The sequence below is a fragment of the Streptomyces sp. NPDC001070 genome, from assembly GCF_053598835.1.
Genome location: NZ_JBSFLB010000025.1, coordinates 114091 through 159537 on the forward strand (window position 1 = coordinate 114091; position 45447 = coordinate 159537).

Annotated in this window: 40 protein-coding genes (1 of these 40 only partly in view); 30 read left to right on the forward strand and 10 right to left on the reverse strand. The window is 72.0% G+C overall.

What is annotated here, in order from left to right:
• Both hrpB and ACWDAS_RS28135 read right to left on the reverse strand, forming a co-directional pair.
• Nucleotides 1-490, reverse strand: the start of a protein-coding gene (gene hrpB / locus ACWDAS_RS28130; protein WP_450396328.1) for an ATP-dependent helicase HrpB. The gene continues 2048 nt to the left of window position 1, outside the view; 490 of the gene's 2538 nt are visible here — the first part of the coding sequence; its start codon is at nt 488-490; its stop codon lies off the left edge, out of view.
• Nucleotides 487-1347: a class I SAM-dependent methyltransferase gene (locus ACWDAS_RS28135; protein ID WP_450396331.1), complete on the reverse strand. Its 861-nt coding sequence runs from the start codon at nt 1345-1347 to the stop codon at nt 487-489. The genes hrpB and ACWDAS_RS28135 overlap by 4 nt, the downstream gene beginning before the upstream one ends.
• A gap of 304 nt (nt 1348-1651) precedes the next feature.
• Between ACWDAS_RS28135 and rpsA the strand changes: the two genes are divergently transcribed.
• From rpsA to ACWDAS_RS28165, 6 genes are all read left to right on the forward strand, one after another.
• Nucleotides 1652-3139 (forward strand): 30S ribosomal protein S1, encoded by a 1488-nt coding sequence (gene rpsA, locus ACWDAS_RS28140; RefSeq protein WP_450396334.1) that lies wholly within the window; start codon nt 1652-1654, stop codon nt 3137-3139.
• 164 nt (nt 3140-3303) lie between these two features.
• Nucleotides 3304-4239 (forward strand): PAC2 family protein, encoded by a 936-nt coding sequence (locus tag ACWDAS_RS28145; RefSeq protein WP_450396337.1) that lies wholly within the window; start codon nt 3304-3306, stop codon nt 4237-4239.
• A 52-nt stretch (nt 4240-4291) separates the two neighbouring features.
• Entirely contained in the window at nt 4292-4894 is a 603-nt protein-coding gene (gene coaE / locus ACWDAS_RS28150; protein ID WP_450396340.1) for a dephospho-CoA kinase, read from the forward strand.
• A 64-nt stretch (nt 4895-4958) separates the two neighbouring features.
• Nucleotides 4959-5897: a slipin family protein gene (locus tag ACWDAS_RS28155; RefSeq protein ID WP_450396342.1), complete on the forward strand. Its 939-nt coding sequence runs from the start codon at nt 4959-4961 to the stop codon at nt 5895-5897.
• 94 nt (nt 5898-5991) lie between these two features.
• The gene (locus ACWDAS_RS28160; RefSeq protein WP_450396345.1) at nt 5992-6360 is read left to right on the forward strand and encodes a tetratricopeptide repeat protein; all 369 of its coding nucleotides are present in this window, start codon (nt 5992-5994) and stop codon (nt 6358-6360) included.
• Nucleotides 6361-6495: 135 nt separating this feature from the next.
• Nucleotides 6496-9621 carry an alpha-N-acetylglucosaminidase gene (locus ACWDAS_RS28165; protein ID WP_450396348.1) on the forward strand — a complete coding sequence of 1042 codons (3126 nt, stop codon included), beginning with the start codon at nt 6496-6498 and terminating at the stop codon, nt 9619-9621.
• Here the strand turns inward: ACWDAS_RS28165 and ACWDAS_RS28170 are convergent.
• Both ACWDAS_RS28170 and ACWDAS_RS28175 read right to left on the reverse strand, forming a co-directional pair.
• Nucleotides 9614-10441, reverse strand: a complete 828-nt coding sequence (locus ACWDAS_RS28170) for an N-formylglutamate amidohydrolase (RefSeq protein WP_450396351.1) — start codon at nt 10439-10441, stop codon at nt 9614-9616. The genes ACWDAS_RS28165 and ACWDAS_RS28170 overlap by 8 nt on opposite strands.
• Nucleotides 10442-10556: 115 nt before the next feature.
• Nucleotides 10557-11135 (reverse strand): methylated-DNA--[protein]-cysteine S-methyltransferase, encoded by a 579-nt coding sequence (locus ACWDAS_RS28175; protein ID WP_450396354.1) that lies wholly within the window; start codon nt 11133-11135, stop codon nt 10557-10559.
• 172 nt (nt 11136-11307) lie between these two features.
• Between ACWDAS_RS28175 and ACWDAS_RS28180 the strand changes: the two genes are divergently transcribed.
• Complete coding sequence (locus ACWDAS_RS28180; protein ID WP_450396357.1) at nt 11308-12246, forward strand: hypothetical protein; 939 nt, start codon at nt 11308-11310, stop codon at nt 12244-12246.
• A gap of 128 nt (nt 12247-12374) precedes the next feature.
• On the forward strand, nt 12375-13223 hold the full coding sequence (locus ACWDAS_RS28185) for an MHYT domain-containing protein (protein WP_450396360.1): 849 nt from the start codon (nt 12375-12377) through the stop codon (nt 13221-13223).
• On the opposite strand, the gene ACWDAS_RS28190 is transcribed toward ACWDAS_RS28185, so the two are convergent.
• Nucleotides 13188-14225 (reverse strand): chitinase, encoded by a 1038-nt coding sequence (locus ACWDAS_RS28190; RefSeq protein ID WP_450396362.1) that lies wholly within the window; start codon nt 14223-14225, stop codon nt 13188-13190. The genes ACWDAS_RS28185 and ACWDAS_RS28190 overlap by 36 nt on opposite strands.
• A 293-nt stretch (nt 14226-14518) precedes the next feature.
• Between ACWDAS_RS28190 and ACWDAS_RS28195 the strand changes: the two genes are divergently transcribed.
• From ACWDAS_RS28195 to ACWDAS_RS28225, 7 genes are all read left to right on the forward strand, one after another.
• Nucleotides 14519-14956, forward strand: coding sequence for a hypothetical protein (locus tag ACWDAS_RS28195; protein WP_450396365.1), 438 nt, complete (start codon nt 14519-14521; stop codon nt 14954-14956).
• A 6-nt stretch (nt 14957-14962) separates the two neighbouring features.
• Nucleotides 14963-17137 (forward strand): bifunctional polysaccharide deacetylase/glycosyltransferase family 2 protein, encoded by a 2175-nt coding sequence (locus ACWDAS_RS28200; protein ID WP_450396367.1) that lies wholly within the window; start codon nt 14963-14965, stop codon nt 17135-17137.
• Nucleotides 17134-18273, forward strand: a complete 1140-nt coding sequence (locus tag ACWDAS_RS28205; protein ID WP_450396370.1) for an acyltransferase family protein — start codon at nt 17134-17136, stop codon at nt 18271-18273. The genes ACWDAS_RS28200 and ACWDAS_RS28205 overlap by 4 nt, the downstream gene beginning before the upstream one ends.
• A 45-nt stretch (nt 18274-18318) precedes the next feature.
• The gene (gene uvrB, locus ACWDAS_RS28210) at nt 18319-20415 is read left to right on the forward strand and encodes an excinuclease ABC subunit UvrB (protein WP_450396372.1); all 2097 of its coding nucleotides are present in this window, start codon (nt 18319-18321) and stop codon (nt 20413-20415) included.
• Nucleotides 20416-20524: 109 nt separating this feature from the next.
• Entirely contained in the window at nt 20525-21103 is a 579-nt protein-coding gene (locus ACWDAS_RS28215) for a TerD family protein (protein ID WP_450396375.1), read from the forward strand.
• A gap of 22 nt (nt 21104-21125) precedes the next feature.
• Nucleotides 21126-22910, forward strand: coding sequence for a TerD family protein (locus ACWDAS_RS28220; protein ID WP_450396378.1), 1785 nt, complete (start codon nt 21126-21128; stop codon nt 22908-22910).
• A gap of 248 nt (nt 22911-23158) precedes the next feature.
• A complete protein-coding gene (locus ACWDAS_RS28225; RefSeq protein WP_450396381.1) occupies nt 23159-24139 on the forward strand; it encodes a TerC/Alx family metal homeostasis membrane protein in 981 nt (326 codons plus the stop codon).
• 113 nt (nt 24140-24252) lie between these two features.
• On the opposite strand, the gene ACWDAS_RS28230 is transcribed toward ACWDAS_RS28225, so the two are convergent.
• From ACWDAS_RS28230 to ACWDAS_RS28240, 3 genes are read right to left on the reverse strand one after another with little or no spacing between them, the layout of a single operon-like run.
• Complete coding sequence (locus ACWDAS_RS28230; RefSeq protein ID WP_450396383.1) at nt 24253-24540, reverse strand: hypothetical protein; 288 nt, start codon at nt 24538-24540, stop codon at nt 24253-24255.
• 46 nt (nt 24541-24586) lie between these two features.
• Complete coding sequence (locus ACWDAS_RS28235; protein WP_450396385.1) at nt 24587-25243, reverse strand: MBL fold metallo-hydrolase; 657 nt, start codon at nt 25241-25243, stop codon at nt 24587-24589.
• A gap of 4 nt (nt 25244-25247) precedes the next feature.
• Nucleotides 25248-25979, reverse strand: a complete 732-nt coding sequence (locus tag ACWDAS_RS28240) for a maleylpyruvate isomerase family mycothiol-dependent enzyme (RefSeq protein WP_450396388.1) — start codon at nt 25977-25979, stop codon at nt 25248-25250.
• Between the two features lie 210 nt (nt 25980-26189).
• Here ACWDAS_RS28240 and uvrA point away from each other — a divergent pair, with 210 nt between their 5' ends.
• From uvrA to pgi, 15 genes are all read left to right on the forward strand, one after another.
• Nucleotides 26190-29105: an excinuclease ABC subunit UvrA gene (gene uvrA / locus ACWDAS_RS28245; protein WP_450396391.1), complete on the forward strand. Its 2916-nt coding sequence runs from the start codon at nt 26190-26192 to the stop codon at nt 29103-29105.
• A 126-nt stretch (nt 29106-29231) separates the two neighbouring features.
• A complete protein-coding gene (locus tag ACWDAS_RS28250) occupies nt 29232-29642 on the forward strand; it encodes a QcrA and Rieske domain-containing protein (protein ID WP_450396435.1) in 411 nt (136 codons plus the stop codon).
• 39 nt (nt 29643-29681) lie between these two features.
• Nucleotides 29682-31730, forward strand: coding sequence for an excinuclease ABC subunit UvrC (uvrC, locus tag ACWDAS_RS28255; protein WP_450396393.1), 2049 nt, complete (start codon nt 29682-29684; stop codon nt 31728-31730).
• Entirely contained in the window at nt 31727-32650 is a 924-nt protein-coding gene (gene rapZ, locus ACWDAS_RS28260) for an RNase adapter RapZ (RefSeq protein ID WP_018557246.1), read from the forward strand. The genes uvrC and rapZ overlap by 4 nt, the downstream gene beginning before the upstream one ends.
• Entirely contained in the window at nt 32647-33654 is a 1008-nt protein-coding gene (locus tag ACWDAS_RS28265) for a gluconeogenesis factor YvcK family protein (protein ID WP_450396396.1), read from the forward strand. Before rapZ ends, ACWDAS_RS28265 begins: the two co-directional genes overlap by 4 nt.
• Nucleotides 33645-34622, forward strand: coding sequence for a DNA-binding protein WhiA (gene whiA / locus ACWDAS_RS28270; protein ID WP_319136625.1), 978 nt, complete (start codon nt 33645-33647; stop codon nt 34620-34622). Before ACWDAS_RS28265 ends, whiA begins: the two co-directional genes overlap by 10 nt.
• Before the next feature lie 172 nt (nt 34623-34794).
• Nucleotides 34795-35799, forward strand: a complete 1005-nt coding sequence (gap, locus tag ACWDAS_RS28275; protein ID WP_450396400.1) for a type I glyceraldehyde-3-phosphate dehydrogenase — start codon at nt 34795-34797, stop codon at nt 35797-35799.
• A gap of 120 nt (nt 35800-35919) precedes the next feature.
• A complete protein-coding gene (locus ACWDAS_RS28280; RefSeq protein ID WP_450396403.1) occupies nt 35920-37131 on the forward strand; it encodes a phosphoglycerate kinase in 1212 nt (403 codons plus the stop codon).
• A 3-nt stretch (nt 37132-37134) separates the two neighbouring features.
• Entirely contained in the window at nt 37135-37911 is a 777-nt protein-coding gene (gene tpiA, locus ACWDAS_RS28285; RefSeq protein WP_450396406.1) for a triose-phosphate isomerase, read from the forward strand.
• Nucleotides 37912-38029: 118 nt separating this feature from the next.
• A complete protein-coding gene (secG, locus tag ACWDAS_RS28290) occupies nt 38030-38266 on the forward strand; it encodes a preprotein translocase subunit SecG (RefSeq protein WP_018557252.1) in 237 nt (78 codons plus the stop codon).
• Between the two features lie 162 nt (nt 38267-38428).
• On the forward strand, nt 38429-38764 hold the full coding sequence (locus tag ACWDAS_RS28295; RefSeq protein ID WP_361803309.1) for an RNA polymerase-binding protein RbpA: 336 nt from the start codon (nt 38429-38431) through the stop codon (nt 38762-38764).
• Between the two features lie 112 nt (nt 38765-38876).
• Nucleotides 38877-39857, forward strand: coding sequence for an N-acetylglucosamine kinase (locus ACWDAS_RS28300; RefSeq protein ID WP_450396410.1), 981 nt, complete (start codon nt 38877-38879; stop codon nt 39855-39857).
• A gap of 143 nt (nt 39858-40000) precedes the next feature.
• Nucleotides 40001-40768 (forward strand): sugar isomerase domain-containing protein, encoded by a 768-nt coding sequence (locus ACWDAS_RS28305; RefSeq protein ID WP_450396413.1) that lies wholly within the window; start codon nt 40001-40003, stop codon nt 40766-40768.
• A gap of 78 nt (nt 40769-40846) precedes the next feature.
• Nucleotides 40847-42100 (forward strand): MFS transporter, encoded by a 1254-nt coding sequence (locus tag ACWDAS_RS28310; protein WP_450396416.1) that lies wholly within the window; start codon nt 40847-40849, stop codon nt 42098-42100.
• A gap of 46 nt (nt 42101-42146) precedes the next feature.
• Nucleotides 42147-43808: a glucose-6-phosphate isomerase gene (gene pgi, locus ACWDAS_RS28315; RefSeq protein ID WP_450396418.1), complete on the forward strand. Its 1662-nt coding sequence runs from the start codon at nt 42147-42149 to the stop codon at nt 43806-43808.
• A gap of 81 nt (nt 43809-43889) precedes the next feature.
• Here the strand turns inward: pgi and pgl are convergent, their stop codons facing one another.
• Together pgl and ACWDAS_RS28325 are read right to left on the reverse strand one after the other, a co-directional pair.
• Nucleotides 43890-44672: a 6-phosphogluconolactonase gene (pgl, locus tag ACWDAS_RS28320; RefSeq protein ID WP_450396421.1), complete on the reverse strand. Its 783-nt coding sequence runs from the start codon at nt 44670-44672 to the stop codon at nt 43890-43892.
• A partial coding sequence (locus ACWDAS_RS28325; RefSeq protein WP_450396423.1) for a glucose-6-phosphate dehydrogenase assembly protein OpcA occupies nt 44669-45447 on the reverse strand: 779 nt, incomplete at its 5' end. The genes ACWDAS_RS28325 and pgl, both read right to left, overlap by 4 nt.

Genomic DNA, 45447 nt, shown 5'->3' on the forward strand with positions numbered 1-45447 from the left:
CGGGGCGGAGGGCGGCGCGTACGTCGAGCAGGAAGGCCATCGCGGTGTCGGCGTCCAGGTGGCGTTCGTGGCATTCGTCGAGGAGGACGGTGCCGGTGCCGGGGAGTTCCTGGTCGCGCTGGAGCCGCTGGAGGAGGACGCCGGTGGTGACGACCTCGACGACGGTGCCGGGGGAGACCTTGCGGTCGCCGCGCACGGTGTAGCCGACCCGGCCGCCGGTCTCCTCGCCGAGCAGCCAGGCCATGCGGCGGGCGGCGGCCCTGGCGGCCATGCGACGCGGTTCCGCGACGAGGACGGGGCGGGTGGGGCGGCCGTCGTCGAGGAGCCCGGCCAGGGCGAGCGGGACGAGCGTGGTCTTGCCGGTGCCGGGCGGGGCGGCGAGGACGGCGCAGCCGTGTCCGGCGAGGGCGTCGCGGAGGGCCGGCAGGGCGGTGCGCACCGGGAGGGCGGCGAGGGCGTCCTCGCGGGTGCCCGCGGGCCGGCGGGTCATGCGGCGACGCAGACGAAGATCGCGGTGCCGGGGATGATCCGGCCGCGCAGCGGGGACCAGCCGCCCCATTCCCCGGTGTTCCAGTCGGGCCACTCGGGTTCGACGAGGTCGACGAGGTGGAAGCCGGCGGCGGCGAGTTCGCGGACGCGGTCGCCGAGGGTGCGGTGGTGCTCGACGTAGACGGCGTGCCCGGCCTCGTCCTGCTCGACGTAGGGGGTGCGGTCGAAGTACGAGGCGGAGGCGGTGAGCCCCTCGGGGCCGGGCTCGTCGGGGAAGGCCCAGCGGATGGGGTGCGTGACGGAGAAGACCCAGCGGCCGCCGGGGCGCAGGACGCGCCGGACCTCGCGCATGACGTGGGCCGTGTCGGCGATGAAGGGCAGGGCGCCGTAGGCGGAGCAGGCGTGGTCGAAGGAGGCGTCGGCGAAGGGCAGGGCGCCGGCGTCGGCCTGGACGAGGGGGAACGCGGGGACGGGAGAGGCGGGGGAGGACGCGGCGCGCGCGTCGTCTATGCGGCGGGCGTGCTGGAGCTGGCGGTGGGAGAGGTCGAGGGCGACGGGCCGGGCGCCGCGCGCGGCGAGCCAGCGGGAGCACTGGGCGGCGCCGGCGCCGATCTCCAGGACGGCCGCGCCCCGGAGGTCCTCGGTGGGTCCGAGGAGGCGGAGGTCGTCCTCCGTTACTCCTTCCGGGCCCCATGTGAAATCGGCGTCGCCGAGGAACTCGCCGTGATCGTTCTGGTACTCGTCGGCGTTGCGGTCCCACCATCCGCGGTTGGCTCGACTGCTCTCCGTGCTGCCCGCGACACGGCGCGTGGCCTCGGGTTCTTCGGGGACGGGCCGGGGGGCCGGTGCTTGGATCATCGCTGTGGTCGTCGTACCCTCTGTGGTGACCTGTGGCTGCGGTGTCGCCGCAGCACGTCCGTGCGCCAGTGCCCGGTAAGGGGTGTTACGCCCCCGGTGTGGCCTTCGCGCATTGACCGTGCCCGGCTGCCCCCGTATGCTACAAGTTGCGCTGCGAGCCTGCGCGCCTCGGACGGAGCAGGCTGCGCTCACATCTGTTGTAAACCTCTCGGCCTTGCGGGCTGTCCGGAATCGGCAGGAGCGAAACGGGCTTACGGCGTAGCAGTACCTACGACTTCATGTCCGTACCGGAGCCCTTTTCCTAATGACGAGCAGCACCGAGGCCCCTCGTACCACCCCGCAGGTGGCGGTCAACGACATCGGTTCCGAGGAAGCCTTCCTCGCCGCGATCGACGAGACGATCAAGTACTTCAACGACGGCGACATCGTCGACGGCGTCATCGTGAAGGTCGACCGGGACGAGGTCCTGCTCGACATCGGCTACAAGACCGAGGGCGTCATCCCCTCGCGTGAGCTTTCGATCAAGCACGACGTCGACCCCAACGAGGTCGTCGCCGTGGGCGACGAGATCGAGGCCCTGGTCCTCCAGAAGGAGGACAAGGAGGGCCGCCTGATCCTGTCCAAGAAGCGCGCCCAGTACGAGCGCGCCTGGGGCACGATCGAGAAGATCAAGGAAGAGGACGGCATCGTCACCGGTACCGTCATCGAGGTCGTCAAGGGTGGTCTCATCCTCGACATCGGCCTCCGCGGCTTCCTCCCCGCCTCCCTGGTCGAGATGCGCCGTGTCCGCGACCTCCAGCCGTACGTCGGCAAGGAGCTCGAGGCCAAGATCATCGAGCTGGACAAGAACCGCAACAACGTGGTCCTGTCCCGTCGCGCCTGGCTGGAGCAGACCCAGAGCGAGGTCCGCCAGACCTTCCTCACCACCCTCCAGAAGGGTCAGGTGCGCTCCGGCGTCGTCTCCTCCATCGTCAACTTCGGTGCCTTCGTGGACCTGGGTGGCGTGGACGGCCTGGTGCACGTGTCCGAGCTGTCCTGGAAGCACATCGACCACCCCTCCGAGGTCGTCGAGGTCGGCCAGGAGGTCACGGTCGAGGTCCTGGACGTCGACATGGACCGCGAGCGCGTCTCCCTGTCGCTGAAGGCGACCCAGGAAGACCCGTGGCAGCAGTTCGCCCGGACCCACCAGATCGGCCAGGTCGTCCCCGGCAAGGTCACCAAGCTGGTGCCGTTCGGTGCGTTCGTCCGCGTGGACGAGGGCATCGAGGGTCTGGTCCACATCTCCGAGCTGGCCGAGCGCCACGTGGAGATCCCGGAGCAGGTCGTCCAGGTCAACGACGAGATCTTCGTCAAGGTCATCGACATCGACCTCGAGCGTCGTCGCATCAGCCTCTCGCTGAAGCAGGCCAACGAGTCCTTCGGTGCCCACCCGGAGCAGGTCGAGTTCGACCCGACCCTCTACGGCATGGCCGCGTCCTACGACGACCAGGGCAACTACATCTACCCCGAGGGCTTCGACCCCGAGGCCAACGACTGGCTCGAGGGCTACGAGAAGCAGCGCGAGGAGTGGGAGCGCCAGTACGCCGAGGCGCAGGCCCGCTTCGAGCAGCACCAGGCGCAGGTCATCAAGTCCCGCGAGGCCGACGCCGAGGCTGCGGCCGCGGCCGGCGAGGCCGCTCCGGCGCCCGCCGGTGGCTCGTACTCCTCGGAGTCCGGCGACCAGTCCGGCGCGCTCGCCTCGGACGAGGCGCTGGCCGCGCTCCGCGAGAAGCTGGCCGGCGGCCAGAGCTGATCGCAGGGCTGACGCCCACGCACCACGGAAGGACCCGCTCTCCCCTGGAGGGCGGGTCCTTCCGCGTTGCCCGGTCCTTACCGGTCGCCGGGTCCGCGCGGGAATGCGCGGGCTGTGCCGTCCGTTGCACAGAAAGTTGATCAGGAGAGAAAGAAGGGTGCGCGGTGCTGGATCCGCAGGGGCTTTACGCATACGAGCCGGGCGGGGCCGAGGCGGTCGACGAGGCGTTCGGGGAGACCGGGCCCGTACTGCTGTACCACTTCGACGGGTACATCGACGCCGGTGAGACCGGCTCGCAGGTCGTCGAGGAGCTGCTGGAGCGGCAGGAGCACCGGCTGGTGGCGCGCTTCGACGCCGACCGGCTGGTGGACTACCGGGCGCGCCGTCCGCTGATGACCTTCAAGCGGGACCGCTGGACGGCGTACGACGCGCCGGAGATCGCGCTGCGCCTGGTGCGCGACAGCACGGGCTCGCCGTTCCTGCTGCTGTCCGGCCAGGAGCCGGATGTGGAGTGGGAGCGCTTCGCCGCGGCGGTGGTGCAGATCGTCGAGCGGCTGGGAGTGCGCCTGGCGTTCAACTTCCACGGCATCCCCATGGGCGTGCCGCACACCCGTCCGGTGGGGATGACGCCGCACGGCAACCGGCTGGACCTGGTGCCCGGGCACCGCAGCTGGTTCGACGAGGCGCAGGTGCCGAGCAGCGCCGAGTCGCTGATCGAGTTCCGGCTCGCGGAGGCCGGCCGTGACGTGCTGGGCGTGGCCGCGCACGTGCCGCACTACCTGGCGCGTTCCGGTTACCCGGACTCCGCGCTGGCCGTTGTGGAGGCGCTGACGGCGGCCACCGGCCTGGTGCTCCCGCAGGTGGCGCACGCCCTGCGGATGGAGGCGCACACCGTGCGCGCCGAGATCGACCGGCAGGTCGCGGACGGCGACGCGGAGCTGGTCTCGGTGGTGCGGGGTCTGGAGAACCAGTACGACGCGCTGGCGGGAGGCAGCAGCCGCGAGAACCTGATCGCCGAACCGGTCGAGCTGCCGTCGGCGGACGACCTGGCGGCCGAGTTCGAGCGGTTCCTGGCCGACCGGGAGGACGACGGCTCCTGATCCGGCTGGTCCGGGTGCGACCGGCGGCGCCGGGCACCGGTAGTCTCGCGCCATGGTCAAAGTGGGGCTGACGGGCGGGATCGGGGCGGGCAAGAGCGAGGTGTCACGGCTGCTGTCCTCCTACGGGGCGGTGCTGGTCGACGCCGACCGGATCGCGCGCGAGGTGGTCGAGCCGGGCACGCCGGGGCTGGCGGCGGTGGTCGCCGAGTTCGGCGAGGAGGTGCTGGCCGCCGACGGCAGCCTGGACCGGCCGAAGCTGGGCGGGATCGTCTTCTCCGACCCCGAGCGGCTGCGGGCGCTCAATGCGATCGTCCACCCGCTGGTCCGCGACCGTTCCGCCGCGCTGGAGCGTGCAGCCGGCCCCGACGCCGTCGTCGTGCACGACGTCCCGCTGCTGGCGGAGAACAACCTGGCGCCGCTGTACGACGTGGTCGTGGTGGTGGACGCCGCCCAGGAGACCCAGTTGGACCGGCTGGTGCGGCTTCGCGGTATGACCGAGGACGACGCCCGTGCCCGGATGGCCGCCCAGGCCACCCGCGAGCAGCGGCTGGCGGTCGCCGACGCGGTCATCGACAACGACGGTCCGCTGGAGGCGCTGGAGCCCCAGGTCCGGCAGCTCTGGGAGCAGTTGCGTCAAAAGATCGTCAAGAGCTGATCCGGCACCCTCTCCACCGGCGTCTGTGGGGCAGTAGCGTCGCTGCGCCGTGGACATGAGGGGGATGGGTATGGAAGCCGTGTCGGCCGTGGTCGCGATCGCCGCCGTGGTGCTCGGACTGGGCGGTCTCAAGAGCAGTTTCCGTGTGATCAAGCAGTACGAGCGGGGTGTGGTCTACCGCTTCGGGCGGGTGCGGCCGCAGGCCAAGCAGCCGGGGCCGCGCATGCTGGTGCCGCTCATGGACCGGATGACCAAGGTCAACATGCAGGTCGTGACCATGCCGGTGCCCTCGCAGGAGGGCATCACCCGGGACAACGTCTCGGTGCGGGTGGACGCGGTGCTGTACTTCCGGGTCATCGACCCGATCAAGGCCACGGTGCACGTCCAGAACTACCAGTTCGCCATGTTGCAGGTGGCGCAGACCTCCCTGCGCTCGGTGATCGGCAAGAGCGAGCTGGACGACCTGCTGTCGGGGCGCGAGGCCATCCACGAGGGCCTGGAGCTGCTGCTGGCCACCCCGGCCGTCGAGTGGGGTATCCACATCGACCGGGTGGAGATCAAGGACGTCGCCCTGCCGGAGTCGATGAAGCGCTCGATGGCGCGGCAGGCCGAGGCCGACCGTGAGCGCCGGGCGCGCATCATCACCGCCGACGGTGAGCTGCAGGCCTCGCAGAAGCTGGCGCAGGCCGCGTCGGCGATGGACAGCACGCCGTCCGCGATGCAACTGCGACTGCTGCAGACGGTCGTGGAGGTGGCCGCCGAGAAGAACTCGACGCTGGTCATGCCGTTCCCGGTGGAGATGCTGAGGTTCTTCGAGCGGGCGGCCGGAAGCGACCGGCCGCGGGCCGAGGCGGCTCCGGCACCGGTACCGGCACCGGCTCCGGAGCAGTCGGAGCCCGTCGCCGAGGTCGGCGGCACGGCCCCGGCGGCCCTGGAGGCGCCGAGCGACCCGGTCACGCCCGCCGTACCGGCGGAACGGCAGCCGGCCGACGAGGAGGCCTGAGCGCGCCGCCCGCTGCTCCCCGGGGGGAATGCATATGCGGGTGGTGATGTTGGGTAGTTGTGACCTGTTGAACGCCCCGGGGAAGGAGGCGGCTGTGCCCGAGCAGAGCCCCGAGAACCATGTCATCGACTTCCGCGCGGCGGAGCAGCTGCTCGCGGCGCGCGACGCCCGCGGGGCGGTGAAGCTCCTGGACTCGGTCATCGCCGCCCACCCGGAGAACACCGCGGCGCGGCTGCTGCGCGCGCGGGCGTTCTTCCTCTCCGCGCAGCTGCGCCCCGCCGAGCTGGAGTTCCAGGTCGTCCTGGAGCGCGAGCCGGACAACGCGTACGCGCACTTCGCCCTCGGCCGCACCCTGGAGCGGTCCGGCCGGCCCGGGGAGGCGCTGCGGCACTTCCGGCTGGCGGCGGCGCTCGACCCGAAGCCGGACTATCTGCAGGCCGCCCGCTTCCCCGACTCGGCGTGAGCCAGGGTGGGGAGTTCGCCCGATTTTACGGTGAACGCCCCTCGCGTCACATTGATCCTTCTCGTCACTCCCGTTACGGTTCCGAGGCACGCGTTCTGACGCTGCCTCAACCGTCGGGAGCCGGCCGTGACTCGAATGTCCAGACGTACGCTGCTGGGTTCCGCAGCCGCGACCGCGGCGGGCGCGGTGCTCCCGTCGGAGGCTGCGGGCGCGACCATGGCGGCCGGCGCATTTGACGCCGCTCCCGCGCGGGCAGCGCTGGGGCGGCTGCTGCCGCGGCACGCGGGGCAGTTCCGGCTGGTCGCGGCGGGCCGGGGGACCGGAACCGGCGGCAAGGACGGCAACCGCTCCGACTCCTTCCGGATCGGCGGCGCGCGGGGCCGGATCGAGGTAGCCGGGACATCCCCGGCCACACTGCTGTGCGGTGTGCGCTGGTACCTGAAACACGTGTGCGGCGTCGGCGTTTCGTGGGTGGGCGACAGCCTGGACGCGCTGCCCGCGACCCTGCCCGCCCCGCCTCCCGGTGGCATCGCCCGGCGTGCCACCGTGCCGCACCGCTTCGCCCTCAACGACACCAACGACGGCTACACCGCCCCGTACGCCGACTGGCGGCGCTGGGAGCGCTTCATCGACGTCCTGGCGCTGCACGGCTGCAACGAGGTGCTGGTGGTGGCGGGCGCCGAGGCCGTGTACCGGCGCGTGCTGCGTGAGTTCGGCTACTCCGACGCGGAGGCCCTGGCCTGGCTGCCCGCGCCGTCCCACCAGCCGTGGTGGCTGCTGCAGAACCTGTCCGCGTACGGCGGCCCGTTGAGCGGGGACACCGTCGACGCCCGCGCCGCGCTGGGCCGCAGGATCACCGCCCGGCTGCGGGAACTGGGCATGGCCCCGGTGCTGCCCGGCTACTTCGGCACCGTCCCGGACGGCTTCGCCGGCCGCAACCCGGGGGCGCGCGTCGTCCCGCAGGGCACCTGGCACGGCTTCGCGCGCCCCGACTGGCTCGATCCGCGCACCAACTCCTTCGCCGCCGTGGCCGCCTCCTTCTACCACCACCAGAAGGAGCTGTTCGGCGAGGCGGCGTACTTCAAGATGGACCTGCTCCACGAGGGCGGCACATCGGGCGAGGTGCCCGTGGCCGCGGCCGCGCGCGGCGTCCAGAGGGCGCTGCGCGCCGCGCACCCCCACGCCACCTGGGTGATCCTCGGCTGGGAGAAGAACCCGCGGGCCGATCTGCTGGCCGCCGTCGACAAGGAGCGGATGCTCGTCGTGGACGGCGTCTCCGACCGGTTCGCCTCGGTCACCGACCGGGAGCGGGACTGGGCGGGCACGCCGTACGCCTTCGGCTCCATTCCCAACTTCGGGGGCCGGACCACGATCGGCGCCAAGACCCATGTGTGGGCGGACCGCTTCTTCACCTGGCGGGACAAGCCCGGCAGCGCCCTGGCCGGCACCTGCTACCTCCCGGAGGCCGCCGAGCGAGACCCGGCGGCGTTCGAGCTCTTCTGCGAACTGCCCTGGCACGAGGAGCGGGTGGACCTGCCGACCTGGTTCGACACCTACGCGCGGACCCGCTACGGGACCGACGACGGCCAGGCCCGCGTCGCCTGGCAGGCCTTGCGCCGCACCGCCTACCGCCATGACGCGCTGGAGCGCGCCGACGCGCACGACAGCCTCTTCACCGCGCGGCCCTCGCTGACCGCGGACTCCGGGAGCGTGTACGCGCCGAACGCCCTCACCTACGAACCGGCGGCCTTCGACACGGCGTTCGCCGCACTGCTGGGCGTGGGCGCCGGAGCGCGCGGCCGCGATGCGTACCGCTACGACCTGATCGACGTGGCGCGGCAGGCCGTCGCCAACCGCAGCCGGCAGCTGCTGCCGCAGCTGCGCGCCGCGTACGGGCGCGGCGACGCGGCGGCCTTCCGCGAGCTGTCCGAGCTCTGGCTGCGGCTGATGCGGCTGGCCGACGAGGTCGCGGGCGGGCACCGGGCGTTCCTGCTCGGGCCCTGGCTCGCGGAGGCCCGGGCCTGGGGCGGCGCGCAGGCGCAGCGCGCGGAGCTGGAGCGCACCGCCCGGGTGCTGGCGACCACCTGGGGCGGACGGGCGACCTCGGTGTCGCTGCACGAGTACGCCAACCGCGACTGGAACGGGCTGATCGCGGACTTCTACCTGCCGCGCTGGCGGGCCTTCCTGGACGAGTGGGGAGCCGCGCTGGCCGCCGGCCGGGCACCGAAGGCGATCGACTGGTACCGCGCCGAGGAACCCTGGACGACACGCGGCGGAAGCTATCCGACCCGGCCCACCGGGGACGCCCACAGCCTCGCGCGCCGGGCGTACGACACCCTGGCCGCCGCCCCGTACCAGGGCACCCTGACCGTGGCCGCGGAACCGACGACACTGGTGCCGGGCGGCCGGGCCCTGGTCACCGCGGCCTTCACCAACACCAACGGGCTCGCCCCCACGGGCACGGTCGGCTTCTCCCTGACCACCGACGGGGTGCGGGCCGTGCCGCGCGGGGCGCTGTCGCTGCCGCGCGTGGCGCCCGGCGGCACGGGCCGCGCGACCTGGCACGTCACCGCGCCCGACACGCGCCCGAAGCGGCCGCTGTCCCCGCTGCGGTACGAGGCGCGCGCCGCGTACGAGCCGGTACCGGGTGGTGCGCGGGTGCCGGCGGTCGCCGCGGGGGACCTGTACGTCGCGGGCGCGCTGGACCGTGCGTACCGCACCGTGAACGGCACCGGCGCGGTCTTCGGGCAGCTCGGTGACCGCTTCGCCATCGACGGCGCCGGGCGCGACCTGTGGAAGGGCACGACCGAGTTCGCGGCGGTCTTCCGGCCCGGCGCGCTGCGGGACGGCGGGACGGTCACCACCCGGGTCGACACCCAGGCGGAGACCGCGGAATGGGCACGGGCGGGCATCGTGGTCCGCGACGACCTCGGTGATCCGGCCGCCCCGGGCTTCCTGAACCTGGCGGTGACGCCGGGGCACGGGGTGACGCTGTCCTACGACTCCGACGGCGACGGCCGGTTGAACCGCTACCGCCGGGTCGCGGGGGTGCGGGCCCCGGTGCTGCTGCGGCTGCGCCGCCGGGGCCGGGCTTACACGGGGGAGTGCAGCACGGACGACGGGGCGACGTGGCGGAAGGTCGCGACGGTGAGGGTCCCGGCGGCGGCGCGGGCTCAGGACGTGGGGATCTTCATGAGCGCCGGGAACGGCGGTACGGGCGACCGGGGCCTGGTGGAGTTCACCGGCTTCGCCGTCACCTGAGGCCGTCGCCGCCCGCGCCGCCGTGGCCTCCGCCCACAGCGGCGACGAGGTCGGCCAGGGCGTCGGCGAGCCGGCCGAGCCCCTCGGTGGGGGCACCGCCGGGCTCGGTCATGTACCGGTCGCGGCGGATCTCGACCATGAGGGCGGACACCTCGCGGGCCGTGCCGTAGTGCTTCAACGGCACATAGGTGCCCGCGAAGGGCGAGTCGAGCCCGATCCCACCGCACTGAGCGAAGGCCTCGCGGGCGGCGTCCAGCAGCCACGGCGGGGTGTGGAAGGGATCGGTGCCCAGGCAGACGGCGGGGCGGGGCCCGTCGCCGTGCAGCTCGTAGGGGAGCGGCGCGCCGGGGTAGGAGTGCACGTCGATGACGACCGCCCGCCCGGCCGCCTCCAGGCGGTCCTGCACCGCCTCCGTCATGGCGGCCGCGTACGGCTCGAAGTAGGCCTCCAGCAAGGCGCGTTCGTGCCGGGGGTCGTCCTCGCGCAGCGGCGCCCCGTGAGAGGTGCGGGTGTAGACGGCACCCATGCCGACGGCCCGCATCTCCTCCCGCTCGTCCGGGAACCGCTCCGGGTCGACGACCAGCCGCGACAGGCGGTTGGTGAACTGCCACGCCCCCGTACGCGCGGCGGCCCGCGCCGCGATCAGGTCCGTGTGGGAGTCCGTCATGTGGTCGAGCTCGGCGGCGAGTCCGGCGTCGTCGAGGAGGATGCGTTCACGGACGTGCCCGGGCACGGCGCGGGCGCTGTGCGGCACATGGAGCAGCACCGGCGAGTCCGGCGCGCCCTCGGTGACGTGAAATGTCGCTTTGTCCACTTCCATGCCCTCCCCGGCCCCGCTGGCGTGGCGCGGCCATCGTAACGGGAGGGGATCTCACGACCATCGGCGTGCGGCGTGCGGCGTGCGGCATGCGGCATGCGATGACGGTGGCGGGTCGTCAGAACAGCGGTTCCGGCAGGACACCCTCCAGGGCCAGCAGCGAGCGTTTGATGTCGAGCATGCGCAGACCCCCGCCGAAGCCGCCGATGCCCCCGTCGCTCTCCAGGACCCGGTGGCACGGGACGACGACCGGCAGCGGGTTGGCCCCCATGGCCATCCCGACCGCGCGGGCCGCGCCCGGTTCGCCGACCCGGTTCGCCAGGTCCTGGTAACCGACCACGCTGCCGTACGGGACGCCGGCCGACAGTTCGCGCAGCACCCGGCGGTTGAAGCCGGTCGTCAGCGACCAGTCGAGGTCGAGGTCGAAGGCGTGCAGCGTCCCGGTGAAGTACGCCTCCAACTGGCGTATCGCCTCGTCCAGCCGGGCCCCCGCGGCGCTCGCGGGGCCCGGCCGCCGCACGGGTGCGGCGCCCAGCCGGGAGCAGATCCGCTCCAGCGCGGCGGGCGCGGCCTCCTCCGTGATCCGGAAGGCGACATGGACCAGGCCCTGTGCGGTCGCGGCGAGCAGCAGCGGCCCGATCGGTGCCTCCAGCACCGTCCAGGCCACCTCGGTGGAAGGGGTCTCCGGATGTGTCACGGTCCCCAGCCTAGGCGGGGGCACTGACAGCGGGCCCCGGCCTCCGCTGCCGCACCGGCACCACGGCGGCGACGGCAACCGGCCGCACCTCCGGCCACCCGGGAGGGTGGCCGTTCTCGACAGGTCTGTCACAGGCGGTGGTCGATCGGTCGCGAGAGGGGAGGGGGCGCCCATGACGCGAAACGACTTCACCGCCGCCGTCCGCCGGCTCTCGCGCGAGCAGGACAGGGTCGCCACCGTCGCCCAGCTCTCCGCGGCAGGCGTGCCGCAGAGCCGGCTGCGCGAGTGGTGCCGTCCCGGCGGGCGGTGGCAGCGGCCGCTGCCACGGGTGGTCGTCCTCCACCCCGGTCCGCTGACGGCCGCCCAGCGCTCCAGGGCGGCGCTGGCCTTCGCCGGGTACCCGCAGGTCCCCGCCATGATCACCGGCGTGGCGGGGCTCGCGCTGCACGGTGTCGCCGTCGCCGTCCCGCCGTGCGGGCTGCCCGTGGTGGACGTGCTCGTGCCGAGCGAGCGCCGGATCCGCACCCACACCTGGGTGCGGGTCCATCACGGCCGTGGGCTCCCCGTGCCCGACACCGTCGACGGTGTGCCGGTGGCGCCGGTGGTCCGCGCGGCGGCCGACGGCGTACGGGAGTCCATCGACCCCGAGTGGGCTCTGGACGTGGTGCGCGAGCTGGTCATGGCACTCGGGGTGCCCGCCCCCGCGCTCGCCGCGGAACTGGGCGGCACGGTGCTGGCCAGGCGCCCCGCCGTCGCCGCGCTGCTGGGGTCCCTGGATCCGGGCCCCCGTGCCGCCTCCGCCGAGCCGATGGCCCGCGCGCTGGTCGCCCGGTCCGGACTGCGGCAGCCGATGTGGCGTCCCACGCTGCAGCTCGACGGCGCCTTTCTGGGATCACCGGACGCGTACTGGGTGCGTGACGGCCTCGTGCTGGACCTCGGCCCGGGCGCCGGCCGCGGGCGGCTGGAGGCGCTGGGGCTGCGCGTGCTGCGGATCGCGCCCGCCGCGCTCACCCGCAGCCCCGCCGAGGTTGTCGCCGCGCTGCGCATCGCCCTGGCGGCGGGCCCGTACGGGCCGCTGGACCGCATCACGGCGCTGCCCGGGGCGATGTGACGTACGGATGTCCGCGCGATGAAGTCGCCATGAGGCGGCCGCGCAGGGGCGGCCGGCGACCCTAGCCTGAGTCGGCGCGGGGGCGGAAGGGAGCGAGCGGGGGACCTTGGCGGCAAGGGGAGGGTGCTGTGAGCGGCACGTACGGAACGGTCAACGGATTCACCTACGGATGGGCGACCCCTCTCGCGGGGTACCTGATGGCCTGCTTGGGCGCCGCCCTCGGGCTGCGCTGCGTCACCCGGGCCCTGGCCATGCGCCCCTCGCGACGGGCCGGCTGGCTCGCGCTGGGAGCCGCGGCCATCGGCTCCGGGATCTGGACCATGCACTTCATCGCCATGATGGGCTTCACCGTCGGCCAGGTGCGGATCACCTATGACACGCTCGCCACCTTCGAGAGCCTGCTGGTCGCCGTCGCGGTCGTCGGCATCGGGGTGTTCGTCGTCGGCTTCGTCGGCCGTACGGTGCCGGCGGTGCTGGCCGGCGGAGGCTTGACGGGACTGGGCATCGCCGCCATGCACTACATGGGCATGCGGGGCATGCGGCTCCACGCCGACCTGGAGTACTCGCCGTCCACGGTGGGGCTGTCCGTCGGGGTAGCGGTGCTCGCCGCCACCGTCGCCCTGTGGTGCGCGGTCTCCAAGAGGCGCATGTACGTCGGCGTACTCGCCTGCCTCGTCCTCGGTTTCGCCGTCACCGCCATGCACTACATCGGCATGTCGGCGCTGACGGTGCACCTGTACAGCGGTGCGCGGGAGGAGGCGAGCGGCGCGGGGCCGGCCGCGCTCCTGGCGCCGGTGCTGATCGGCCCCGTCGTGTTCCTCTTTCTCGCGGGGGTCGTCGTGGCGCTCGACCCGCCCGCCGCCGACCCCTTCCCGGAGCCCGCGCCCGACCGCGGCCGCCGTTCCGCGCGGGCGGCGCGCTCCGCGCACGACGCCCGCCCCTCACGCGCCCGCGAGCGCCCGCGCGAACGTCAGTGACGGCTGCTCGACACCGCTGCACTGGGTCGCGGCCGTCTCCTTGGCGCCGCCTTCGCAGGGGCGGTCCCGGTCGGCCGACCACATGGACAGGCCGCCGAGCCCCTTCTCGCGGGCGAAGGCGGCCAGTTCGGCCGCGTCCCGCACGGTGAAGACCTCGCCCTTGATGTCGTTCACCCCGAGCATCGGGGTCACCACGAGGGTCCGCCAGGCCGCCGCGTCCGGCAGGTCGAGCAGCGCCTTGAGCTGTCCGTGGGCCGCGGTGGCCGCCCGTAGCGCGTATCCGCCCATGTCGCCGGTGTACGCCTCCCCGTAGTCCATCGCCATGATGTTGACGCCGTCGACGCGTACCCCCTGGTGCCGGGCGTCCGCCAGCAGTGCCGAGGCTTCGGCGGTCAGGCCCGACGGCATCACGGGCAGCGTGAAGGAGACCGACAGCGTCCGGCCCTCCCGCTTCGCCTCCCTCTGGAGGGCGGCGACGGCCCGCGCCCGGCGGGTGTTGGCGGCGGTGTCCGCGAGGTCGTCGCCCTCGACGTCGAAGTCGATCCGGGTCAGTCGGTAACGGTCGATCACATCGCTGTAGACGGAGGCGAGTTCGCCGGCGTCCTCGCAGGCGCCGGCCAGTTCCCTGCCGTCGGCGCCGCCGAACGAGACCCGCACATCGCGGCCCGTGGCCCGCAGGCTCGCGATCCGTGCCGCAAGGGTGCCGTGGGCGATGCCGTCCCGCCCGTCCCAGGTCGCGGCGCACCCGTCGCGCGCGGTGACGAAACCGAGGGTGAAGCCGTCGGCACCGGTGCTGCGGGCGGCCTCCGCCATGTCGTACCCGGTGGAGCGCGAGGCGTCCACGTACGGGGTGAAGGCCACCTCGGCCGCCCGCTCCCCGCCCGCGGGCGTGCGTGGCGCGGGGGATCCCGCGGGCGTCGTGTCCGTGAGGAGGAATGCGGTCGTGGCGGCGATGGCGGCGGCCACGAGTCCGGTGATCAGCTGTGCCGTGCGGCTCTTCATGTCGGAGAGACTATCTGCCCCGGGAATTTCGGATCACACTTTCCGTGAATTGGTGAAAGGGTCCCGGGGATCGTTCGTGCGATTATTTCCGAGCGAATCCGGGGAATTCTCGAAGAGAAATTACTGCTAACATTCCGCGCATGCATTCCATCTCCCGGCGGGCGTGTCCCCGTAGGCGGTCCACCGCGGAAGGGCCTGTGTTCGTCGATACATCGGGCCGCCGCGCGCGCATTATCCGGCGGGCCGGACTGGCCGTCGGGACCGCCTGTGCGGGATATGCCGTCCTCCTGGGAGTGGCTTTCGCCGGAGGCACCCCCTTCGCGCCCGAGACCCTGATTCCGGGCGCCGGCGACCCCGCCGGCGCGGCGGCGCAGGCCGAGGCGGGCAGGAGAACCGGTGCCGCCCCGAGACCCGCCGCGAGCGCGTCGGCCGCCCCCTCCGCCACCGTGCCCGCGGCCTGGGTCCCCGCCGCCCTGCCCACCGTCGTCCCCGCCGCCGAGAGCACCGCCTCCGCCACGGCCACGCGCCCGGCCGCCTCAGCGGCGCCCTCCGCCAGCGGCGGCGGGTCCCGCGCCACCCCGTCCGCGAGCGCCTCCCTCCGGCCCACGGACGTGCGCACCGCCACTGCCTCCGCCTCCGTCCCCGCGCCGCCCCGACCGGACTCCTCCCCGTTCCCCACCGGCGACGGCGGTGGCGAGGCCCCGGATCCGGGCGACGGCTGGGACGACTGAGCGGACATGGCGCGTACGGGACGGCACGCGGCGCCCGGAGCGATCACCAAGGTGGCCACGGCCGGTCGGCAGGCCGTGCCCAGACCCCGCGTCGTCATGGCCGCGCTGGGGCTCCTCGTACTGGTCTGCGTGATGCTGCTGGACGGCTATCTGCACTCCGAGATCGGCAACGACAGCCGCGTCCACGAGTCCGGGAGCGCCGCAGCCGTGCCGGCCTCCGTCCTCGACGGCGGCCCGGTCATCACCTTCTCCGCCGACGGCGAGCCCAACAGCCACGCCCTGCCCTCCAGAACGATCGCGCTGACCTTCGACGACGGCCCGGACCCCGAGTGGACCCCGAAGGTGCTCGCCGTGCTGCGCGAACACCACGTGCCGGGCACCTTCTTCGTCGTGGGCCAGATGGCCGCCCGCTACCCCGGCCTGATCCGCGACATGGTCGGCTCCGGCAGCGAGATCGGCGTCCACACCTTCTCCCACGTCGACCTGTCGTACCAGAGCAGGGCCAGGATCGACCGCGAGCTCGCCCAGACCCAGCTGGCTCTCGCCGGTGCCGCGGGCATCACGACCTCGCTCTTCCGCGCCCCGTACTCCTCCGAGCCCGACGCCATCGACAACACCACGTGGCGCGTCTACCGGTACCTCGGCACCAAGGGCTACATCAGCGCCTTCGTCGACACCGACAGCGAGGACTGGCGGCGCCCGGGCGTCGCGAAGATCGTCGGCAGCGCCGCCCCAAGGAAGGGCGAGGGCGCCTCCGTGCTCTTCCACGACGCCGGGGGCGACCGCTCCCAGACCGTCGAGGCGCTGGGCACGTACATCGACACCATGAAGGCGAAGGGCTACACCTTCACCACGCTGACCGCGAGCCTGGGCGCGACGACCGCCAACCACCGAGCGACCGGACCCGAGTTGTGGCAGGGCCGCGCCCTCATCTGGGCGGTGGCCCTGGCCGAGTTCACCATGCCCGTCCTGTTCTGGCTGCTGGTCGTGGTCGGCGTCGCCGTCCTGGCCCGGTTCGCCATGATGCTCGTCCTCGCCCGCAAGCACGCCAGGATCCGGGGCCGCCGCCGCTTCAGCTGGGGCCCACGGGTCACCGAGCCGGTCAGCGTCATCGTGCCCGCGTACAACGAGAAGGAGTGCATCGCCAACACGGTCGGCTCCCTCGTGGCGAGCAGCCATCCCGTGGAGATCGTCGTCGTGGACGACGGCTCGACCGACGGCACCGGTGACATCGTCGAGGCGATGGGCCTGCCCCAGGTGCGCGTCGTGCGCCAGGAGAACGCGGGCAAGCCCGCCGCGCTCAACAACGGTCTGGAGTACGCCCGCCACGAGCTCGTCGTGATGATGGACGGCGACACCGTCTTCGAGCCCGGCACCGTGCACCGGCTCGTCCAGCCCTTCGCCGACCCCGGCGTCGGCGCCGTCGCCGGCAACGCCAAGGTCGGCAACCGCACCACGGTCATCGGCGCGTGGCAGCACATCGAGTACGTGATGGGCTTCAACCTCGACCGCCGCATGTACGACCTGCTCGGCTGCATGCCCACCGTCCCCGGCGCCGTCGGCGGCTTCCGGCGCAGCGCCCTGCTCCAGGCCGGGGGCATGAGCGGGGACACCCTCGCCGAGGACACCGACGTCACCATCGCGCTGCACCGCGCGGGCTGGCGCGTGGTGTACGTCGAGCAGGCCCGCGCCTGGACCGAGGCCCCTGGCAGCATCGGCCAGTTGTGGCGGCAGCGCTACCGCTGGAGCTACGGCACCATGCAGGCGCTGTGGAAGCACCGGCGCTCGTTCGTGGACCGCGGACCGTCGGGCCGCTTCGGCCGGGTCGGCATGCCGCTCGTGGTGTTCTTCCAGATCGTCACGCCCCTCTTCGCGCCGCTGATCGACCTCCTCACCCTCTACGGCGCCGTCTTCGTCGACCCGCTGAAGTCGGTGCTCGCCTGGGCCGCCCTGCTCCTCGTCCAGTTGCTGTGCGCGGGGTACGCCTTCCGCCTGGACCGCGAGAAGTACCGCTACCTGCTGATGCTGCCGCTGCAGCAGATCGTCTACCGCCAGCTGATGTACCTCGTCCTGATCCACTCCTGCGTCACGGCCCTGACCGGCGGCCGGCTGCGCTGGCAGAAGCTGGAGCGCACCGGCGAGGTCGGTGCCCCGCAGGCACCCGTGGGAGCCGCCCGATGACCGCGCCCGAGACCGCCGCCCTGCCCCTGCCCCGGCCCAGGACCCACGGCCGGCACGCCGCCCGCGCGACCGCCCGCGCCGCCGCCCCCGCAACGGGCGGCCGCGACCGCTACCTGGACTCCCTGCGCGCCCTGGCGCTCGTCCGCGTGGTGACGTACCACACGTTCGGGTGGGCCTGGCTGAGCCTGGCCTTCCCCTCCCTGGGCGTGATGTTCGCCCTCGCGGGCTCGTTCATGGCCCGCTCCCTGGAGCGGCCCGCGCTGCCGGTGGTGCGCGGACGGCTGCGCAGGCTGCTGCTGCCGCTGTGGTGCTTCGGCGCCCTTGTGGTGCCGGCCATGTTGCTCCACGGCTGGGCGCCCGGTGAGCACCACGTGGGGCACTGGTGGGCGCGGATGCTCCTGTGGGTGATGCCGGTGGGCGACCCCCCGGGCAGCGCCTGGGCCGAGCAGGCCACCGCGGTCCTGTGGTACGTGCGCGCCTATCTGTGGTTCGTGCTGCTGTCGCCCCTGCTGCTGCGCGTCTTCCGGCGGTCGCCGTCCGCCGTCCTCGTCGTCTCGCTCGTCCCGGTCGTGCTCCTCCAGACGGTCTGGAGCCCGCCGGAGGGCCGGGCCGGGAGCGCCCTCACCGACCTGGCGACCTTCCTGACCTGCTGGCTGCTCGGCTTCGCCCACCGTGACGGGCTGCTCGACCGCATGCGGGCGGAACTGGTGCCGGTCCTGGCGGCCGCCGCCATGGCGGCCGGCGGCTTGTGGGCCTTCACCCACCGCGCCGAGGGCTCGTACGACCTCAACGAGATCCCCCTCGCCCAGGCCCTGTGGTCGGCCGGCTTCGTCCTGTTCCTGCTGCGCTTCCGGCCGCGCGCGGACGTGGTGGGGCGGGTCCCCCCGCTGGAACGGCTGGTGCGGATCGTCAGCGCGCGGGCCGTCACCGTCTACCTGTGGCACGAGGTCGCACTGATCCTCAGCGTCCCCCTGATCGACCAGATGTGGCGGGTCAGGGCCTTCGAGGTCTCGCTGCCACTGGACAGCGTGTGGTTCCAGTTCGCGGTGACCTGGGTGCTGATCGCGGTGGCCGTGCTGCTTTTCGGCCGGGTTGAGGACCTCGCCGCCGGGCGCCGGCCGCGACTGCTGCCCTGAGCCGGTCCGGGACCGGTTGTCAGTGGGGGGTCGTACCGTTGACCCATGCGGCCCGTATCAGACATCGAACGCAGTGTGGCGCCCTTCGAGGTCGTCAGCCCCTACCAGCCCAGCGGCGACCAGCCGACCGCCATCGACGACCTCGAGCGGCGCATCCGCGCGGGGGAGAACGATGTCGTCCTGCTCGGCGCGACGGGCACGGGCAAGTCGGCGACCACGGCATGGATGATCGAGCGGCTGCAGCGCCCGACCCTGGTCATGGCGCCGAACAAGACCCTCGCCGCCCAGCTGGCGAACGAGTTCCGCGAGCTGCTGCCGAACAACGCGGTCGAGTACTTCGTGTCGTACTACGACTACTACCAGCCCGAGGCCTACGTCCCGCAGACGGACACCTACATCGAGAAGGACTCCTCGATCAACGAGGAGGTCGAGCGGCTGCGCCACTCCACCACCAACTCGCTGCTGACCCGCCGCGACGTGGTCGTGGTCGCCTCGGTGTCCTGCATCTACGGCCTGGGCACCCCCCAGGAGTACATCGACCGCATGGTGCGGCTCAAGGTCGGCGACGAGATCGACCGGGACGCGCTGCTGCGCAAGTTCGTCGACATCCAGTACGCGCGCAACGACGTGGCGTTCACCCGCGGCACCTTCCGGGTGCGCGGCGACACCATCGAGATCTTCCCGGTCTACGAGGAGCTCGCCGTCCGCATCGAGATGTTCGGCGACGAGATCGAGGCCCTGTACACGCTGCACCCGCTCACCGGCGAGATCATCACCGACGACCAGCAGCTGTACGTCTTCCCCGCCACCCACTACGTCGCCGGCCCCGAGCGCATGGAGCGGGCCATCGCCGGCATCGAGAAGGAGCTCGGCGAGCAGCTGGCGGTCATGGAGAAGCAGGGCAAGCTGCTGGAGGCCCAGCGGCTGCGGATGCGCACCACGTACGACATCGAGATGATGCGCCAGATCGGCACGTGCTCCGGCATCGAGAACTACTCGCGGCACATCGACGGCCGCGAGGCGGGCTCCGCCCCCGACACCCTCATCGACTACTTCCCCGAGGACTTCCTCCTCGTCATCGACGAGTCGCACGTCACCGTGCCGCAGATCGGCGCCATGTACGAGGGCGACGCCTCCCGCAAGCGCACTCTGGTCGACCACGGCTTCCGCCTGCCCTCCGCCCTCGACAACCGCCCGCTGAAGTGGGAGGAGTTCCTGGAGCGGGTCGGCCAGACCGTCTACCTGTCGGCCACCCCGGGCAAGTACGAGCTCTCCCGCGGCGACGGCGTCGTCGAGCAGATCATCCGCCCGACCGGCCTGGTCGATCCCGAGGTCATCGTCAAGCCCACCAAGGGGCAGATCGACGACCTGGTGCACGAGATCCGGCTGCGCGCCGAGCGCGACGAGCGCGTCCTGGTCACCACCCTCACCAAGAAGATGTCCGAGGACCTCACCGACTACATGCTGGAGCTCGGCATCCAGGTGCGGTATCTGCACAGCGACATCGACACCCTGCGCCGCGTGGAGCTCCTGCGCGACCTGCGGGCGGGCGAGTTCGACGTCCTGGTCGGCATCAACCTGCTCCGCGAGGGCCTGGACCTGCCCGAGGTGTCGCTGGTCGCCATCCTCGACGCCGACAAGGAGGGCTTCCTGCGCTCGGGCACCTCCCTGATCCAGACCATCGGCCGTGCCGCGCGCAACGTCTCCGGCCAGGTCCACATGTACGCCGACAAGATCACCCCGGCGATGGAGAAGGCCATCGAGGAGACCAACCGGCGCCGGGTCAAGCAGATCGCGTACAACGAGGAGAGGGGCATCGACCCGCAGCCGCTGCGGAAGAAGATCGCCGGCATCCTCGACTCCTTCGCCCGTGAGGACGCCGACACCGAGGAGCTGCTGGGCTCCGGCCGCCAGCGCTCGCGCGGCAAGGCTCCGGTGCCGGGGCTCTCCGCCAAGGCGGGGGAGAAGCGGGCCGCCAAGAGCCTGCCCGCCGCCGAACTGGCCGACCTCATCGGCGAGCTGACCGACCAGATGCATGCCGCCGCCGCGGACCTGCAGTTCGAGGTCGCGGCCCGGCTGCGCGACGAGGTGGGCGAGTTGAAGAAGGAGCTGCGGCAGATGAGGGAGGCCGGCGTGGCCTGACCGTACCGGCTGTCGAATCTCTTGCCGAACCACGGTGCCCTACCCGCGCGTCTCCCCATAGGGTGCGGAGCAACCGCACGACGGCAAAACGGTTGAGAGGGGACAGCGCGTGACGGTCAACATGACCAAGGGGCAGAAGATCAGCCTGCAGAAGTCGGACGGGGGGACGCTTTCGGCGGTCCGGATGGGGCTCGGCTGGCAGGCCGCCCCGCGCCGCGGTCTCTTCGGGAGCCGCACCCGGGAGATCGACCTCGACGCCTCCGCGGTCCTCTTCGCCGACAAGCAGCCCGTGGACGTGGTGTTCTTCCGGCACCTGGTCAGCGACGACGGCTCGGTCCGGCACACCGGCGACAACCTCGTCGGCGGTGCCGGGCAGGGCGGCGACGACGAGGCGATCCTGGTCGACCTGCAGCGGGTGCCCGTGCACATCGACCAGATCGTCTTCACGGTCAACTCCTTCACCGGGCAGTCCTTCCAGGAGGTGCAGAACGCCTTCTGCCGCCTCGTCGACGAGACCAACGGGCAGGAACTCGCCCGCTACACCCTGACCGGCGGTGGCGCCTACACCGCGCAGATCATGGCGAAGGTGCAGCGCAGCGGTCCCGGCTGGTCGATGACCGCGATCGGCACCCCGGCCAACGGCCGCACCTTCCAGGACCTCATGCCGGCGATCCTGCCGGCGCTCTGATCGGGCACAGGGGGGCGCGGGCATGACCACCGAGCTGGTCCACGGGCAGAACCATCCGCTTCCCGGCACCTCGCTGGAGGTACGGGTGTCGGCGGGTACACCGGTGGTGGCCGGCGTCTCGCTGGGCGACGGCCAGGGGCGCCTGAGCGGCCCCGAGTCCGTCGCCCACCCCGGTGCGCCGCGGCTGCCCGGCATCGAGGTGCCGTCCGGGGCGTCCGCCGAGCAGCGCGTCACCGCCGACCTGACCGCCGTCCCGGCGGACGTGGACCGCGTCCACGTCCTGCTGGCGCTGCCGCCGGTCGCCGGGGCGCCGACCCGCTTCGGGGCCTGCCCCGCGCCCCACCTGACCGTCGCAGGGCCGGACGGGGCCCCGGTCGTGAGCTTCACCGTCACCGGGCTCGGCACCGAGGCGGCGATCGTCGCCCTGGAGCTCTACCGCCGCCAGGGCGCCTGGAAGGTGCGCGCCCTCGGCCAGGGATACGCGGGCGGGCTCGCCGAACTCCTCCGCGACCAGGGGCTGGGCCGCCCCGAGGCGGACGCGGTGGTCGTCCGCATGACGGACGCGGTGCGCCCCGCGCCCACCGTGCCGTCCACCACGCCGCCCCCGGTCGCCCCGGCTCCGCCCCCCGTTCCCCCCGGCGCGCCCGCGGATGCCGCGCCCCCGCACACGGCGCCCTCGCACACGGTTCCCCCGACCCCCACCCCGGCGCCCGTCGCCGGCGACGCGTCCGGCTGGAGCATGGAGGAACGGCTCTACAACCAGGTCTGGGGCATGTTCGAGGACCTGGCCCGCACCATCGCGGCGTACCGCAGCGCCGTCGACTTCGCCGGGTCCCGGCTCGACCAGGAGCTGGACACGATCCTCGCCGACCCGCGCACCCGCGTCGGCCCCGCCGCCGAGGCCGCCCGCGACCAGGCCAGGGCCCGCCAGGCCGAGCTGGTGGACCGGGCCCGCGCCGTGCTCGACCGTGACCTGGCCCAGCTGACCGCCGAGGCCGAGGTGGTCGAGCCCGCCCTGCCCCCGCCGTACGCGGGATGGGAGAGCCCGGTCTGGCATGGCTACCACGCCCCCGCCGAGCCGCCGATGGCGGTCCGGATCGGCGACCTCCACCTCCCCGAGCGCCCCGAGCTGCGCATCCCCCTGCTGGTCCGGCTGCCGCTGGAGCGCGGACTGTGGGTGGACGCCGCCCAGGACCGCCGCCGGGCCATGGACGTGGCCGTGGCGCTCGCCGCGCGGCTGCTCGCCTCCCACCCGGCGGGGGAGTGCGCCGTTCATGTCGTCGACCCGGCGGGCTCCGCCGCGACGGCGCTGGCCCCGTTCACGGACTCCGGCGCGCTGCGGGAGCCGCCCGCCACGGGCGCCGCGGGAGTGGCGGCGCTCCTCTCCCGGCTCACCCAGCGCGTCGACCTGGTGCAGATGGCGCTGCGCGCCGACGCTCCGCCCGAGCTGCCGCCGGGTGTCGACCCCGCCCGCCGGCTGCTGGTCGTCAACGACTTCCCTTACGGCTTCGACGACCGGACGATCAACCAGCTGCGCTACCTCGCCGACGAGGGCCCGCAGGTCGGTGTCCACCTGATCCTTGTCGCCGACCCGCAGGACGCCCGGGAGTACGGCCCGCTCCTCGATCCGCTGTGGCGCTCGATGATGCGGCTGACCCCGCTGCCCGACGACCACCTCGCCGACCCCTGGGTCGGTCACGCATGGACGTACGAGCCGCTGCTCGCCCCGGCCGGCAGTCGGGTCCTGCCGCAGGTACTGCGCCAGGTGGCCGCCGCGCGCCGCACCTACGACCCGGGCCGCCACTGACCTCCGACCGGATCCCCGAGGCCCTCGATCAACCCGTCTGATTGACTCTCGCTTTACTCTCTTTACCTTTCCTTGGGATTTCATGTACTCTCCTTTATGCGGAGGGGAGTACTCCCTGCTTGCGGTGCACCCGTCATCACGGGCCGGAACGGCCCCGGGACACCGGCCCCGGCCCACCGGCCCGGGTGGAAGAGACCTCCGGCAGCGACAACGCTGACAATCGCCAGCCCATCTGCCGGAGGCATCGCGTGGATGTATCCCTGACCCTGTGGGTGCTGACCATCGCCGGTCTGTGCGCCCTGATCACCGCCGACTTCTTCATCGGGCGCAAGCCCCACGAGGTGTCGGTCAAGGAAGCCGGGATCTGGACCGTCGTCTGGATCGTCCTGGCCGCCCTGTTCGGCCTCGGCCTGCTGGTCTTCGCCGGCGGACAGCCCGCGGGCGAGTTCTTCGCGGGCTACATCACGGAGAAGTCGCTCAGCGTCGACAACCTCTTCGTCTTCGTCCTGATCATGGCCAAGTTCGCCGTCCCGACCCAGTACCAGCAGCGCGTCCTGCTCTTCGGCGTCCTCATCGCACTCGTCCTGCGCGCGGTCTTCATCGCCGCGGGCGCCGCGATCATCGCCAACTTCGCCTGGGTCTTCTACCTCTTCGGCGCCTTCCTGATCTGGACCGCGTGGAAGCTGATCCAGGAGGCCCGCGCCGAGGAGCACGACGAGGAGTTCGAGGAGAACAAGCTCCTCAAGGCCGCCGAGCGCCGCTTCGGCGTCGCCGACCGGTACCACGGCACCAAGCTGTTCATCCAGCAGAACGGCAAGCGGATCATGACCCCGATGCTCGTGGTCATGCTGGCGATCGGCACCACCGACGTCCTGTTCGCGCTGGACTCCATCCCGGCGATCTTCGGCCTCACCCAGGACCCGTACATCGTCTTCACCGCCAACGCCTTCGCCCTCATGGGCCTGCGGCAGCTGTACTTCCTCATCGGCGGTCTGCTGCGGAAGCTGGTCCACCTCTCCTACGGGCTGTCGATCATCCTCGGCTTCATCGGCGTGAAGCTCGTTCTGCACGCCCTGCACGAATCGGGGGTCCACGTCCCCGAGATCAGCATCCCGTTCTCCCTCGGCTTCATCGTCGTGGTCCTCGCCGTCACCACGGTGACCAGCCTCATGGCGTCGAGGAAGCAGGCGGCCGTGGAGGGCCGCGACGAACAGCACATCGACGCCTGACCCACGGGCCTCATCCCGGGCGGGGTGCGCGGCGGGCCCCGCCGCGCACCCCGCCGTCGCGTCGGCGGCCGCCTCCTCCCGGATGTCCGGCAGCGCCGCGAAGCAGCCGAGGCTCAGCAGTGCCACCGCCGCGGCGCACACGGCCACCGGCCACGGCGTGCCACCGTCCTCGGCCGGCCGGGTCGCCGCGATCGGGGTGAGCGCGCCCCCAGGATGCCGCCGAGGTTGTGGCCGAGGGCCGCGCCGGTGCACCGGACCCGGGGCGCGTACAGCTCGGCGCGGTACGCGCCCAGGACGGAGAAGACCGTGATGAAGGCGAGCAGCTCGGCGAGGGAGCCCACCGTGATGGCCGCGGGTGAACCGCTCGCGAGCAGCGTGCGCCCGTGGGTCCGACGACCCACGTGCGCGCGGGTGGCGCCGCCGCCCGGGGGCGGCGGCGCGGGGCCGCTACCAGCCGCGCTCGCGCCACTCGCCGAGGTGGGGGCGCTCGTCGCCGAGCGTGGTGTCCTTGCCGTGGCCGGGGTAGACCCAGGTCTCGTCCGGGAGCCGGTCGAAGAGCTTGGCCTTGACGCCCTCGAAGAGGCTCGTGAAGTGGTCCGGGTTGTTGTGGGTGTTGCCGACGCCACCGGGGAAGAGGCAGTCCCCGGTGAAGATGTGCGGGTGACCGTGCGGGTCGTCGTAGATCAGGACGATGCTGCCGGGCGTGTGGCCGACCAGGTGCCGGGCGGTCAGCTCGACCTGGCCGACCCGGATGGTGTCGCCGTCCTCGACCGGCACGTCGGTGGGCACGGGGATCCCCTCGGCGTCGTGGCGGCCCGCGTAGGTGCGTGCGCCGGTCGCGTCGACCACGGCCTGCAGCGCCTGCCAGTGGTCGGCGTGGCGGTGGGTGGTGACGACGGACGCGAGGCCGTCGTTGCCGACGACCTCGATGAGCGTGTGCGCGTCGTTGGCCGCGTCGACGAGCAGCTGCTCGTCGGTGGCGCGGCAGCGCAGCACGTACGCGTTGTTGTCCATCGGGCCGACCGCGACCTTGGTGATGATGAGGTCCTTGAGTTCGTGCACGTCGGGCGCGCCCCCGACCGTGACCTCGCCGCTGTACGTCATGGCGTCAGCCTAGTGGCGGCAGCACCGGCAGGGGTACGTCCGGCTGGGCGGTCAGGCCCTCGCCGTCGGAGCGCCCGCTGACCCAGGCGAGCAGTGCGTGCCGGGGACCGCCGACGGTGAGCTCGGGTTCGTTGGCGGCGCCGATCACCCACTTCTCACCGCTGTCGGTGTCGTGGATGCGGACGGCCGCGACGCCCTCGTGGCCGGACAGGTCGTCGATGATGGCGCCGAGCTCCCGGGCCGCGAAGTCCTCGGGGAAGTGCGCACAGGTGTACTCCAGGCCCAGGTCGACGTGGTGGAAGTAGATCTCCATGAGCCGGATGTACGGGATCTCCGCCGCGGCGATCACGTGTCCGGAGCGCATGACGACCTGCGCGGCCCAGTTCTGCGCCGGGAGCTCCCCGATGGCCAGGGCCAGCCGGTCCGCGGAGATGCGCAGGTCGTCCAGGTGTTCGGAGAGCATGCGGCCGGCGCCGTCCTCGATGTCCTTGTTCCGGCTGTCGGTGCTCGCGTACTGCGGGGTCTCCTCGCCGGTGCGCGCCCAGATCAGCAGGTTGACCAGGGAGTCGGCGTTGCGGGCCAGGTGGGCCAGTACATGGCCGCGGGTCCAGCCGGGGAGTCGCGACGGCTCGGCGACGGAGGCTGGCGGCATCGCGGCCACGGCGTCGATCAGCCGTTCGGTGGCCTCTCGGAGCTCGGCCGCATCGTGGTCGGGGTCGGGTCGTTGGACAGACACGGAGCCTCCTGGTCGGACCTCATCGACGTCTCCACGGAGACGCTAGCGCGGGACACTCATTCGGGTGAAGCTGCCGCACCGATGCCGGAAATCGAATGTGCGTGCTATAGGCTCGCTGTCGTCGCAACCGGAAGAAAACTTGTTGGCGCCCCGTTTAGGCTGTCTGGGGGTGCTGTCCCCTTGTCTGTCTTTTGAAAGGTGCGCACTGGCGTGGCCGATCGTCTCACCGTCCGTGGCGCTCGCGAGCACAACCTGAAGAATGTCTCGCTCGATTTGCCACGGGACTCGCTCATCGTGTTCACCGGCCTGTCCGGGTCGGGCAAGTCCTCCCTGGCGTTCGACACGATCTTCGCCGAGGGCCAGCGCCGCTACGTGGAGTCGCTCTCCTCGTACGCGCGGCAGTTCCTGGGCCAGATGGACAAGCCGGACGTCGACTTCATCGAGGGCCTGTCGCCCGCGGTGTCGATCGACCAGAAGTCGACCTCCCGCAACCCGCGCTCGACGGTCGGCACCATCACCGAGGTCTACGACTACCTCCGTCTGCTCTTCGCCCGCATCGGCAAGCCGCACTGCCCCGAGTGCGCGCGCCCGATCTCCCGGCAGTCGCCGCAGGCGATCGTGGACCGGGTGCTGGAGCTGGAGGAGGGCTCGCGGTTCCAGGTGCTCTCGCCGCTGGTGCGCGAGCGCAAGGGCGAGTTCGTCGACCTCTTCTCCGATCTGCAGACCAAGGGCTACAGCCGGGCCCGGGTGGACGGCGCGACCGTCCAGCTGACCGACCCCCCGACGCTGAAGAAGCAGGAGAAGCACACCATCGAGGTGGTCGTCGACCGCCTCACCGTCAAGGACAGCGCCAAGCGCCGGCTGACCGACTCGGTCGAGACCGCGCTCGGCCTCTCCGGCGGCATGGTCATCCTGGACTTCGTCGACCTGCCCGAGGACGACCCGCAGCGCGAGCGGATGTTCTCCGAGCATCTCTACTGCCCGTACGACGACCTGTCCTTCGAGGAGCTGGAGCCGCGCTCCTTCTCCTTCAACTCGCCCTTCGGCGCCTGCCCCGACTGCACCGGAATCGGCACCCGCATGGAGGTCGACCCGGAGCTCATCGTCCCCGACGAGGACAAGTCCCTCGACGAGGGCGCCATCGCCCCCTGGTCGCTCGGCCACACCCGGGACTACTTCCAGCGCCTGATCGGCGCGCTCGCCGACGAGCTGGGCTTCCGCACCGACATCCCCTGGGCGGGGCTGCCGCAGCGCGCGAGGAAGGCCCTGCTCAACGGCCACAAGACGCAGATCGCGGTGCGCTACCGCAACCGCTACGGGCGCGAGCGCTCCTACACCACCTCCTTCGAGGGCGCGATCCCCTTCGTCCGGCGCCGGCACGCGGAGTCCGAGAGCGACTCCAGCCGCGAGCGCTTCGAGGGATACATGCGCGAGGTGCCCTGCCCCACCTGTCAGGGCACCCGCCTCAAGCCGATCGTGCTGGCCGTCACCGTCCAGGGGAAGTCCATCGCCGAGGTCGCCGCGATGTCGATCAGCGACTGCGCGGAGTTCCTGCGCGGCATGAAGCTGAGCGCGCGCGAGAAGACCATCGCCGAGCGGGTGCTCAAGGAGGTCAACGAGCGACTGCGCTTCCTGGTCGACGTCGGCCTGGACTACCTCTCGCTCAACCGCGCGGCCGGCACCCTCTCCGGCGGCGAGGCCCAGCGCATCCGGCTCGCGACGCAGATCGGCTCGGGCCTGGTGGGCGTGCTCTATGTGCTGGACGAACCGTCGATCGGCCTCCACCAGCGCGACAACCACCGGCTCATCGAGACCCTGGTGCGGCTGCGCGACCTCGGCAACACCCTGATCGTGGTCGAGCACGACGAGGACACCATCAAGACCTCGGACTGGGTGGTGGACATCGGCCCCGGCGCCGGTGAGCACGGCGGCAAGGTGGTGCACAGCGGTTCGCTCGACGAGCTGCTGCGCAACAAGGAGTCGCTGACCGGCCAGTATCTGGCGGGCAAGCGCCAGATCCCGATCCCGGGGATGCGGCGTCCGGTCGACGGGGAACGCCGGCTGACCGTGCACGGCGCCCGTGAGAACAATCTCCGGGACATCGACGTGTCCTTCCCGCTGGGCGTCTTCACGGCGGTCACCGGAGTCTCCGGCTCGGGCAAGTCCACCCTGGTCAATGACATCCTGTACACCCACCTGGCCCGTGAGCTGAACGGCGCCCGGGGCGTCCCGGGCCGGCACACCCGGGTCGCCGGGGACGACCTGGTCGACAAGGTGGTCCATGTCGACCAGTCGCCGATCGGCCGCACTCCGCGCTCGAACCCGGCCACGTACACCGGTGTCTTCGACCACGTCCGCAAGCTCTTCGCGGAGACCATGGAGGCGAAGGTCCGCGGCTATCTGCCGGGCCGCTTCTCCTTCAACGTCAAGGGCGGCCGCTGCGAGAACTGCTCCGGCGACGGCACCATCAAGATCGAGATGAACTTCCTCCCGGACGTCTATGTGCCGTGCGAGGTCTGCCACGGCGCCCGGTACAACCGGGAGACCCTGGAGGTCCACTACAAGGGCAAGTCCATCGCCGAGGTGCTGGACATGCCGATCTCCGAGGCGCTCGACTTCTTCGAGGCCGTCCCGACGATCTCCCGGCATCTGCGCACCCTCACCGAGGTCGGGCTGGGCTACGTCCGGCTGGGCCAGTCCGCCACGACCCTGTCCGGTGGCGAGGCGCAGCGCGTGAAGCTCGCCTCCGAGCTGCAGAAGCGCTCCACCGGCCGCACGGTCTACGTCCTGGACGAGCCGACCACGGGTCTGCACTTCGAGGACATCAGCAAGCTGATCAAGGTGCTCTCCGGGCTGGTCGAGAAGGGCAACACCGTGATCGTCATCGAGCACAACCTCGATGTGATCAAGACCGCAGACTGGGTTATCGACATGGGCCCGGAGGGCGGCAGCGGTGGCGGCCTGGTGATCGCCGAGGGCACTCCCGAGCAGGTCGCGGGGGTGGGCGCGAGCCACACCGGCAAGTTCCTCAGGGACATCCTGGGCGCCGAGCGGGTCTCCGACGCCCCGCCGGCCCCGGCCAAGAAGCGGGCGGCCCCGCGGAAGCGGGCGGCCGCGAAGGCCTGATGGAGTCTGATCGGGCCCGGGAGGGCCCTATGGGGCCTGATGGGCAGCTCAGAGTTTCGGCACGTAAGGTGCGACTTTCAAGTTCTTTTCCTTACGTGCCGAAGCGGAGCCCCGAACATGGCTGACATCACCGACCTGCCTCCCTGTCGCCGCACCGTCCTGAAGGGTGCGGCTCTCGCCGGCGTCGCCGGGCTCGGCCTCACCGCCTGCGGTGGCTCCACCTCCGCGACGGCGGAGGGGCCCGTCGAGCTGGGTGCGGCCACCGAGGTCCCGGTCGGCGGTGCCAAGCTCTACAGCGACGCCAAGATCGTCGTCTCGCAGCCCACGAAGGGCAGCTACAAGGCGTTCAGCGCCGTGTGCACCCACCAGGGCTGCGCCTGCGACAAGGTCGACGGCACGGCCCTGTCCTGCCCGTGCCACGGCAGCGTCTTCGACGCCGCCACCGGCGCCGTCCGCAACGGCCCGGCGACGCAGCCGCTGGCCGCCGTCGACGTCCAGGTCAAGGACGGCAAGCTCGTCGCGGGGACCTCGGCCTGAGGCAACGGGAATGTCACCGCCAGTCAGTAGGGTGGGGGCATGGCCGACCCCTCCAGCTACCGCCCCAAGCCGGGACAGATCCCGGACTCCCCCGGGGTGTACAAGTTCCGGGACCAGCACGGCCGGGTGATCTACGTCGGGAAGGCGAAGAGCCTGCGCCAGCGGCTCTCCTCGTACTTCCAGGACCTCGCGAACCTGCACCAGCGCACCCGCACGATGGTCACCACCGCCGCCTCCGTGGAATGGACGGTGGTGACCACCGAGGTCGAGGCGCTTCAGCTGGAGTACTCCTGGATCAAGGAGTTCGACCCGCGCTTCAACGTCAAGTACCGGGACGACAAGAGCTATCCCTCGCTCGCCGTCACCCTGAACGAGGAGTTCCCCCGCGTCCAGGTCATGCGCGGCCCCAAGCGCAAGGGCGTGCGTTACTTCGGCCCCTACGCCCACGCCTGGGCGATCCGCGAGACGGTGGATCTGCTGCTGCGGGTCTTCCCCGTGCGCACCTGCTCCTCCGGGGTGTTCAAGCGCTCCGCGCAGATCGGCCGCCCCTGCCTGCTGGGCTACATCGGCAAGTGCTCGGCGCCCTGCGTCGGCCGGGTCAGCGCCGAGGAGCACCGCGAACTGGCCGACGATTTCTGCGACTTCATGGCCGGCCGCACGGGCACCTACCTGCGCCGCCTGGAGCAGCAGATGAAGGACGCGGCCGCCGAGATGGAGTACGAGAAGGCCGCCCGGCTCCGTGACGACATCGAGGCGCTCAGGCGCGCCATGGAGAAGAACGCCGTCGTCCTCGCCGACGCCACCGACGCCGACCTGATCGCCGTCGCCGAGGACGAGCTCGAGGCCGCCGTCCAGATCTTCCACGTCCGCGGCGGCCGGGTGCGCGGCCAGCGCGGCTGGGTCACCGACCGGGTCGAGGAGATCGGCACCGCCGAGCTCGTCGAGCACGCCCTGCAGCAGCTGTACGGCGAGGAGCGGGGCGACGCGGTGCCCAAGGAGGTCCTGGTGCCCGCCCTGCCCGAGCCGTACGAGCCGGTCCAGCAGTGGCTCACCGAGCGCCGCGGCTCCCAGGTCAGCCTGCGGATACCGCAGCGCGGCGACAAGAAGGGCCTGATGGCCACCGTGCAGCGCAACGCCCAGCAGGCGCTGGCGCTGCACAAGACCAGGCGTGCCTCCGACCTCACCACGCGCTCCCGCGCGCTGGAGGAGATCGCCGAGGCGCTGGACCTGGACTCGGCGCCGCTGCGCATCGAGTGCTTCGACATCTCCCACCTCCAGGGCGAGGACGTCGTCGCCTCGATGGTGGTCTTCGAGGACGGACTGGCCCGCAAGAGCGAGTACCGCCGCTTCCAGATCAAGAGCTTCGCCGGCCAGGACGACGTCCGGTCGATGCACGAGGTGGTCTCCCGGCGCTTCCGGCGCTATCTGCTGGAGAAGCAGAAGACCGGCGAGTGGGTCGACGGGGACGGCGACGGCGCCGAGGAGGCCGTGGGCGGCGAGGTCGCCGGCGGCCCCATCGACCCCGACACCGGCAGGCCGCGCAAGTTCGCCTACCCGCCGCAGCTGGTCGTCGTCGACGGAGGCCAGCCGCAGGTCGCCGCCGCCAAGCGGGCCCTCGAGGAGCTGGGCGTCGAGGACGTCGCCGTCTGCGGCCTGGCCAAGCGCCTGGAGGAGGTCTGGCTGCCCGGCGAGGACGACCCGGTGATCCTCCCGCGTACCAGCGAGGGCCTGTACCTGCTGCAGCGGGTCCGTGACGAGGCCCACCGCTTCGCCATCGCGTACCAGCGCAACAAGCGCTCCAAGTCGATGAAGGCGGGTGCCCTGGACTCGGTGCCGGGCCTCGGCGAGAGCCGCCGGCAGGCGCTGCTCAAGCACTTCGGCTCGCTCAAGCGGCTCCGCGCGGCGACCGTCGAGCAGATCTGCGAGGTCCCCGGGGTCGGCCGGCGCACCGCCGAGGCCGTGCTCGCCGCGCTGGCCGGGGCCGCCCCGGCCGGACCCGCGGTGAACACCGCCACAGGAGAGATCATTGAGGAAGAGGGGACGGCCGGTCCCGTGACCGTCCCCACGGAACGGGGGAACAGCTCATGAACGCGAACGACGGAGGCGGAGCACAGGTGACAACCGGCGGAGCGGGCGAGGCGGCCGAGGCCATCCCCGAACTCGTGATCATCTCGGGCATGTCCGGTGCCGGCCGCAGTCACGCGGCCAAGTGCCTGGAGGACCTCGGCTGGTTCGTCGTGGACAACCTGCCGCCCGCCCTCATCCCCACCATGGTCGACCTCGGCGCCCGCTCCCAGGGCAACGTGGCACGGATCGCCGTGGTCGTGGACGTCCGCGGCCGGCGTTTCTTCGACAACCTCCGCGAGTCCCTCGCGGACCTGGACTCCAAGGGCGTCAAGCGCCGGGTGCTCTTCCTGGAGGCCTCCGACGAGACGCTGGTGCGCCGTTTCGAGTCCGTACGCCGCCCGCACCCCCTGCAGGGCGACGGCCGCATCGTCGACGGCATCGCCAAGGAGCGGGAGCTGCTGAGCGAGCTGCGCGGCGACGCCGATCTGGTGATCGACACCTCCAGCCTCAACGTCCACGAGCTGCGCGCCAAGATGGACGCCCAGTTCGCCGGCGAGGAGGAGCCCGAGCTGCGGGCCACCGTGATGTCCTTCGGCTTCAAGTACGGCCTCCCCGTCGACGCCGACCTGGTCGCGGACTGCCGCTTCCTGCCCAACCCGCACTGGGTGCCGGAGCTGCGGCCGTACACCGGGCTCAACGACGAGGTCGCGACGTACGTCTTCAACCAGCCCGGCGCCAAGGAGTTCCTGGACCGCTACGCCGAGTTGCTGCACATCGTCAACGCCGGCTACCGCCGTGAGGGCAAGCGCTACGTGACGATCGCCGTCGGCTGCACCGGCGGCAAGCACCGCAGCGTCGCCATGTCCGAGCGGCTCGCCGCCCGGCTGTCCGCCGACGGCGTGGAGACGGTGGTCGTCCACCGGGACATGGGGCGCGAGTGATCAGGACGACTCGGCGCTTGCGCCGGTCGGCGGGGCGCAGTGGGGCCGCGCCCAAGGTTGTGGCACTGGGAGGCGGGCACGGGCTGTCCGCTTCCCTCTCCGCCCTGCGCCGCATCACCCAGGACCTGACCGCGGTGGTCACGGTCGCCGACGACGGCGGCTCCAGCGGCCGTCTGCGGCAGGAGATGGGGGTGCTGCCGCCCGGCGATCTGCGCAAGGCGCTGGCCGCGCTGTGCGGCGACGACGAGTGGGGCCGCACCTGGTCCCAGGTCGTCCAGCACCGCTTCGTCAGCCAGGGCGAGCTGCACGGGCACGCGGTGGGCAACCTGCTGATCGTGGCGCTCTGGGAGCAGCTCGGCGACCCCGTGGCGGCCCTGGAGTGGGTGGGCCGGCTGCTCGGCGCCCACGGCAGGGTGCTGCCGATGTCGGCGGTGCCGCTGGAGCTGACCGCGACGGTTCGCGGGCACGACCCGGAGAAGCCCGACGAGGTCTCGACCGTGCACGGCCAGGCCACCGTCGCCCTCACCCCCGGTGAGGTGCAGGAGGTGCAACTGGTGCCGCACGACCCGCCGGCCGTCCCCGAGGCCGTGCAGTCCGTGCTGGACGCGGACTGGGTGGTGCTCGGCCCCGGTTCCTGGTTCTCCTCCGTGATGCCGCACCTGCTGGTGCCCGATCTGGTGTCCGCGCTGATGGAGACCAGGGCCCGCAAGGTGCTCGCGCTGAACCTCGCACCGCAACCGGGTGAGACCGAGGGGTTTTCTCCGCAGCGTCACTTGGAGGTTTTGGCCCGACACGCCCCTAAACTCACCATCGACGTGGTGCTGGCCGACGAGGCCGCCGTACTCGACCGCGACAGCCTCATACAGGCAGCCGAGCGATTGTCGGGCACGGTGGAGCTGGCCCGGGTCGCCGCCCCCGACGGGCCGCGGCACGACCCGGAACTGCTGGCGGCCGCGTTCGACCGGATTTTTCGTATGCGTGGAAGGATCGGCCCATGGCGATGACGGCAGCGGTGAAGGACGAGATCTCCCGGCTCCCCGTCACCCGTACCTGCTGCCGCAAGGCGGAGGTCTCGGCGATCCTGAGGTTCGCGGGGGGCCTGCACCTGGTCAGCGGACGCATCGTGATCGAGGCGGAGCTGGACACCGGCATCGCCGCCCGCAGGCTGCGCAAGGACATCCTGGAGATCTTCGGGCACTCCTCCGACCTGGTGGTCATGGCGCCCGGCGGGCTGCGCCGCGGCAGCCGGTACGTGGTGCGGGTGGTCGCCGGCGGCGACCAGCTGGCGCGCCAGACCGGCCTCGTCGACGGCCGCGGCCGCCCCATCCGCGGACTTCCGCCGCAGGTCGTCTCCGGGGCCACCTGCGACGCCGAGGCGGCGTGGCGCGGGGCGTTCCTCGCCCACGGCTCGCTCACCGAGCCGGGCCGCTCCTCGTCGCTGGAGGTCACCTGCCCCGGACCCGAGGCGGCGCTCGCCCTGGTCGGTGCCGCCCGCCGGCTGCAGATCGCCGCCAAGGCGCGCGAGGTCCGGAACGTCGACCGCGTGGTCGTCCGTGACGGTGATGCCATCGGCGCGCTGTTGACGCGGCTGGGCGCCCACGAGTCCGTACTCGCCTGGGAGGAGCGCCGGATGCGGCGCGAGGTGCGTGCCACCGCCAACCGGCTGGCCAACTTCGACGACGCGAACCTGCGCCGCTCGGCCCGCGCGGCGGTCGCCGCGGGTGCGCGCGTGCAGCGGGCGCTGGAGATCCTCGGCGACGACGTGCCCGAGCACCTCGCCGCCGCCGGGCGGCTGCGCATGGACCACAAGCAGGCCTCGTTGGAGGAGCTGGGCTCGCTCGCCGAGCCGCCGCTCACCAAGGACGCGGTGGCGGGCCGGATCCGGCGCCTGCTGGCGATGGCCGACAAGCGGGCCTCGGATCTGGGCATCCCGGGCACCGAGTCCAACCTGACCGAGGAAATGGTGGGCTGAGCCCGCGCGGGCGGCCCGCCCTGTCCGGTTACCGTTCCGTACGGCGGGCACCCGTGGCGCCGATGTCACCGCGGGGTGCCGGGGGAGGTAGGGTCGTCCTTGGTCGGGGACATCCCATAACGTCGCAGCCGGAGCGAAACGGCTTCCGGCACACCAGCGAGGAGATCGGTTCGTGACGATCCGCGTAGGCATCAACGGCTTTGGTCGCATCGGTCGCAACTTCTTCCGTGCCGCCCTGGAGCAGGGTGCGGACATCGAGATCGTGGCTGTCAACGACCTGGGTGACACGGCCACCACCGCCCACCTGCTCAAGTACGACACGATCCTCGGCCGCCTGAAGGCCGAGGTGTCCCACACCGCCGACTCCATCACCGTCGACGGCCACACCATCAAGGTGCTGTCCGAGCGCAACCCCGCCGACATCCCGTGGGGCGAGCTCGGCGTCGACATCGTGGTCGAGTCCACCGGCATCTTCACCAAGGCCGCGGACGCCAAGAAGCACCTGGACGGCGGGGCCAAGAAGGTCATCATCTCGGCGCCGGCCTCCGACGAGGACATCACCATCGTGATGGGCGTCAACAACGACAAGTACGACGCCGCCAAGCACAACATCATCTCCAACGCGTCCTGCACCACCAACTGCGTGGCGCCGATGGCCAAGGTCCTCGACGAGAACTTCGGCATCGTCAAGGGTCTGATGACCACCGTGCACGCGTACACCAACGACCAGCGCATCCTGGACTTCCCGCACAAGGACCTGCGCCGCGCCCGTGCCGCCGCGGAGAACATCATCCCGACCTCGACGGGTGCCGCGAAGGCCACCGCCCTGGTCCTGCCGCAGCTCAAGGGCAAGCTGGACGGCATCGCCATGCGCGTCCCGGTCCCGACCGGCTCCGTGACCGACCTGGTCATCGAGCTCGAGCGCGAGGTCACCAAGGACGAGGTCAACGCCGCCTTCCAGAAGGCCGCCGAGGGCCAGCTCAAGGGCATCCTGGAGTACACCGAGGACCCGATCGTCTCCTCGGACATCGTCAACTGGCCGGCCTCCTGCACCTTCGACTCGTCCCTGACGATGGCCCAGGGCAAGCAGGTCAAGGTCATCGGCTGGTACGACAACGAGTGGGGCTACTCCAACCGCCTCGTCGACCTGACCGTCTTCGTCGGCGGCCAGCTCTGACGCCGGCTCGACAGTCCGCCATGCGATGAGGGCAGGGTCCGAACGACGCACCGTCGTCCGGGCCCTGTCCCATGACGTAGCGATCCGACCAGGCAGGACCAAGGCAGGAGAGCCTTCACCATGAAGACGATCGACGAACTCATCGCCGATGGGGTCGGCGGCAAGCGCGTGTTCGTGCGCGCCGACCTCAATGTGCCGCTGTCCGGCACCACCATCACCGACGACGGCCGCATCCGCGCCGTCGTGCCGACCATCGCCAAGCTGGCCGAGGCCGGCGCCAAGGTGATCGTCGCCTCCCACCTGGGCCGCCCCAAGGGCGCGCCCGACCCGCAGTTCTCGCTCGCTCCCGTCGCGACGCGCCTGGGCGAACTCCTCGGCACGCAGGTGGCCTTCGCGACCGACACGGTCGGCGACAGCGCCCGCGACGCGGTGGACGGCCTCACCGACGGCTCGGTGGCGCTGCTGGAGAACCTGCGCTTCAACGCCGGCGAGACCAGCAAGGACGACGCCGAGCGCGGCGCCTTCGCCGACCAGTTGGCCGCGCTGGCCGAGTTGTACGTCGGCGACGGCTTCGGCGCGGTGCACCGCAAGCACGCCTCCGTCTACGACCTGCCGGCCCGGCTGCCGCACGCCGCGGGCCTGCTGATCGCGGCCGAGGTCGCCGTGCTGAAGAAGCTCACCGAGGACGTGTCCCGTCCGTACGCGGTGGTGCTCGGCGGCGCGAAGGTCTCCGACAAGCTGGGGGTCATCGACCACCTGCTGGAGCGGGCCGACCGGATCCTCATCGGCGGCGGCATGGCCTATACCTTCCTCAAGGCCCAGGGCCACGAGGTGGGCAAGAGCCTGCTCCAGGAGGACCAGATCCCCGCGGTCACGGAGTACCTGGAGCGCGCGAAGGCCAAGGGCGTGGAGTTCGTCCTGCCCGTGGACGTCGTCGCCGCCCCGGACTTCCCCGACCTGAAGAACCCGGTCGCCACCAACCCGGTCGTGGTCGGCGCCGACGCCATCCCGGCCGACCTGGAGGGCCTGGACATCGGTCCGGAGTCCCGCAAGCTCTTCGCCTCGAAGCTCGCCGACGCGGCCACCGTCTTCTGGAACGGCCCGATGGGCGTCTTCGAGCACCCCGACTACGCCGAGGGCACCCGCGCGGTCGCCCAGGCACTCATCGACAGCCCCGCGTTCACCGTGGTCGGCGGCGGCGACTCGGCCGCGGCCGTCCGTATCCTGGGCTTCGACGAGACCGCTTTCGGCCACATCTCGACCGGTGGTGGCGCGAGCCTCGAATACCTCGAGGGCAAGACGCTCCCCGGCCTCGCCGCACTGGAGGACTGACCGATGACCGCGCGCACGCCGATCATGGCGGGCAACTGGAAGATGAACCTCAACCACCTCGAGGCCATCGCCCACGTACAGAAGCTCGCCTTCGCGCTGAACGAGAAGGACTACGACGCCGTCGAGGTCGTCGTCCTGCCGCCCTTCACCGACCTGCGGTCCGTGCAGACCCTGGTCGAGGGCGACAAGCTGGGGATCAAGTACGGGGCGCAGGACCTGTCGGCCCACGACTCCGGCGCCTACACCGGTGAGATCTCCGGCTCGATGCTGGCCAAGCTCAAGTGCTCGTACGTGGTCATCGGCCACTCCGAGCGCCGCCAGTACCACAACGAGACCGATGAGCTCGTCAACGCCAAGGTCAAGGCCGCGTTTCGCCACGAGCTGACCCCGATCGTCTGCGTCGGCGAGGCCCTGGACGTCCGCAAGGCCGGCCGGCAGGTCCCGCACACCCTCGCCCAGGTCGACGGTGCCCTGAAGGACATCCCGGCCGAGCAGGCCGAGACCCTGGTCATCGCCTACGAGCCGGTGTGGGCCATCGGCACCGGCGAGGTCGCCACCCCCGAGGACGCCCAGGAGGTCTGCGGGGCGATCCGCGGCCGCCTGGCGGAGCTGTACGGCCAGGAGGCGGCCGACAAGATCCGCATCCAGTACGGCGGCTCGGTCAAGCCGGGCAACGTCGCGGCGATCATGGCGCAGCCGGACGTGGACGGCGCCCTGGTCGGCGGGGCGTGCCTGCTCTCGGAGGACTTCACCAAGATCATCCGCTTCCGCGACCAGTAAGTTTCGCGGCAGTAGGCTGTCGGGCCCTGCCCGAAGTACTCTGTCGGGGGTCGGAGCGCTGCCCAGCAGCGGCCCGGCCCCCGCGTCGTCCTAGGTCACCGAGAGAGTTGGTCCAGCTGTGGTCATCGGGTTCTCCATCGCCCTCATCATCTTCAGCCTGCTGCTGTTGCTGCTCGTGCTGATGCACAAGGGCAAGGGTGGCGGTCTGTCCGACATGTTCGGCGGCGGCATGCAGTCGTCCGTCGGCGGTTCCTCGGTGGCCGAGCGCAACCTCGACCGGATCACCGTTGTCATCGGTCTGCTGTGGTTTGCCTGCATTGTCGCCCTTGGGCTTCTGCTGAAGTTCCAGAAGTGACCGAGTCCCTGGGTTCCGGGGAGAACTGACGCCTCGTCGCCGGCGCGACTTATCATGGAAGCGCGTCATGGGATACGGTGCCCTTTCCCCGCAGGCGCGGGGGTGAACCGGTCTCCGTAAACTGGGCGACCTCGCAGCACCATCACGCAGGGAGTTACGACCGTGGCAAGTGGCAACGCGATCCGTGGCAGTCGGGTCGGGGCGGGGCCGATGGGAGAGGCCGAGCGGGGCGAGTCCGCGCCGCGCCTCCGCATCTCCTTCTGGTGCTCCAACGGGCACGAGACCCGGCCGAGTTTCGCGAGCGACGCGCAGATCCCGGAGACCTGGGACTGCCCGCGCTGCGGCTTCCCGGCCGGACAGGACGAGGAGAACCCGCCGGCGCCGCCGCGCACCGAGCCGTACAAGACGCACCTGGCGTACGTGCGGGAGCGGCGCAGCGCGGCCGACGGCGAGGCGATCCTCGCCGAGGCGCTCGCCAAGCTCCGCGGCGAGATCTGAGCCGTACCGGCAGATGTTCCACGGGCCCGGCCCGCGAGGAAGACCCTTCTTTCGCGGACCGGGCCCGTCGCGTCCCTTCGACTGTGCGTAACCAAAACGTATACTCCGTGTCGTGTCTCTGGTGATCGGCATCGATGCGGGCGGAACCCGGACGCGCGCCTACCTGGCCGAGGCGGCGCCCGAGGGCGCTGTGCTCGGCGAGGGCGAAGGCGGGCCCGGCAACGCGATGACCGCCGAACGGGTGGCCCTGACGCAGCACCTGGCGGACGCCATCCGCGGCGCGGTCCCCGAGGACCGCAGGGGCGAGATCACGGCCGTGGTGGGCGGCTTCGCCGGTGCCGCGCTCGACACCGGCCCCGAGGCGGGCCGGCGGCTCGCCACTTCCTGTCTGCGGGCGGCGCTCGACAGTCATGGCATCGGCGTGCTCGACGTGACGGTCTGCGGCGACATCGAGGTCGCCTTCGCCTCCGCGCCCGGTGTGCCCGCGGACGGGCTGGCCCTGGTCGCCGGGACGGGGGCGGTCGCGGCGCGGATCGAGAAACGCCACCAGACCCTCGTCGCGGACGGCAACGGCTGGCTGATCGGCGACGAGGGCAGCGGTTTCTGGCTGGGGCGTGAGGTCATGCGGGCCGCCCTGCGCGCGCTGGACGGGCGCGGGCCGTGGACGATCCTCGTCGAGGGCGTGCTGTCCCACTACATGGGCTCGCCCGGAGGGCCGTACCTGGCCCAGGAGCGCCCCGGCGGCAACGAGTGCCATGTGCTGCGCAACCGTCTGGTACCCATGGTCTACGCCGAACCGCCGGTCAGGCTTGCCCGGTTGAGCCCGCTCGCCGTCGCCGCCGACCGGGACGGGGACGAGGTCGCCGGAGCGCTGCTGGACGACGCCGCCGACGAACTGGCCGCCACCGTCGCCGCACTCGACCCGCGCCCCGGTGAACCGCTGGTCGTCACCGGCGGGCTGCTGGGGCCGACGGGGCCGCTGCTGGGCCGTGTCGTGGCCCGGGCGGAGGAGATGGACCTGCACGTCCAGCCGGTGCGCGACGGCGGCGCCGGCGCGCTGGCACTGGCCCGGCTGCGCGCGAGCGGGGACTGACCGGGGTCCGGGCGGAGTCCGAGCGGGGCGGTGCGGGTGGCCCCGACAGCGGGTCCCCGCCGGGGGATTGACGTGGACTAGACCTCTCGTCCATCGTTTCGGAGGAGCATCCACCGGATCACTGGACTCAGGGGGAATCGGCCATGGCCGACGACGTGACGACCACCGCTGCCCGGTTCGCCGACGAGGCCCGGACGGTCATCGACCGCGTGGTCGCCGCCAACAAGGACTCCGTGGCCGCCGCGGCCCGGCTGCTCGCCGACTGCGTCGCCGCGGACGGCGTCGTCCAGGCCTTCGGTACCGGCCACTCGCAGGCCACGGCGCTGGAGATCGCGGGACGCGCCGGTGGACTGATCCCCACCAACCGCATCGGATTGTCCGACCTGGTGCTCCGCGGCGGCGAGGAGCTCCCGGTGCTCTCCGACCCGCTGCTTGAGCGGTCGCCGGGGCTCGGCAAGCGCCTGTACGAACTGGCCGCCCCGCATCCGCGGGACGTCTTCGTCGTCATCTCCAACTCCGGCGTCAACAACTCCATCGTCGACTTCGCCCTGCACGTGAAGGACGCCGGCCACCCGCTGATCGCCCTCACCTCGCTGCAGCACACCCGCTCCGTCCCGGCCCTGCACTCCAGTGGCAAGCGCCTCGCCGACCTCGCCGACGTCGTGCTGGACAACGGCGCGCCGACCGGCGACGCCCTGCTCCCGCTGCCCGACGGCGGTTCGCTGTGCGGGATCTCCACCATCACCTCCGCCCTGCTGGTCCAGATGACCGTCGCCGAGGCCGTCGGCCTGATGACGGCCGAGGGCCACCAGGCGCCGGTCTACGTCTCCGCCAACGTCCCCGGCGGCTTCGAGCGCAACCTCGTCCTGGAGCGCCACTACGGGGAGCGACTGCATCGCGGAGGCTTCTGAACTGCGGCGACGCGGCGTTGTCAGTGGCCCCCGCTACGGTCTGTCACAAAAGGCCGAGGAGCGACAGCGGGGGGATCCATGAGCGTTGAGACCGTGCGCGAGGAGGAACGCGCGCCCGCGTGGCGGGGCGGGTTCGGGCGGTTGTGGACGGCCGCGGCGGTGTCGCGCTTCGGTGACGGGCTGCGCGGGGCAGCGCTGCCGCTGCTGGCCGTGGGCCTGACGGGCTCGCCGCTGCTGGTCTCGCTGGTCACCGCCGCCGGGTTCGTGCCGTGGATCCTGTTCGGACTGCTCGGCGGCGCCGTGGCCGACCGGGTGGACCAGCGGCGCGCCATGTGGGCCGTGGACGCGCTGCGAGGGGCGCTCATGGGCGCCTTCGCGCTCGCGGTGTGGCTGGATCAGGCGGGCATCGGGCTGCTGCTCGTGCTGGCGTTCACCCTGACCACGCTGCAGACCCTCTTCGACAACGCCGCGACCGCCCTTCTGCCGGTGGTCGTCCCCTCCGGTGCACTGGGCCGCGCCAACGCCCGGCTGATGACCGGTCAGACCATAGCCGGGACCTTCCTGGCGGCCCCGCTGGTGCCCTTGTTGTCCGGCCTCGCGGTCGCCCTGCCGTTCGGGGTGGACGCCCTCACGTACGCGGCCGCCGCGGCGCTGGTGGCCTCCCTCAGGCTGCCGGCGCCGGAACGCGGCGCGCGGGCGGCGGGCCGCACCCTGCGGCAGGACATCGCCGAAGGCATGCGCGTGCTGTGGCGGGACCGTGTGCTGCGGGCGCTGTGCGCGGCGAACACCGTGGTGAACATAGGCATCGGCGCCCTCGTGGCGACCCTCGTCCTCCAGGTGACGGGCTGGCTGCACGCCGGGCGCACGGGATACGCCGTCGTGCTGGTCGCGTACGGGGTGGGCAGCGTCGCCGGAGGAGCGGCCGCGGGACGGCTCTCCGCGCTGCTGGGCGGCCGCGGCAGGAGCCTCGCGCCGGGCCTGGCCCTCCAGGCCGGCTGCCTGGTCCTGGTGGGCACCGTGCGCTCCCTGCCGGTGACCGCCGCCGCTCTGGCCGTCTTCGGCGCCCTCGGCATGGTGTGGAACGTCAACGAGACCACCCTGATGCAGCAGCGCACGCCCGAGAAGTTGCTGGGCCGGGTCAGCGCGGCGATGCGCACCCTGGGCGTCGCAGGGACACCGCTCGGCGCCCTGCTGGGCGGCGCCGCCGCCGGGACCCTGGGACTGAACACCCCGCCGCTGCTCGCGGCCGCCCTGCTGGGCTGCGCGTTGCCGGCTCTTCTCCCGATCGTCACCACGCCGGACACCGGACGTGAAACAACGACGTGCAAGTAATCAACTAGTTTGGACCTGCAGCAGGAGGACGAGGAGAAGTGGACTGATGTCCGATACCAACACGCAGGGCCGAACCCGTCTCGACCAGCGGCCCGAGTGGCACGCGCTCGCCAAGCACCATGAGGAGCTGGGCGCGACCCACCTGCGGGAGCTGTTCGCCGCCGACCCGGACCGCGCCCGGCGGTACACCGTGCAGGTCGGCGATCTCCATCTGGACTACTCCAAGCACCTGGTGACCGACGAGACGCTGCGTCTGCTGCGCGACCTCGCGGCGGCCACCGGCGTCGCCGAGCTGCGGGACGCCATGTTCCGCGGCGAGAAGATCAACGTCACCGAGGACCGCGCCGTGCTGCACACGGCGCTCAGGGCCCCGCTGTCGGCGGACATCGAGGTCGACGGCGTCAATGTGGTGCCCGGGGTCCACCATGTGCTCACCCGGATGGGGAGCTTCGCCCACTCCGTCCGCACGGGCAAGTGGGTCGGCTCGACCGGACGCCGCATCAAGAACGTGGTGAACATCGGCATCGGCGGTTCCGACCTGGGACCGGCGATGGCCTACGAGGTGCTGCGCGCGTACACCGACCGCTCGCTCACCTTCCGCTTCGTGTCCAATGTCGACGGCGCCGACCTCCACGAGGCCGTCCACGACCTGGACCCGGCGGAGACGCTCTTCATCGTGGCGTCCAAGACCTTCACCACCGTCGAGACCATCACCAACGCCACCTCGGCGCGCGAGTGGCTGCTCAACGGGCTCGGCGGTGACGAGTCGGCGGTCCGCTTCCACTTCGTGGCGGTGTCCACGAACGCGGCGGAGGTCTCCAAGTTCGGCATCGACACCGACAACATGTTCGAGTTCTGGGACTGGGTAGGCGGCCGCTACTCCTACCCGTCCGCCATCGGGCTCTCGCTGATGATCGCCATCGGCGAGGAGCAGTTCCGGGAGATGCTGGCCGGCTTCCACCTCGTGGACGAGCACTTCCGCACCGCCCCCGCGGAGGCCAACGCGCCGCTGCTGATGGGCCTGCTGGGCGTCTGGTACGGCCAGTTCTTCGACGCGCAGGCGCACGCGGTCCTGCCGTACAGCCACTACCTGTCGAAGTTCACGGCCTATCTGCAGCAGCTCGACATGGAGTCCAACGGCAAGTACGTGGACCGCCACGGAAGGCCCGTCAGCTGGCAGACCGGCCCGGTCGTGTGGGGCACGCCCGGCACCAACGGGCAGCACGCCTACTACCAGCTGCTGCACCAGGGCACGAAGTTCATCCCGGCGGACTTCATCGGCTTCGCCAACCCGGTCGCGGACCTGGAGGCGGGCTTCGCCGCCCAGCACGACCTGCTGATGGCCAATTTCTTCGCCCAGACCCAGGCGCTGGCCTTCGGCAAGACCAGCGAGGAGGTCCGGGCCGAGGGCGTTCCGGAGGAGCAGGTCCCGCACCGCACCTTCCGCGGCAACCGCCCGACGACGACGATCCTCGCCAAGGAGCTGACCCCGTCCGTGCTGGGCCAGCTCGTGGCGCTGTACGAGCACAAGGTCTTCGTCCAGGGCGCGATCTGGGACATCGACTCCTTCGACCAGTGGGGCGTCGAGCTGGGCAAGGTCCTCGCCAAGCGCGTGGAGCCCGCCCTGACCGAGGGCGCGGAGGTGCCCGGTCTGGACGCGTCCACCCAGGCCCTCGTGGCCGGTTACCGGTCGCTGCGCGGCCGCTGAGACGCGAACGCCGGGCGGGCTCACAAGGAGCCCGCCCGGCGTTTCCCGTTGCTTCCCGCCGCTTCCCCGCCGGTTACGGCGTCACGGAGAGGACGGCGGATAGAGCTGGGGGGGCAGCTTCGCTGCGGCCGTACGGTCGAGCAGCCACAGCGTGCGGGCCCGACCGTGGGCACCCGCCGCCGGGGCCTGGATCTCGCCGGGCCCGGACAGCGCGATCGCCACGGCTCCCGCCTTGTCCTCGCCCGCCGCCAGCAGCCAGACCTCGCGGGCGGCACGGATGGCGGGCAGGGTGAGCGAGATCCGCGTCGGCGGCGGCTTGGGGGAGCCGTGCACGCCAACGACCGTGCGCTCGGTCTCACGGACACCCGGGTGCCCGGGGAAGAGCGAGGCCACGTGAGTGTCCGGTCCCACCCCGAGCATCAGCACGTCGAAGGAGGGCACCGGTCCGTGGTCCTCGGGCCCCGCCGCCCGCGCCAGTTCCTGTGCGTAGGCGTCGGCGGCCGCGTCCGCGTCGTTGCCGAGCGGCCCGTCCGAGGCGGGCATCGAGTGCACCCGCGCAGGGTCGACCGGCACCGCGTCGAGCAGGGCCGCACGGGCCTGCGTGTCATTGCGCTCCGGATCGCCCGAGGGCAGGAAGCGCTCGTCGCCCCACCACAGATCCAGCCGCGCCCAGTCCACCGCGTCCCTGGCCGGGGAACCGGCCAGGGCGGCGAGCAGGGCGTTGCCGTTGCGGCCACCGGTCAGCACGACCGAGGCGGAGCCGCGGGCGGCCTGGGCGTCCACGATCTTCGTGATCAGCCGGGCCGCCGCGGCCTGCGCCATCAGTTCCTTGTCCCGGTGGACCACCACCTGGGGTGCGGTCACGTGGCGGCCGCCTTCTTGCCCGTGCCGCCGTTCTGCCCGGGCCCCGCCGCCGCGGCGGCCGGCTCGGCGGCCGCGTCCTCGGCCCGCAGCAACTGGTCCACGCCGAACTTGACCGCGGCCGCGTACGCCTCGTCGGGGTCGAGCCGGCGCAGTTCCTCGGCGATCAGGTCCGAGGTCGCCCGCCGCTGCAGCGCCACATGACGGTCCGGCTGGCCCGGGATGGCCAGCTCGGCCAGCGACCCGGTCGGCCGGTCCAGGCAGATCTCCCCGTCCGCGGTCGCCAGCCGTACGGCGGTGATGCCGGGGCCGTCGGAGATCTTCCGCTTGACCGTCACACCGAGCCGGCGGGCGAGCCACAGCCCGAGCAGCTCCGTGCTCGGGTTGTACGCCTCGCCCTCGACGACGACGCCCTTGACCGCGGCCTGCTTCTGGTCCAGGGCCGCGGCCAGCACGCTGCGCCACGGGGTGATCCGGGTCCAGGCGAGGTCGGTGTCGCCGGGGGTGTACGCCTCGGCGCGCAGCCCCAGCGCGGCGACCGGGTCCTCGGTGGCCGCCGCGTCGGTGATCCGGCGCGCCGCCAGCTGGCCGAGCAGGTCCTCGGCGGGGTTCGCCGGGGCGTCCTCCGGCCACCACACCACGACCGGGGCGTCGGGCAGCAGCAGCGGCAGCACGACGCTCTCGGCGTGGTCGGCGAGTTCGCCGTGGAGGCGGAGCAGCACGGTCTCGCCGGTGCCGGACTCGCCGCCCACGCGCACCTCGGCGTCGAGGCGGGCGC

Coding starts and splice junctions, on each gene's coding strand:
- ACWDAS_RS28135 (WP_450396331.1), bottom strand. CDS start 1,347: ATGATCCAAGCACCGGCCCCCCGGCCCGTCCCCGAAGAACCCGAGGCC.
- rpsA (WP_450396334.1), top strand. CDS start 1,652: ATGACGAGCAGCACCGAGGCCCCTCGTACCACCCCGCAGGTGGCGGTC.
- coaE (WP_450396340.1), top strand. CDS start 4,292: ATGGTCAAAGTGGGGCTGACGGGCGGGATCGGGGCGGGCAAGAGCGAG.
- ACWDAS_RS28155 (WP_450396342.1), top strand. CDS start 4,959: ATGGGTATGGAAGCCGTGTCGGCCGTGGTCGCGATCGCCGCCGTGGTG.
- ACWDAS_RS28165 (WP_450396348.1), top strand. CDS start 6,496: ATGTCCAGACGTACGCTGCTGGGTTCCGCAGCCGCGACCGCGGCGGGC.
- ACWDAS_RS28170 (WP_450396351.1), bottom strand. CDS start 10,441: ATGGAAGTGGACAAAGCGACATTTCACGTCACCGAGGGCGCGCCGGAC.
- ACWDAS_RS28180 (WP_450396357.1), top strand. CDS start 11,308: ATGACGCGAAACGACTTCACCGCCGCCGTCCGCCGGCTCTCGCGCGAG.
- ACWDAS_RS28190 (WP_450396362.1), bottom strand. CDS start 14,225: ATGAAGAGCCGCACGGCACAGCTGATCACCGGACTCGTGGCCGCCGCC.
- ACWDAS_RS28200 (WP_450396367.1), top strand. CDS start 14,963: ATGGCGCGTACGGGACGGCACGCGGCGCCCGGAGCGATCACCAAGGTG.
- ACWDAS_RS28205 (WP_450396370.1), top strand. CDS start 17,134: ATGACCGCGCCCGAGACCGCCGCCCTGCCCCTGCCCCGGCCCAGGACC.
- uvrB (WP_450396372.1), top strand. CDS start 18,319: ATGCGGCCCGTATCAGACATCGAACGCAGTGTGGCGCCCTTCGAGGTC.
- ACWDAS_RS28220 (WP_450396378.1), top strand. CDS start 21,126: ATGACCACCGAGCTGGTCCACGGGCAGAACCATCCGCTTCCCGGCACC.
- ACWDAS_RS28235 (WP_450396385.1), bottom strand. CDS start 25,243: ATGACGTACAGCGGCGAGGTCACGGTCGGGGGCGCGCCCGACGTGCAC.
- uvrC (WP_450396393.1), top strand. CDS start 29,682: ATGGCCGACCCCTCCAGCTACCGCCCCAAGCCGGGACAGATCCCGGAC.
- rapZ (WP_018557246.1), top strand. CDS start 31,727: ATGAACGCGAACGACGGAGGCGGAGCACAGGTGACAACCGGCGGAGCG.
- whiA (WP_319136625.1), top strand. CDS start 33,645: ATGGCGATGACGGCAGCGGTGAAGGACGAGATCTCCCGGCTCCCCGTC.
- ACWDAS_RS28280 (WP_450396403.1), top strand. CDS start 35,920: ATGAAGACGATCGACGAACTCATCGCCGATGGGGTCGGCGGCAAGCGC.
- tpiA (WP_450396406.1), top strand. CDS start 37,135: ATGACCGCGCGCACGCCGATCATGGCGGGCAACTGGAAGATGAACCTC.
- ACWDAS_RS28305 (WP_450396413.1), top strand. CDS start 40,001: ATGGCCGACGACGTGACGACCACCGCTGCCCGGTTCGCCGACGAGGCC.
- ACWDAS_RS28310 (WP_450396416.1), top strand. CDS start 40,847: ATGAGCGTTGAGACCGTGCGCGAGGAGGAACGCGCGCCCGCGTGGCGG.
- pgi (WP_450396418.1), top strand. CDS start 42,147: ATGTCCGATACCAACACGCAGGGCCGAACCCGTCTCGACCAGCGGCCC.